Source organism: Sandarakinorhabdus sp., from assembly GCF_987265915.1.
The window spans coordinates 2992076-3045539 of the sequence record NZ_OZ503948.1 but is presented as its reverse complement, the minus strand read 5'-3'; the positions used below and the strand labels follow the sequence as shown (position 1 = coordinate 3045539).

The 53464-nt window shown below is 63.6% G+C and carries 64 protein-coding genes and 2 pseudogenes (2 of these 66 cut by a window edge); 52 read left to right on the top strand and 14 right to left on the bottom strand.

The genetic code is table 11. The annotated features are described in order from the left end of the window. Together AC6UUM_RS14615 and AC6UUM_RS14610 are read right to left on the bottom strand one after the other, a co-directional pair. Positions 1-253 carry the beginning of an oxidoreductase gene (locus AC6UUM_RS14615; protein WP_500802977.1) on the bottom strand. 740 nt of this gene lie to the left of the window's left edge, so 253 of the gene's 993 nt are visible here — the first part of the coding sequence; it begins with the start codon at positions 251-253; the stop codon falls past the left edge of the window. A 40-nt stretch (positions 254-293) separates the two neighbouring features. Beyond that, complete coding sequence (locus tag AC6UUM_RS14610) at positions 294-1754, bottom strand: coniferyl aldehyde dehydrogenase (protein WP_500802976.1); 1461 nt, start codon at positions 1752-1754, stop codon at positions 294-296. A 288-nt stretch (positions 1755-2042) separates the two neighbouring features. On the opposite strand from AC6UUM_RS14610, the gene AC6UUM_RS14605 reads away from it, so the two are divergent. Beyond that, positions 2043-3770: a class I adenylate-forming enzyme family protein gene (locus AC6UUM_RS14605; RefSeq protein WP_500802975.1), complete on the top strand. Its 1728-nt coding sequence runs from the start codon at positions 2043-2045 to the stop codon at positions 3768-3770. A gap of 87 nt (positions 3771-3857) precedes the next feature. Here the strand turns inward: AC6UUM_RS14605 and AC6UUM_RS14600 are convergent, their stop codons facing one another. Beyond that, positions 3858-4127: a PEPxxWA-CTERM sorting domain-containing protein gene (locus AC6UUM_RS14600; RefSeq protein ID WP_500802974.1), complete on the bottom strand. Its 270-nt coding sequence runs from the start codon at positions 4125-4127 to the stop codon at positions 3858-3860. Between the two features lie 200 nt (positions 4128-4327). Between AC6UUM_RS14600 and fsa the strand changes: the two genes are divergently transcribed. The 4 genes from fsa (at position 4328) to AC6UUM_RS14580 (ending at position 8485) form a co-directional block, all read left to right on the top strand. Next, the gene (gene fsa, locus AC6UUM_RS14595) at positions 4328-4981 is read left to right on the top strand and encodes a fructose-6-phosphate aldolase (RefSeq protein ID WP_500802973.1); all 654 of its coding nucleotides are present in this window, start codon (positions 4328-4330) and stop codon (positions 4979-4981) included. Between the two features lie 40 nt (positions 4982-5021). Next, positions 5022-5915, top strand: coding sequence for a tyrosine recombinase XerC (locus tag AC6UUM_RS14590; protein ID WP_500804984.1), 894 nt, complete (start codon positions 5022-5024; stop codon positions 5913-5915). A gap of 87 nt (positions 5916-6002) precedes the next feature. Beyond that, entirely contained in the window at positions 6003-7277 is a 1275-nt protein-coding gene (locus AC6UUM_RS14585; RefSeq protein WP_500802972.1) for a dicarboxylate/amino acid:cation symporter, read from the top strand. A gap of 77 nt (positions 7278-7354) precedes the next feature. Then, positions 7355-8485, top strand: a complete 1131-nt coding sequence (locus AC6UUM_RS14580) for a hypothetical protein (protein WP_500802971.1) — start codon at positions 7355-7357, stop codon at positions 8483-8485. On the opposite strand, the gene AC6UUM_RS14575 is transcribed toward AC6UUM_RS14580, so the two are convergent. Then, a complete protein-coding gene (locus AC6UUM_RS14575) occupies positions 8472-9425 on the bottom strand; it encodes a hypothetical protein (protein ID WP_500802970.1) in 954 nt (317 codons plus the stop codon). The two genes, AC6UUM_RS14580 and AC6UUM_RS14575, sit on opposite strands and share 14 nt — an antisense overlap. Before the next feature lie 282 nt (positions 9426-9707). On the opposite strand from AC6UUM_RS14575, the gene AC6UUM_RS14570 reads away from it, so the two are divergent. Then, positions 9708-10226 carry a PEPxxWA-CTERM sorting domain-containing protein gene (locus AC6UUM_RS14570; protein WP_500802969.1) on the top strand — a complete coding sequence of 173 codons (519 nt, stop codon included), beginning with the start codon at positions 9708-9710 and terminating at the stop codon, positions 10224-10226. Positions 10227-10352: 126 nt separating this feature from the next. After that, positions 10353-11039, top strand: a complete 687-nt coding sequence (locus AC6UUM_RS14565) for a PEPxxWA-CTERM sorting domain-containing protein (protein WP_500802968.1) — start codon at positions 10353-10355, stop codon at positions 11037-11039. Positions 11040-11140: 101 nt separating this feature from the next. On the opposite strand, the gene AC6UUM_RS14560 is transcribed toward AC6UUM_RS14565, so the two are convergent. Next, positions 11141-11632, bottom strand: coding sequence for a DUF805 domain-containing protein (locus tag AC6UUM_RS14560; RefSeq protein ID WP_500802967.1), 492 nt, complete (start codon positions 11630-11632; stop codon positions 11141-11143). A 9-nt stretch (positions 11633-11641) separates the two neighbouring features. After that, complete coding sequence (locus AC6UUM_RS14555; protein WP_500804983.1) at positions 11642-13150, bottom strand: YifB family Mg chelatase-like AAA ATPase; 1509 nt, start codon at positions 13148-13150, stop codon at positions 11642-11644. 121 nt (positions 13151-13271) lie between these two features. On the opposite strand from AC6UUM_RS14555, the gene AC6UUM_RS14550 reads away from it, so the two are divergent. From AC6UUM_RS14550 to AC6UUM_RS14510, 9 genes are all read left to right on the top strand, one after another. After that, on the top strand, positions 13272-13646 hold the full coding sequence (locus tag AC6UUM_RS14550) for a hypothetical protein (protein WP_500802966.1): 375 nt from the start codon (positions 13272-13274) through the stop codon (positions 13644-13646). 42 nt (positions 13647-13688) lie between these two features. Then, entirely contained in the window at positions 13689-16409 is a 2721-nt protein-coding gene (secA, locus tag AC6UUM_RS14545; RefSeq protein ID WP_500802965.1) for a preprotein translocase subunit SecA, read from the top strand. 109 nt (positions 16410-16518) lie between these two features. Further along, positions 16519-16872, top strand: a complete 354-nt coding sequence (locus tag AC6UUM_RS14540) for a type II toxin-antitoxin system RelE/ParE family toxin (RefSeq protein ID WP_500802964.1) — start codon at positions 16519-16521, stop codon at positions 16870-16872. A gap of 4 nt (positions 16873-16876) precedes the next feature. Beyond that, positions 16877-17212, top strand: coding sequence for an XRE family transcriptional regulator (locus tag AC6UUM_RS14535; protein ID WP_500802963.1), 336 nt, complete (start codon positions 16877-16879; stop codon positions 17210-17212). A 240-nt stretch (positions 17213-17452) separates the two neighbouring features. Then, positions 17453-18358, top strand: a complete 906-nt coding sequence (locus AC6UUM_RS14530; protein ID WP_500802962.1) for a cyclic nucleotide-binding domain-containing protein — start codon at positions 17453-17455, stop codon at positions 18356-18358. Then, entirely contained in the window at positions 18358-19263 is a 906-nt protein-coding gene (locus AC6UUM_RS14525) for a class II glutamine amidotransferase (protein ID WP_500802961.1), read from the top strand. Before AC6UUM_RS14530 ends, AC6UUM_RS14525 begins: the two co-directional genes overlap by 1 nt. Positions 19264-19328: 65 nt before the next feature. Further along, entirely contained in the window at positions 19329-20180 is an 852-nt protein-coding gene (locus tag AC6UUM_RS14520; RefSeq protein WP_500802960.1) for a TauD/TfdA dioxygenase family protein, read from the top strand. Continuing rightward, entirely contained in the window at positions 20161-22146 is a 1986-nt protein-coding gene (locus AC6UUM_RS14515) for an NAD(P)-binding protein (RefSeq protein ID WP_500802959.1), read from the top strand. The genes AC6UUM_RS14520 and AC6UUM_RS14515 overlap by 20 nt, the downstream gene beginning before the upstream one ends. 216 nt (positions 22147-22362) lie before the next feature. Then, positions 22363-23493 carry a DUF4236 domain-containing protein gene (locus AC6UUM_RS14510; protein ID WP_500802958.1) on the top strand — a complete coding sequence of 377 codons (1131 nt, stop codon included), beginning with the start codon at positions 22363-22365 and terminating at the stop codon, positions 23491-23493. 65 nt (positions 23494-23558) lie between these two features. Here the strand turns inward: AC6UUM_RS14510 and AC6UUM_RS14505 are convergent. Continuing rightward, positions 23559-24328, bottom strand: a pseudogene (locus tag AC6UUM_RS14505) (IS5 family transposase). 179 nt (positions 24329-24507) lie between these two features. Here AC6UUM_RS14505 and AC6UUM_RS14500 point away from each other — a divergent pair. Continuing rightward, positions 24508-25289, top strand: a pseudogene (locus AC6UUM_RS14500) (IS5 family transposase). On the opposite strand, the gene AC6UUM_RS14495 reads toward AC6UUM_RS14500, so the two are convergent. From AC6UUM_RS14495 to AC6UUM_RS14485, 3 genes are read right to left on the bottom strand one after another with little or no spacing between them, the layout of a single operon-like run. After that, positions 25257-25658: a DUF2442 domain-containing protein gene (locus tag AC6UUM_RS14495; RefSeq protein WP_500802957.1), complete on the bottom strand. Its 402-nt coding sequence runs from the start codon at positions 25656-25658 to the stop codon at positions 25257-25259. The pseudogene AC6UUM_RS14500 and the gene AC6UUM_RS14495 sit on opposite strands and share 33 nt — an antisense overlap. Next, positions 25651-25899: a DUF4160 domain-containing protein gene (locus AC6UUM_RS14490; protein WP_500802956.1), complete on the bottom strand. Its 249-nt coding sequence runs from the start codon at positions 25897-25899 to the stop codon at positions 25651-25653. The genes AC6UUM_RS14495 and AC6UUM_RS14490 overlap by 8 nt, the downstream gene beginning before the upstream one ends. 58 nt (positions 25900-25957) lie before the next feature. Next, positions 25958-26599, bottom strand: a complete 642-nt coding sequence (locus AC6UUM_RS14485) for a hypothetical protein (RefSeq protein WP_500802955.1) — start codon at positions 26597-26599, stop codon at positions 25958-25960. A 430-nt stretch (positions 26600-27029) separates the two neighbouring features. Between AC6UUM_RS14485 and rpsL the strand changes: the two genes are divergently transcribed. From rpsL to AC6UUM_RS14310, 35 genes are all read left to right on the top strand, one after another. After that, entirely contained in the window at positions 27030-27401 is a 372-nt protein-coding gene (rpsL, locus tag AC6UUM_RS14480; protein WP_017666954.1) for a 30S ribosomal protein S12, read from the top strand. Positions 27402-27415: 14 nt separating this feature from the next. After that, positions 27416-27886, top strand: coding sequence for a 30S ribosomal protein S7 (rpsG, locus tag AC6UUM_RS14475; RefSeq protein ID WP_353199445.1), 471 nt, complete (start codon positions 27416-27418; stop codon positions 27884-27886). A 63-nt stretch (positions 27887-27949) separates the two neighbouring features. Continuing rightward, positions 27950-30043, top strand: a complete 2094-nt coding sequence (gene fusA / locus AC6UUM_RS14470; RefSeq protein WP_500802954.1) for an elongation factor G — start codon at positions 27950-27952, stop codon at positions 30041-30043. 150 nt (positions 30044-30193) lie between these two features. Then, on the top strand, positions 30194-31384 hold the full coding sequence (tuf, locus tag AC6UUM_RS14465; protein ID WP_439545489.1) for an elongation factor Tu: 1191 nt from the start codon (positions 30194-30196) through the stop codon (positions 31382-31384). A 238-nt stretch (positions 31385-31622) separates the two neighbouring features. After that, a complete protein-coding gene (gene rpsJ / locus AC6UUM_RS14460) occupies positions 31623-31937 on the top strand; it encodes a 30S ribosomal protein S10 (protein ID WP_017666958.1) in 315 nt (104 codons plus the stop codon). Between the two features lie 107 nt (positions 31938-32044). Beyond that, positions 32045-32794, top strand: a complete 750-nt coding sequence (rplC, locus tag AC6UUM_RS14455) for a 50S ribosomal protein L3 (protein ID WP_500802953.1) — start codon at positions 32045-32047, stop codon at positions 32792-32794. A 2-nt stretch (positions 32795-32796) separates the two neighbouring features. Continuing rightward, positions 32797-33420 (top strand): 50S ribosomal protein L4, encoded by a 624-nt coding sequence (rplD, locus tag AC6UUM_RS14450; protein ID WP_500802952.1) that lies wholly within the window; start codon positions 32797-32799, stop codon positions 33418-33420. Further along, positions 33413-33712, top strand: a complete 300-nt coding sequence (locus AC6UUM_RS14445; protein WP_353199440.1) for a 50S ribosomal protein L23 — start codon at positions 33413-33415, stop codon at positions 33710-33712. The genes rplD and AC6UUM_RS14445 overlap by 8 nt, the downstream gene beginning before the upstream one ends. A gap of 16 nt (positions 33713-33728) precedes the next feature. Further along, positions 33729-34571, top strand: coding sequence for a 50S ribosomal protein L2 (gene rplB, locus AC6UUM_RS14440; protein ID WP_353199439.1), 843 nt, complete (start codon positions 33729-33731; stop codon positions 34569-34571). Between the two features lie 6 nt (positions 34572-34577). Beyond that, positions 34578-34853 (top strand): 30S ribosomal protein S19, encoded by a 276-nt coding sequence (gene rpsS, locus AC6UUM_RS14435; RefSeq protein ID WP_500802951.1) that lies wholly within the window; start codon positions 34578-34580, stop codon positions 34851-34853. Continuing rightward, positions 34853-35242 carry a 50S ribosomal protein L22 gene (rplV, locus tag AC6UUM_RS14430; RefSeq protein WP_353199437.1) on the top strand — a complete coding sequence of 130 codons (390 nt, stop codon included), beginning with the start codon at positions 34853-34855 and terminating at the stop codon, positions 35240-35242. The genes rpsS and rplV overlap by 1 nt, the downstream gene beginning before the upstream one ends. Beyond that, a complete protein-coding gene (rpsC, locus tag AC6UUM_RS14425; RefSeq protein ID WP_500802950.1) occupies positions 35242-35937 on the top strand; it encodes a 30S ribosomal protein S3 in 696 nt (231 codons plus the stop codon). The genes rplV and rpsC overlap by 1 nt, the downstream gene beginning before the upstream one ends. Before the next feature lie 13 nt (positions 35938-35950). Further along, positions 35951-36379 carry a 50S ribosomal protein L16 gene (gene rplP, locus AC6UUM_RS14420; protein ID WP_353199435.1) on the top strand — a complete coding sequence of 143 codons (429 nt, stop codon included), beginning with the start codon at positions 35951-35953 and terminating at the stop codon, positions 36377-36379. Between the two features lie 5 nt (positions 36380-36384). Beyond that, positions 36385-36597, top strand: a complete 213-nt coding sequence (gene rpmC, locus AC6UUM_RS14415) for a 50S ribosomal protein L29 (protein ID WP_500802949.1) — start codon at positions 36385-36387, stop codon at positions 36595-36597. A gap of 3 nt (positions 36598-36600) precedes the next feature. Further along, the gene (gene rpsQ / locus AC6UUM_RS14410) at positions 36601-36837 is read left to right on the top strand and encodes a 30S ribosomal protein S17 (protein WP_353199433.1); all 237 of its coding nucleotides are present in this window, start codon (positions 36601-36603) and stop codon (positions 36835-36837) included. Between the two features lie 74 nt (positions 36838-36911). Next, positions 36912-37280 carry a 50S ribosomal protein L14 gene (gene rplN, locus AC6UUM_RS14405; protein WP_353199432.1) on the top strand — a complete coding sequence of 123 codons (369 nt, stop codon included), beginning with the start codon at positions 36912-36914 and terminating at the stop codon, positions 37278-37280. Next, entirely contained in the window at positions 37280-37600 is a 321-nt protein-coding gene (gene rplX / locus AC6UUM_RS14400) for a 50S ribosomal protein L24 (RefSeq protein ID WP_500802948.1), read from the top strand. Before rplN ends, rplX begins: the two co-directional genes overlap by 1 nt. Continuing rightward, positions 37593-38171 carry a 50S ribosomal protein L5 gene (gene rplE / locus AC6UUM_RS14395; protein ID WP_500802947.1) on the top strand — a complete coding sequence of 193 codons (579 nt, stop codon included), beginning with the start codon at positions 37593-37595 and terminating at the stop codon, positions 38169-38171. The genes rplX and rplE overlap by 8 nt, the downstream gene beginning before the upstream one ends. A 3-nt stretch (positions 38172-38174) precedes the next feature. Next, on the top strand, positions 38175-38480 hold the full coding sequence (gene rpsN / locus AC6UUM_RS14390; RefSeq protein WP_500802946.1) for a 30S ribosomal protein S14: 306 nt from the start codon (positions 38175-38177) through the stop codon (positions 38478-38480). Between the two features lie 10 nt (positions 38481-38490). Further along, positions 38491-38886, top strand: coding sequence for a 30S ribosomal protein S8 (rpsH, locus tag AC6UUM_RS14385; RefSeq protein WP_500802945.1), 396 nt, complete (start codon positions 38491-38493; stop codon positions 38884-38886). 1 nt (position 38887) lies between these two features. Next, positions 38888-39421 carry a 50S ribosomal protein L6 gene (rplF, locus tag AC6UUM_RS14380; protein WP_353199427.1) on the top strand — a complete coding sequence of 178 codons (534 nt, stop codon included), beginning with the start codon at positions 38888-38890 and terminating at the stop codon, positions 39419-39421. Continuing rightward, entirely contained in the window at positions 39418-39771 is a 354-nt protein-coding gene (gene rplR, locus AC6UUM_RS14375; RefSeq protein WP_353199426.1) for a 50S ribosomal protein L18, read from the top strand. The genes rplF and rplR overlap by 4 nt, the downstream gene beginning before the upstream one ends. Before the next feature lies 1 nt (position 39772). Next, positions 39773-40483, top strand: coding sequence for a 30S ribosomal protein S5 (gene rpsE / locus AC6UUM_RS14370; RefSeq protein WP_500802944.1), 711 nt, complete (start codon positions 39773-39775; stop codon positions 40481-40483). A 23-nt stretch (positions 40484-40506) separates the two neighbouring features. Beyond that, positions 40507-40689, top strand: a complete 183-nt coding sequence (gene rpmD, locus AC6UUM_RS14365; protein WP_353199424.1) for a 50S ribosomal protein L30 — start codon at positions 40507-40509, stop codon at positions 40687-40689. A 43-nt stretch (positions 40690-40732) separates the two neighbouring features. Continuing rightward, on the top strand, positions 40733-41275 hold the full coding sequence (gene rplO / locus AC6UUM_RS14360) for a 50S ribosomal protein L15 (RefSeq protein ID WP_500802943.1): 543 nt from the start codon (positions 40733-40735) through the stop codon (positions 41273-41275). A 110-nt stretch (positions 41276-41385) separates the two neighbouring features. Continuing rightward, complete coding sequence (gene secY, locus AC6UUM_RS14355) at positions 41386-42738, top strand: preprotein translocase subunit SecY (protein WP_500802942.1); 1353 nt, start codon at positions 41386-41388, stop codon at positions 42736-42738. After that, on the top strand, positions 42735-43382 hold the full coding sequence (locus AC6UUM_RS14350; RefSeq protein ID WP_500802941.1) for an adenylate kinase: 648 nt from the start codon (positions 42735-42737) through the stop codon (positions 43380-43382). The genes secY and AC6UUM_RS14350 overlap by 4 nt, the downstream gene beginning before the upstream one ends. Positions 43383-43546: 164 nt before the next feature. Continuing rightward, a complete protein-coding gene (gene rpsM, locus AC6UUM_RS14345; RefSeq protein WP_353199420.1) occupies positions 43547-43915 on the top strand; it encodes a 30S ribosomal protein S13 in 369 nt (122 codons plus the stop codon). Positions 43916-43964: 49 nt separating this feature from the next. Then, positions 43965-44354: a 30S ribosomal protein S11 gene (gene rpsK, locus AC6UUM_RS14340; protein ID WP_353199419.1), complete on the top strand. Its 390-nt coding sequence runs from the start codon at positions 43965-43967 to the stop codon at positions 44352-44354. Between the two features lie 107 nt (positions 44355-44461). Beyond that, positions 44462-45511 (top strand): DNA-directed RNA polymerase subunit alpha, encoded by a 1050-nt coding sequence (locus AC6UUM_RS14335; protein WP_500804982.1) that lies wholly within the window; start codon positions 44462-44464, stop codon positions 45509-45511. 113 nt (positions 45512-45624) lie between these two features. After that, positions 45625-46038 carry a 50S ribosomal protein L17 gene (gene rplQ, locus AC6UUM_RS14330; protein ID WP_500802940.1) on the top strand — a complete coding sequence of 138 codons (414 nt, stop codon included), beginning with the start codon at positions 45625-45627 and terminating at the stop codon, positions 46036-46038. Positions 46039-46091: 53 nt separating this feature from the next. Continuing rightward, positions 46092-46592 carry a protein-export chaperone SecB gene (secB, locus tag AC6UUM_RS14325; protein ID WP_500802939.1) on the top strand — a complete coding sequence of 167 codons (501 nt, stop codon included), beginning with the start codon at positions 46092-46094 and terminating at the stop codon, positions 46590-46592. A gap of 84 nt (positions 46593-46676) precedes the next feature. Further along, positions 46677-48248 (top strand): murein biosynthesis integral membrane protein MurJ, encoded by a 1572-nt coding sequence (murJ, locus tag AC6UUM_RS14320; RefSeq protein ID WP_500802938.1) that lies wholly within the window; start codon positions 46677-46679, stop codon positions 48246-48248. Next, positions 48245-49252, top strand: a complete 1008-nt coding sequence (trpS, locus tag AC6UUM_RS14315; protein WP_500802937.1) for a tryptophan--tRNA ligase — start codon at positions 48245-48247, stop codon at positions 49250-49252. Before murJ ends, trpS begins: the two co-directional genes overlap by 4 nt. Before the next feature lie 113 nt (positions 49253-49365). Next, positions 49366-50076, top strand: coding sequence for a DUF4136 domain-containing protein (locus AC6UUM_RS14310; protein ID WP_500802936.1), 711 nt, complete (start codon positions 49366-49368; stop codon positions 50074-50076). A 230-nt stretch (positions 50077-50306) separates the two neighbouring features. Here the strand turns inward: AC6UUM_RS14310 and AC6UUM_RS14305 are convergent, their stop codons facing one another. The 4 genes from AC6UUM_RS14305 to AC6UUM_RS14290 all read right to left on the bottom strand — a co-directional run. Next, positions 50307-50678: a hypothetical protein gene (locus tag AC6UUM_RS14305; RefSeq protein ID WP_500802935.1), complete on the bottom strand. Its 372-nt coding sequence runs from the start codon at positions 50676-50678 to the stop codon at positions 50307-50309. A 235-nt stretch (positions 50679-50913) separates the two neighbouring features. Next, positions 50914-51177: an ATP synthase F1 subunit epsilon gene (locus tag AC6UUM_RS14300; protein ID WP_500802934.1), complete on the bottom strand. Its 264-nt coding sequence runs from the start codon at positions 51175-51177 to the stop codon at positions 50914-50916. A gap of 124 nt (positions 51178-51301) precedes the next feature. Continuing rightward, the gene (gene atpD, locus AC6UUM_RS14295) at positions 51302-52750 is read right to left on the bottom strand and encodes a F0F1 ATP synthase subunit beta (RefSeq protein ID WP_500802933.1); all 1449 of its coding nucleotides are present in this window, start codon (positions 52748-52750) and stop codon (positions 51302-51304) included. 12 nt (positions 52751-52762) lie between these two features. Beyond that, positions 52763-53464, bottom strand: partial view of a F0F1 ATP synthase subunit gamma gene (locus AC6UUM_RS14290; protein WP_500802932.1) — the 3' portion only. 180 nt of this gene lie beyond the right edge of the window; the window shows 702 of its 882 coding nt (coding positions 181-882); its start codon lies beyond the right edge, outside the window; the stop codon is at positions 52763-52765.

The window sequence follows — 53464 nt, the reverse complement described above, 5'->3', positions numbered from 1 at the left end:
CGGCCAGCGTAACCCGACCGGCGGCATCGGCGATGATGCCGGACAGTTCGGCCTGTGCGCGCTGCTGGTCCCGCACCGGGACTGTCACGCGGGCGCCGGCATTGGCCAGCGCCCGTACGGTTTCCAACCCGATGCCGGAACCGCCGCCGGTCACCACAAATTGCCGGCCGGAAAGATCGATGCCGGCCATGACGTCAACGGCCGTCGAACGTCCATCAAAGCCTGAGCCCAAAGGGCGTTGTCGCAGTGTCATGGCTGTCGTCCCCCGCGTGCTATGTCCAGATTGCCAGGCCTTACCGCTTCAATTCCCGCGCCAGGGCCTTGGTCGTCTTCGCGCCATAGGGCGGCTTGAACCCGGCCAGCCCGGCAAGGTCGAGCTTGGGCTGGCTGTAGATCGCCTTGGGGTGGCTGAACTGCTTGAAGCCATCTGCTCCGTGATAATTGCCCATGCCGGCCGGGCCGATGCCGCCGAACGGCAGGTCTTCGGCGGAAATGTGGAAGATCACGTCGTTCACGGTTACACCGCCCGAAATCGTGCGGTCGAGCACGCGGCGCTGTTCGCCTTCGTCCTCGCCGAACCAATAAAGGCCCAGCGGCCGGTCGCGGCGGTTGACTTCGTCGATGGCGCCATCGGTGGTCTTGTAGGTGCGCACCGGCAGCAGCGGGCCGAAGATTTCCTCCTGCATCACTGTCATTTCGTCGGTGGCGCCGCGGATGATGTGCAGCGGCATCTTGTTGGTGTTCTGCTTGGTGAAATCCTCATTGCCGGGGTTCACCACCACGACATCGGCGCCCTTGGCGCGGGCGTCGGCAACATGCGCCTCCAGCCGCTCGCGGTGGCGGGCGCCCAGCACGCTGGTATAATCGGGATTGGCCAGCATGGTCGGGTAAAGCCGCGCGGTGGCGGCCTTCAGGCCTTCGACGATCTCGCCTTCCTTTTCCTCCGGCACCATCAGATAATCCGGCGCCAGGCAGATCTGCCCGGCGTTCATCAACTTGCCCATTGCCACCCGCTCCGTGGCGCGGGCCACGTCGGCGCTGCGGCTGATGATGGTCGGCGATTTGCCGCCAAGTTCCAGCGTGAGCGGCACCAGATTCTTGGCGGCCGCCGCCATCACGTGGCGGGCGACGCTGGTTGCGCCGGTGAACACCAGGTGATCGAACGGCAGATCGGAAAAGGCGCGGCCCACTTCCGGCCCGCCGGTGATCACCGCGATCTCGGTCTGGTCGAACGCGGCCTCAAGAATCTCCTTCATCAGGGCCGAGGTCACCGGCGTATATTCCGAAGGCTTGATCATCGCGCGGTTGCCGGCGGCCAACACGCCGGCCAGCGGCGCGAAGGTCAGGTTCACCGGGAAATTCCACGGCGAAATGATGCCGATCACGCCCTTGGGCTGCCACTCCACGCGCGCTTTCGCACCGAGCAGCGCCAGCGGGAAATCCAGTTTGCGCTTCTCCGGCTTCATCCAGGCATCAAGATGCTTCAGCGCATGCTTGATCGGCTTCACGCTGGCCATGATGTCGGTGACCAGGCTGAGTTCGGTGGAGCGGTGGCCGAAATCCTCGCTCATCGCCGCCGCCAGCCGATCCTTGTGGGTCAACACCACATCCAGCGCGCGGTTCAGCCGATCCTTGCGGGCCGCGGCCGTGACGGGCAGTTCGGCGGTGAAACTGGCGCGCTGGGCATCGAGAATGTCGCGCATCTGCGCTGCATCGCGGGCATCCCATATTGCGGTCTTGGCAATGGTGGCCATCGTCGAACTCCTGATGAAATCTGAGGTGAAACAGCCTAGGCCGGAAGCGATCGATGGGGAAGTGGCCTGAGAATGTCATTTACAAGGTTACAAAGGTTCCGCTTTTTGCGTTTTCCTGGCATGTGAAGCGCCAATTGTTTGGCGAAATGATGGTCGCCCGGCGATGCCAAGCATGACACGGGCTGCCCATGTAGGACAGGCGTGCCTGCGCCCTTTCGTCAGGCTGGCGCGCTGCCCGGCTTTGCGGCATCGTGCCGCAAAACAACAAACATCTTTGGGGAAGAAGCGATGACCAACTGGCCAGCCATGTCGATTGCCGAAGCGCACGCGCAACTGACCGCGCCGGGTGCGCCGTTCGAGATGGACACGGTTTCGATCGGCGGCCGGCCAACGCGGGTGTGGAAAAACGCGCCGCCATCGCTGGCCCATTGTTTTGCCGCCGGGCGTGCGCATGGCGACAAGATCTTCGTCGTGCTGGATGAAGAACGCGTGACCTATGAAGCCTTCGCCCGCGCCACGCTGGCGCTGGCCGAACGCTTGCGCGCCGATGGCCTGACCAAGGGCGACCGGGTCGCGGTGGTGATGCGCAACCTGCCGGAATGGCCGGTGGCCTTCTATGCCGCCAGCCTGTGCGGGGCCATCGTCACGCCGCTCAATGCCTGGTGGACGGGGCCGGAACTGGAATATGGCCTGACCGACAGCGGCACCAAGATCCTGCTGATCGATGCCGAACGCTACAACCGGATTTCCGAACATCTGCCGGCCTGCACTGATCTTGAACGCATCTATGTGACGCGCGCCAGCGAACAGGAACTGGGCGATCCGCGCACGGTGCGGCTGGAAACCGTGGTCGGCCGGCCGATGACCTGGGCGGCCTTGCCCGACCGCGCCATCCCGGCCGAAGCGCTGGCGTTGCAACCCGAAGATGATGCGACGATCTTCTACACCAGCGGCACCACCGGCAAGCCCAAGGGCGCCTTGGGCACGCACCGCAACATCTGCTGCAACATCATGGCATCGGGATGTTCCCAGGCGCGCAGCATCCTGCGCCGTGGCGAGGCGCTGCCAGCGCCGGACCCGGCCGCGCCCCAAAAGGCGACGCTGCTGAGCGTGCCGTTCTTTCACGCCACCGGCTGCCATGCCGTGCTCAATCCGGCCTTGGTCGGCGGGGTGAAGCTGGTGCTGATGCGCAAATGGGATGTGGTCGAAGCCATGACGCTGATCGAGCGCGAACGGATCAGCTCGGCCGGCGGCGTGCCGACCATCGCCTGGCAGATCCTCGAGCACCCGGATCGCCACAAATATGACCTGTCCAGCCTCGAAAGCGTCTCTTATGGCGGCGCGCCATCGGCGCCGGAGTTGGTCCGGCAGATCGCCGGCCAGTTCAAGGCCAAGCCCGGCAATGGCTGGGGCATGACCGAAACCAGCGCCACCTTCACTCACCACATGGCCGAGGATTATGAACATCGCCCCGACAGTTGCGGCCCGGCCGTGCCGGTGTGCGATCTGGAAGTGCGCGATGCCGATGGCAAGCTGCTGCCGCCGGGATCGGTGGGCGAGCTTTATGGCTATGGCCCCAATGTCGTGAAGCTTTATTGGAACAAGCCCGAAGCCACGGCCGCGACCTTCATCGACGGCTGGGTGCGCACCGGCGATCTGGCGCGCATCGATGACGAAGGCTTCTGCTTCATCATCGACCGCGCCAAGGACATGCTGATCCGCGGCGGCGAGAATATCTATTGCGTGGAGGTGGAGAACGCCCTGTACGAACACCCGGCCGTGATGGACGCCGCGCTGGTCGGCCGCCCGCACAAATCGCTGGGCGAGGAACCAGTGGCGTTCGTGACGCTGGCAGCCGGCGCGAGCGCCACTGAAGATGAACTGCGCGCCTTCGTGGCGGCGCGGCAGGCGGCGTTCAAGGTGCCGGTGGCCGTGCATTTTTCTGACGAGCCACTGCCACGCAATGCCAACGGCAAGATCCTCAAAACGGAGCTGAAAAAGCTGGTGGCGGGCTGACAGCGGCTTCATCCACCCGAAACGAAAAGCCCCGCCGGCGCATTGCCGGCGGGGCTTTTCTTTCCTGCGTCGCAGGCGTGGATTGGGTCAGGCGGCGATGATGCGCTTTTGGCGGCCGGCAAGGCCGACCATGCCCAAACCGGCCAGCAGCATCGCCCAGGTCGCCGGATCGGGCATGGCACCGCTGATCAGGCCGTCGGAGACAGCCGCGCTGGCCGGGGTGATCGCGAGGAGGGCGAGCGCGAGGGCCGTGGCCAGCTTGGCGAGCATATTTGCATTCCTTAATAAATTAGTTAATAAAATCTTTGCAAATCCCGTGCCAGTAACGTTAACAGAAAAAATATCCTTATCGACCATATGGTTACTGATTCGTTGCGTTTGGCGGCTCTCGGTATGTGTAAAGCCAGCCGACACTTTTGCCCCCTTTTGCCGCTGCATCTCCAAAAACGGCGGCGCGCCAGCCGGCCGCCATGCCGTCCTGTGGGCAGTAGGCGAGCAGCCATGGCTGGGCTATGCGAAGCGGTGAGTCGAACGCTTGTTGAAAAGGCCATGCCGCGATGAAATTCTTTGCCGATACCGCCGATGTTGCCGAAATCGCCGATCTGGCCGCCACCGGCCTGATGGACGGTGTCACCACCAATCCCAGCCTGATCGCCAAATCCGGGCGCAATTTCCTGGAAGTGGTGCGGGAAATCTGTGGGCTGGTCGATGGCCCGGTGTCGGCCGAAGTCGTCGCCCCCGATCATGCCACGATGATGCGCGAGGCCGCCGTGCTGCGCGCGCTGGCGCCCAATATCTGCATCAAGCTGCCGCTCACACTGGATGGTCTGAAAACCTGCAAGGCGCTGACCGCCGAAGGCGTGCAGACCAATGTCACCCTGTGCTTTTCGGCCAACCAGGCGTTGCTGGCGGCCAAGGCTGGCGCGACCTATGTGTCGCCGTTCGTCGGCCGGCTCGATGATATCGGCCATGATGGCATGGATCTGATCCAGGATATCCGCACCATCTATGACAATTATGATTTTGCGACCCAGATCCTCGTCGCCAGCGTGCGCTCACCCGTGCACGTGCTGGCCGCCGCGCGCATCGGCGCCGATGTTGCCACCATGCCGCCGGCGGTGATCAAGCAATTGGCGGCGCACGCGCTGACCGACAAGGGCCTGGCGGCGTTCGAAGCGGATTGGGCCAAGACCGGGCAATCCATCTTGTGAGCTTTGGTCAGTGACGGGGGGCGGCGAGCCCGTCGCCAGCCTGATCGCCCGCTATCTGGCGGTGTGCGGGGATCAGCGCCGATTGTCGCCGCACACGCTGCGCGCCTATGGCCTCACCCTCGACCGCTTTGCGGAGTTCCTGACAGGGCATCTTGGCGGGGCTGTGGTTGGCGGGCAATTGGCGGGGCTGGAGGCGGCGGACTTGCGCGGCTTTCTGGCGCGGCGGCGCGGGGAGGGCCTGGCCGCCGCCTCGCTGGCCCGCGATGTGTCGGCGTTGCGCGGCTTTCTGGGCTGGCTGCGGCGCAGCGAGGGCCTGGCCTGCGATGCCATTGCCGGGCTGAAATCGCCCAAGCAGCCGCACCGGCTGCCGCGCGCTGTCGCGGTGGGGGATGTCCGCGATCTGGTGGCGGTGGTGGGCGATGCCGCGGCCGTGCCGTGGGTGGCGGCGCGCGATACGGCGGTGCTGCTGCTGCTCTATGGCGCCGGCCTGCGCATCGGGGAGGCGATGGCGCTCACCGGCGCAGCGCTGCCGCTGGGCGACCGGCTGATGGTGACCGGCAAGCGCAACAAGACGCGCGTGGTGCCGCTGTTGCCGCAAGTGCGCGCGGCGATCATGGCCTATGTTGCCGCCTGCCCGTTTGCGCCGGCGCCGGCGCAACCGCTGTTTCGCGGGCTTCGCGGCGGCGGGCTCGATGCCGGCACGGTGCGCCGCGCGGTGCAGGGCGCGCGCGGGGTGCTCGGGCTGCCGGCCAGCGCCTCACCGCATGCCTTGCGCCACAGTTTCGCGACGCATCTGCTGGCGCGCGGGGCCGATCTTCGCCAGTTGCAGGAGCTGCTCGGCCACGCCAGCCTGTCGTCCACGCAGATTTACACGGCTGTAGATGCCGCGCAGTTGCTCGATGCATGGTCGGCGGCGCACCCACGCGCGGGCTGACGCGAAGGCCCAGCGCACCAACGGGGCAAGCAAAACACTTGGCGAACCACTTGACGGCATCGCGGCGCTGCCCGAACCATGGCACCCATGAACCCGCCCAACAAGCTGACCCGCTATATCCTCATTGGCCTGTTCGCCGGGCTGGCGACGGGCTGGGTGATCAACGCCAATTTCACCGCGGATGAAGCCAAACGCGCGGCTTATTATCTGTCGGGCATCACGGTGGTGTTCCTGCAACTGATCAAGATGATCATCGCGCCGCTGGTGCTGGCCACGCTCACGGTGGGCATCGCGCACATGGGTTCGGGCGGCGCGGTCGGCCGCACCTTCGTGCGCACCCTGGCCTGGTTCATCGCCGCCAGCGTGTTCAGCCTCAGCCTGGGCATATTGATGGTCAATCTGCTGGCGCCCGGTGTGGGCGTGGGCCTGGCGCTGCCGCCGGCCAATGCCGATACCGGCGTGGCGGCCAAGGCCTTCGATTTCATCGAATTTCTCAAGCATATCTTCCCCAAGTCCATCATCGAGGCGATGGCCACCAACGAAGTGCTGCAAATCGTGGTGTTCAGCCTGTTTGCCGGCGTCGCGCTGATTCAATTGGGGCCGGAACGCGCCGGGCCGATCAACCGCGGCCTTGATGCGCTGATGCACATGATGCTGGTGGTGACCGGCTATGTGATGAAGATGGCGCCGTTCGCGGTGTTCGCCGCCATCGCCGGCTCCATCGCGGTCGAGGGCCTGGGCATATTGATCACCTTCGGTAAGTTTGTCGGCGGTTTCTATCTCGGCCTCGCGGTGTTGTGGGCCTTCCTGCTCGGTGCCGGTGCGCTGGTGCTGGGCACCGGGGAGGTCAAGCGGCTGATCCCGGCGATCCGTGAACCCTTTCTGATCACCTTCGCCACGGCGTCGTCGGAGGCCGCCTACCCGAAATTGCTCGACGCGCTGGAACGCTTCGGCGTGCCCACCCGCATTGCCAGCTTCGTGCTGCCGCTGGGCTACAGCTTCAATCTTGATGGCTCGATGATGTATTGCGCCTTTGCCAGCATCTTCATCGCGCAGGCTTATGGCATTGATCTGACCATCTGGCAGGAACTGGCGATGCTCGGCCTGTTGATGATCACCAGCAAGGGCATCGCCGGCGTGCCCCGCGCGTCGCTGGTGGTGATCGCCGCCACCTTGCCCTATTTCAACATCCCCGAAGCCGGGCTGCTGCTGATCCTGGCCGTGGACCATTTCCTCGACATGGGCCGTAGCGCCACCAACGTGATCGGCAATGCCGTGGCAACAGCGGTGATCGCGAAGTGGGACGCGGGGGAAACGTCGCCGGCAGGCGCGCCAGCGGCGGGCAGCCCATCCATCCACTGAACGCTCAATTGACGGTTACAGCCGTTGCAACCTATGTTTTGACCGAAAAGTCCCGTTAACGGGATTGTGGGGGGCCTATGGCGCAGCGTGGTCGGTATGAACATGGGTTCAGCGATGGCCGTGCCATCCTCGACCTCGATGAAATCTGGAAGGCCATTTATGACCAGCAGCGCACCGCGCTGTATGTGTCGGGCGCCCGGCTGGAGCCGATGGACACCGGCATCACGGGTCCATCATTGGAGACTCTGGAGATCGATTTTGCCGCTGCGGCCGCCGCGGCGGCAAAGGCGGCCGATACGATCTTTGCCGATCTGTTGAGGAAGATCGACACGGGCGGCTTCACCATCGACAGCCTGCGGGCCCAGTTCAAGGCCTGGCTGGGCAATGCCGAAAGCGCGCGCATCAAGTTGCAGCAGATGATGGCCATCAATGCCAGCAAGAATGCCAAGGCGATCGAGGTCAATCAGGGGCGATTGGCCAATGTGATCAGCTTCCTCGAATTTGCCCGGGATGCCAGCGTGTTCACCCTGGCCGTTGGCGGCACGATGTTGACAGGCGGCACCGCCGTTGCCTTCATTGCCGCCGGTTCGGGGATCAGTGCCGCCGGCAAGATCCAGGACAGCAAGACCAAAATGACCACGGAAGAAGCCTTTGGCCGAGGCGTGGGGGTGGCCGCCGTCGATTTCACCTTCGGCTTGGTGACCTTTGGCCTGGGGGGTGCGTTGAAGGCGGCGGGCAAGGTGGGCAAGGCCGCGGTGACCATCGCCATCGACACCACCAGCAGTGCGATGACCGGGCTGTTCATTTCGGAACCGGATGCGGACGGCAAGACGCCGAAACCGGGCGATATTGCCGGCGATGCCTATATGAACGCCGTGGGCAATACGGTGGTGGATACCGGCCTGTCCTATGTGCTCAAGAAACGGGCCGGATCGGCCTTCAACCAGAAACTGCGCCGCTATCTGTTGCCGGCAACCGTCGCGATTACCAAGGCGCATGATGGGAAGGTGGCCGGCCTGCTGGTGAAGGGCACCGAGAAACTGGTCAAGAAGGGGCTCAAGACCGCGGGCAAGAAGGGATTGCGCGAGGTTCTGGCCAAGGGCGGCGACAAGACCGAGGTGACCGGGCAGATGTGCACCGCGCCGTTTTTTGGCGGTGCTGACGTTCTGGAACGGCGAATCGGCCTGATGATCATCAAACTGCCGTAATCGGCGTGGGTTCGTTCACCGCCTCGCGCCGTTCGGCCCGGCGGGCGGCGCGCGGCGGCGTGGCATCGCAGCCAAGCCGCTTCAGATCGGCGAACAGCTTTTCGACCCGCTGGACGTTCAGCACATTGTTGCGCGCCAGCGCTTCATTGGTCAGCACCCGCACCGGAATGATCACGCCGCCGGTAACTTCCTCCGCCACGCCGCGCGCGATCAGCGCGGCGACGCGCCGCCGGATGGTGGCGTAGGGCTGTTGTTCGCTGCGCGCCAGCGCGCGCAGGCTGGCCGGCTGGCGGTCGCGATCGGCGGGAATGGTGTTCAGCGCGGCATAGCGGCGGGTGAGCACCGGATCGGCGGTGACATGTTCGATATTCAGGCGGATGATGGCGATGAACAGCCCGAAATCGAGCACCGATCCGCAGACATCACCGGCAACCTCCGCTGCCCGCACGGTGAAGTCGTTCCACAGCCTGGCGACCAGATCGGGCGGCAGCGCCCGCAGCGCCGCCAGATCGATCGCTTGCGCCGATGCCGATCCCAGCCGGGCGAGATCGCCGATCAGCACGGCCAATGCCGCCGCATCCGCCTCCATAAGGGCTTGGCCTTGTGCCTCCGTCATCACCGCCGCCGGCACGATCCAGCCGGTGCCGATCTTCTCCATCATGCCGCGGCGTTGCAGTTCGAGCGCCCGGCGCCGGATCGTTTCGTTCGGAACGCCCATCGAATACGCAATGCTGGACAGGCTGACCGGCCGGCGCCGGCTGTCGGCCACGGCAAGGCCGGCGCCGGCCGGATCGTCGGGGGCGATATGGGCAAGATTGGCGGTCAACGCGACCTGAACGATCAGCAGCACGGTGGCGTTGTTCAGATCCAGCATGGTCCGCCAGCGCACCGTGCGCACGCTGCCGGCGTCACCGAAGTGCCGCCCCAGCAGCCGCGCCATCTCCAACCCCGCCTGTGAAGCGCCCATCGCCGCCCCCTGATCAATCGATACGCCCACCATAGCCGCTGGCGACGACGTGCCTATTCCGGATCGCTTGGCCTGGTTCAAAATGGGGAATCAAGTCGGCCGTGTTGGCCGGGGTGGTTCATTCTGGGGAGCAAAGTCCTACAGAAGTATTATTTTTGTGGTTATAACTGACCTCGGTGCAGCGGTCGTATGCCGTTGTCCGCCTTGCCTTGTGGAGCCGGTATTGGCCGGCGCAATGTTCTGATGGGGACTATCATGCGCAAACTGCTTCTGGCGGCCACGGCTGCCCTGTCCTTTGCCGTGCCTGCGGCTGCCTCCGTGCTCACCTACAATTTCAGTCTGACCGGTGGCAGCGTCACCGGAAGCTGGTCGATGCCGGCGTCACCCACGCCGGATTTTACCTACGGCATCCAGTCCATTTTCGCTGGTGTGAACTTCACGGCGCCCGGCAACCTGGCCGGGCAATATGATTTCCTGATCTGGGACGCTGCCGCCTACGGCGGGATCGCGATCACCGACACCAACGGGATCGTGTACCGCGGCCTTGGGAACCAGGTCTATTCTGGCCCCATTGCCGCGCCGACGTTCATTCCCGGCACCTATAATCTTCTGGATTATGATGGCGTCACCTTCACGCCGAACGGCACGCTGACGATCTCCGATCCATCGGTTGCCGCCGTGCCGGAACCGGCGAGCTGGGCAATGCTGATCGCCGGTTTCGGCCTCACCGGCGCCGCGATGCGCCGCCGCCGCAGCAGCGTGGTTGCTGCCTGAGACCGGCCTAGTTGCATGATCGGGGGCCGCTCCCGTGGGGGTGTCCCCCTTTCGTTGCAGGCAGATGGATCAGGTGCGCCCCGCCTGGTTCAAAATGGGGAATCAACTTCCCGCTTTGGGCCGCAGGTGGCTCATTTTGGGGAGCAAGTTGCGCCCCTATGGATTTTCGCTCTGTTAAGCATGTTGCGGGTGCAGCGGCCTGCCGCTGCGGTCCGCTTCGCCTTGAGGAGCCGGTCTGGCCGGCGCAATATTCTGATGGGGGTTACCATGCGCAATCTTCTTCTGGCGGCCACGGCCGCCCTGGCCTTCGCCGCGCCCGCGGCGGCGACCACAACCTATAATTTCAGCCTGACCGGCGGCAGCTTTACGGCAACTTGGTCGATGCCGGCATCGCCCACGCCGGATACTGTCGGCTTCTTTGATGCAAATTTCGATAACGTTACGTTCACGCTGCCCGGCAATTCGACGGCGACCTATACATTCATCATTCGCCAATTTGTGTTCGGTGGCGGCATGAAGATTGTAGATCCCAACATGCCGTTCCCCGCGTTGTACGACGGCTACGGCCCGGCAAGCTTCTTTGGCGGCGAGGAAATCTTCACGGGCACCCTGTCCGCGCCGACCTTCAAGACCGGCTCGTTCAACCTTACCCGCTTCAACGGCTTCAGCTTTGACCCGGACGGCACGCTGACCATCTCCGATCCATCGGTTGCCGCCGTGCCCGAACCGGCCAGCTGGGCGATGCTGATTGCCGGCTTCGGCCTCACCGGCGCCGCGCTGCGCCGCCGCCGCACCGGCGTGGTTGCCGCCTGAGGCTGGGTTGGGCAAGTGATCGGGGGGCCGTTCCGGTGGGGCGGCCCCCTTTTTTTGTTGGCGGAAGGGGTAAGCGGCGTTGCCGGCCCGTCGTCTCAAGACTATCGCTTCGGATTCTCCGGTTCCGGCCGTGGATCGGGGCCGAAGCGGTTGCTGCCCACTGTGCCGCGCCGGCAGAATGCCACCAGCAGAAACGCCATGGCCAGCCATCCGATCAGCACGAACAACATGGCCTCGGCCTGCATCGGCCGCATCGCGCCGCGGGCAGGCTGTGCGGTTGCAGCGCCGGCCAGAACGCCGAACGTCAGCGCCAGTGTCATGGCCACGGCCGGCACCAGCAGCCACCAGCCCCGGTGATCGAGATCATGGAGACGGCGCACGGCCACGGCCACGCTGGGCAGCAGCAGCCCAAGGCCGACCAGCAGCTGAACAACGGGCATGCCGAACAAGCGACCAATCAGGCTGGCGGGGATGTTGGCCAGACCGGTCAGCAGCCAGAACCACCAATATTCCGACCGCGAGGCGCGGCCGTTGAAATCGGCATATTTCTTCAGCGGCAATAATGCCCAATCGACGGGTGAGCGGTCTGACATGGAACAGCCTCAATTCACCGGCGGGCGACGGCGGTAGCTCAGCGCTTCGGCGATGTGCGCGCGGGTGACGTTTTCGGCACCGGCCAGATCGGCGATGGTGCGCGCGACGCGCAGCACGCGGGCATAGCCGCGCGCCGACAGGCGCAATGTGTCCGCAGCCTGGGTGAGCAGGCGGGCGCCGTCGGCATCGGGGGCGGCGTGTTTGCTCAGCAATTCGCCATCGACTTCGGCATTGGTGCGGGTGCTTGTGCCGGCGTAGCGCGCCGTTTGGCGCGCCCTCGCTGCGGCGACGCGGGCCGCGACGGTGGCGCTGTTTTCGGCGGACGGCGGCAGCGAGAGATCGGCGGCGGAGAGCGCCGGCACATCGACATGCAGGTCGATACGATCAAGCAAGGGCCCTGACAGCTTGCTCTGGTAATCGGCGGCGCAGCGCGGCGCGCGGGCGCAGGCCTGGGCGGGATCAGACAGGTAGCCGCAGCGGCAGGGGTTCATGGCAGCGATCAACTGCACACGGGCAGGGTAGGTGACATGGGCGGCGGCGCGCGCCACCTGCACCTGGCCGGTTTCCAGCGGCTGGCGCAAACTGTCCAGCACGCCGCGCTGATATTCGGGCAGTTCATCGAGGAACAGCACGCCCAGATGCGCCAGCGATACTTCGCCCGGCTTTGCCTTGGTGCCGCCGCCGACCAATGCGGCCATCGATGCGCTGTGGTGGGGGCTGCGGAACGGCCGGCTGCGTTTCAATTTGCCGCCTTCCAGCTCGCCGGCGATGGAGGCGACCATGGAGACTTCCAGCGCTTCGGCCGGGGTGAGATCGGGCAGGATGCCGGCCAGCGCGGCGGCGAGCAGCGACTTGCCGGAGCCGGGCGGGCCGGACATCAGCAGATTGTGGCCGCCGGCCGCAGCGATCTCCACCGCGCGCTTCGGCGTTTCCTGGCCCTTGATGCCCGCCATGTCGGGGCCTTTGCGCGAAATTTCTGCTTCGGCACGCAACGGCGCGGGCAGGATGATCGTTCCTTTCAGATGATTGATCAGCGACAGCAGATCGGGGGCGGCGATCACCGCAACTTCGCCGGCCCAGGCGGCTTCGGGGCCTTGGCTCACCGGGCAAATCAGCCCTTGTTCCTGCGCGCCGGCATGCAGCGCGGCGAGCAGCACACCCGGCACGGGGAGGATCGCGCCATCCAGCCCGAGTTCACCCACCGCGACAAATTCATCGAGCGCGTCCTGCGGCACCACGCCCAAGGCCGCCAGCAGGCCGAGCGCGATCGGCAGATCATAATGCGATCCTTCCTTGGGCAGATCGGCCGGCGACAGATTGACGATGATGCGGCGCGGCGGCAGCGACAGGCCGATGGCGTGCAGGGCGGCGGCGACGCGTTCACGGCTTTCCTTAACCGCCTTGTCGGGCAGGCCGACGGTGACAAAAGCGACCTGGCCGGACGAGATCTGCACCTGCACATCGACACTGCGGGCTTCCAGCCCGAGAAACGCCACCGTGCCGACATGGGCCACCATCATCTGCCTCCGGTGCAAATGGGAAAAATCCGTGACCCTGATGCAACGCTTAGGAAAGTTCGCGCAGGCGCGCAATTGTCGCCTTATCATTGCCACAGCGCGGCCGTAGCGCGGGGGTGTAATGAGTCGTCGTGATTTCTTCGATAATATGGTGCGCTCCGAACCGGTTCGGGTGTTCCAGATCCTGCTCGGGCTGCTGCTGCTGCCGGTGGCGGGGCTGGTTGGCGTGGTGTCGCCGGCGCCGATCGGGGTGTTCGTGCTGGGGGCCGGGGTTGCGCTGGTGCTGCGCAATTCGCGTTGGGCGCGGCGGCGCTATCTGTTCCACACGCGCCGCCACCCGCGGGTGCGCAAGGCCGTCGATCTGGGCCTGATGCGCGGGCGCGCGCGCAAGCGGCGCCAGAGCGCCGCTGCTGCGGCCGCCGCGACCGCGGCAGCAGCCGGTTCATTGACGAAGCGGGGCAGTGACCCTACATCGCCTGCAATTCATCAGGCGTGACAGGGCACCCCCCTCGCGCGCGCATGACAGGTCAGGATTTCCATGCTCGCCTTGGGCAACATCGCCAAAACCATCTTCGGTTCCAGCAACGATCGCTATCTGAAGTCGCTGCGGCCGCTGGTGAAGCGCATCAATGATCTGGAGGCCCAGATCAGTGCCTTGTCCGACACCGAATTGCAGGCGCAGACGCCGAAGCTCAAGGCCGAACTGGCCGCCGGCAAGACGCTGGACGATATCTTGCCCGAAGCCTTCGCCACCGTGCGCGAAGCGTCGAAGCGGGTGCTGGGCATGCGCCATTTCGATGTGCAGATGATCGGCGGCACTGTGCTGCATCGCGGCGAAATCGCCGAAATGCGCACCGGTGAAGGCAAGACGCTGGTGGCAACGCTGGCCGTGTATCTGAATGCGCTTTCGGAAAAGGGCGTGCATGTCATCACCGTGAACGATTATCTCGCCAGCCGCGATGCACAGTGGATGGGCCAGATCTATCGCTTCATGGGCCTGACGGTGGGCGTGATCGTGCCCAATCTGGATGATGCCACAAGGCGTGCCGCCTATGCCTGCGACATCACCTATGGCACCAACAACGAATTCGGTTTCGATTACTTGCGCGACAACATGAAATACACGCGCGAGCAGATGGTGCAGCGGCCGTTCAATTTCGCCGTGGTCGATGAAGTTGACAGCGTGCTGATTGACGAAGCCCGCACGCCGTTGATCATTTCCGGCCCCACCGATGACAAATCGGCGCTCTACACTGCGGTGAATGCCGTGGTGAAGGAGCTGGTGCGCGAGGATGTCGAGGTTGACGAGAAGCAGAAATCGGTGATCCTCACCGAGGCCGGCACCGAAAAGGTGGAGCGGATGCTCAGCGCCGCCGGGCTGCTGGAGGGCGAAAATCTCTATGATTTCGAAAACACCCAGGTGGTTCACCATCTGAATCAGGCGCTGCGCGCCATCGTCATCTTCCGGCGCGACACCGATTATATCGTGCGCGACAACAAGGTGGTGATCATCGATGAATTCACCGGGCGCATGATGGATGGGCGCCGCTGGTCCGAAGGGCTTCACCAGGCGGTGGAGGCCAAGGAAGGCGTGCAGATCATGCCGGAAAACCAGACCCTAGCCAGCATCACCTTCCAGAATTATTTCCGCATGTATCCCAAGCTGGGCGGCATGACTGGTACCGCCAGCACCGAAGCGGCGGAGTTTTTCGACATCTACAAACTGAATGTCGTGGAAATCCCCACCAATGTCGGCGTGCTGCGCAAGGATGTGGACGACGAATTCTACAAGAACGCCGAAGACAAGTACAAGGCGATCGTCAAATCGGTGCGCGAGGCGCAGACGCGTGGGCAGCCGGTGCTGGTCGGCACCGTGTCCATCGAAAAAAGCGAATTGCTGTCGGAATTCCTGAAAAAGGAAGGCGTCGAGCATGTCGTGCTCAACGCCCGCTACCACGAGCAGGAAGCCGTGATCGTCGAACAGGCCGGGCGCATCGGCGCAGTGACCATTGCCACCAACATGGCTGGCCGCGGCACCGACATCAAGCTGGGCGGCAATGAAGAAGCCCGCATCGCCCGCGAACTGGGCCATCTGCCGCCGGGGCCGGAGCGTGAAGCCGCGGAAAGCCGCATCAAGACCGAAGTGGCCGAAGAGCGGCAGAAGGTGCTGGCATCGGGCGGGCTGTTCGTGCTGGGCACCGAACGCCACGAAAGCCGCCGCATCGACAATCAGCTGCGTGGCCGCTCAGGCCGGCAGGGTGACCCTGGCCTGTCGCGTTTCTATCTCAGCCTCGACGATGATCTGCTGCGCATTTTCGGGCAGCAGAGCATGTTGTCGCGCCTGATGAATTCCGGCCTGCAGGAAGGCGAAGCGATCATCCACCCGTGGATTTCGAAAGCCATCGAAACCGCCCAGAAAAAGGTGGAGGCGCGCAACTACGACACCCGCAAGCAGCTGCTGCAATATGATGATGTGATGAACGACCAGCGCAAGGTCATCTATGAACAGCGCGCCGACATCATGGACAGCGAAGCGGTCGGCGATGTGGTGATCGACATGCGCCACGAAACGGTGAACGCCATCGTCGCCACCCGTTGCCCGCTCGGTTCCTACCCCGAACAATGGGATGTGGCCGGGCTGCAAGAGGATGTGGCCGGCACGCTGGGGCTGGACGTCGATATCGCGGCCTGGGCGAAGGAAGAGGGCATTGATCCGGAAATCGTCGTCGATCGCCTGATCGAACGCAGCGATGCGTTGGTGGCTGCCAAGGCCGAGGGCCTGCCCGCCGACACCTGGGTGAGCATCGAAAAAAGCTTCCTGCTGCAAGCGCTCGACCATCACTGGAAAGAGCATCTGGCGACCCTGGATTCGCTGCGCTCGGTCATCCACCTGCGCGCCTATGCCCAGAAAACGCCGATCAACGAATACAAGCGCGAAGCGTTCGCGCTGTTCGAACGCATGCTCACCCTGGTCCGCCAGGATGTGACGCGCATGCTGGCCAATGCGCAGTTTTCCATGCAGGCCGATGAACCGGCGGATGAATTGCCGTCGTTCGTCACCACCGCCGGCGCCGCGCCAACCTTCGACGCCTTCGGTTCGGCGCTGCCCGCCGGCATGCTGGCCGCCGCACAGAGCGCAACCGAACTGCTCGATGTCGATCCCGACGATCTGGAAGAATGGCACCGCTCGGTCAGCCGCAACGCCGAATGCCCGTGCGGTTCGGGCAAGAAGTTCAAGCACTGCCACGGGGCGATCTGACCGCGCACGCCAAAGTGGTACTTTGGCGTGGGTCTTGTGGGCAAATCCGACTGCAGAAATATAGCGCAAGGGCTATGGACATTATATAGCTTGAAGGCTATGTGAGGCTATGCCTTGGACGGTCCTCTATCACGAGGCGTTCCTGCCCGAACTGGAACGGTTTGCAGAGGCCGTGCAGGACGAATTGCTGGCGCTGGTCGAACTGCTGGCTGTGAACGGTCCAAGGCTGTCACGGCCCCATGCCGATACATTGTCGGGATCGAAGCACGCCAACATGAAGGAGTTGCGGTTCAAGGCGGATGACGGCGTGTGGCGCGTCGCCTTTGCCTTTGATCCCGAACGCAATGCCATTTTGCTGGTGGCTGGCGACAAAAGCGGCGTCGCGCAGAAGCGGTTCTACAAGGGCCTGATTGCCAAAGCCGATGCCCGGTTCACCGAGCATCTTGCTGCACTGAAAGGATGAACCTATGCCCGTGACTCATGATGAGGTGATGGCCCGTTTGCCCAAGGCGCGCCAGGCGCGCATCAAGGCGCGCGCCGCTGAACTTCAGCGCGAGATCGACGGGCTGAAGGCCTTGCGCAAGCTGACTGAACACAGCCAGGAACAGATTGCCCAGAGCCTCGGCATCAAGCAGCCCTCCGTGGTCAAGATCGAAAAGCAGACCGATCTCTATCTCTCCACCTTGCGCCGGTTCGTCGAGGCGGCTGGCGGCACGCTTGAATTGCGGGTGCAGCTTCCCGGTACCGGCACGTTCACGCTGACCGGCATAGGTGAAATCGGGAGCGCCAAGACAACTGCCTGATGGCCGCTGCATTGGCCCCTGTTCGCCCGGTCCCCGGTGCGCAGGGCTGTCCACCATGTTCGACGTCGATCTGGACGATTTGGAAGCATGGCATCGCTCTGTCAGTCACAACGCCGAATGCCCGTACGGCAGCGGCAAATAGTTGAAACGTCGCCACGGCGCCCCCTGCCGCGCAGACACATCTGGCCATCTTCGCCAATTGCAGCTTATCATTGCCACTCTTCGGGGGGAGGGCAAGCCATGGCGCAAGACGCCGAACAGGCATTGGCGCAGTTGAGCGGGCTGTCGACGCAGGCGCGCGGCGCACTGGCCCAGTTGGCGGTGCCGTTCAGCGTGGCGTCCGGGGCGGCGATCTTTCGCCAGCATGATCCATCCGATGGCCTGTATCTGATCGAAAGCGGCGGCGTGGTTGTGACCGGGCGCACGCCGGGTGATGGCCATGTCGAATTGGCGCGGCTCGGGCCGGGCGCGATGCTGGGCGAATTCTGCTTGCTGGATGGCGGGCGGCGATCGGCCGATGCGCTGGCCGGCGCGGATTGTTCGGGCTGGCGGCTGGATCTGGCGCGCTTTGCCGGTTTGCAGGACGCTGGCGACGCGGCGGCGCTGGCGCTGGCAGCGACGCTCAGAATGCAAGTGGCAACGCGCAGTCATGATCTGGTGACGGCGCTGGCTGCCACCACCCCCGAAACAGCCACGCCCTTGTCGGCGGGCGTGGCCTTGCAGCCCGATCTACTGGCGGCGCGGTTGCAGACCTTTCCGGGCTTTGACCAGTTCAGCCTCGCCGATTGGGCCGCGCTGGCTGCCGCCGGCCATGGCCATGCGGGCACGCGCGGGCTGCGGCTGGATGGCGGCGCGCCTCGCTTGTGGATCGTGCTGCGCGGCGCGGTGCAGTGGCAAACAGGGAATGGCCTGCAACTGCTGGTGCACGGTCCCGGCGCGCTGGCCGGCGGCGCGGCGTTCGTCGCGGGCTCGCCATGGCCAGCGCGGCTGCTGGTGCGGGAAGAGGCCGAGCTGTTCGCGCTGCCGACCCTGCCGGATGGCGCCACCGGCCAGAAACTGGCGCGGATGCTGGGCAGCGCGCTGGTGCGCGATCAGCGCCGGCTGACGCGGGTGCGCGCCCGCCTGTCTGCGATGGAGATCGCCTGATGTGCCGGATGCTGGGCTATATCGGCGCGCCGGTGCTGCTGGCGGATCTGGTGGTGCGCCCCGACAATGCGCTGCTCAATCAGACCACCGATGCGCAATTGCTGGCCATGCTCAACCTCGCCGGCTTTGGGCTCGCGGCGTGGAACGATGATCTGCACGATGCGCATCTGCCGCTCACCTATCATTCCACCAATGTCGCGGTGTTCGATGCCAATCTGCGGGCGCTCGCTGCGCGGCTGAAGGTGCGCAGCCTGGTGGCGCACTTGCGCGGCGTGCCGCTGGATGGCAGCGCCACCATCAACCAGCAGAGCCTGCACCCGTTCCAGCTGGCCGGCAGCCCGCTGGTGCTGGCCCACAATGGCGATCTGGCCGAATTCGGGCGCATGCGCACCGCCCTGTGGCCGCACATCAAGCCCGACATTGCCAAGGCGATGACCGCGCTGACCGACAGTGCCTTCCTGCACGCGCTGGTCCTCTCCAACGTCGATGATCCGGCCGGGCCGTTCACGGCAGACAGCATCTTCCGCGCCATCACGGCGGCGTTCACTTGCGTTCGCCGGGTGCGCGCCGATCATGGCATCACCCGCTCCTCCTCGGTCAATCTGGTGGTGTCCGATGGCCGTGCGCTGGTCGCCACCCGCTTCACCTTCGATTTCGGCCGCTTCGAAAAGCCGCCGTTCCAGGGCGGCATCGAATTTCTCAGCCAATGGTTCACCATCGGCGAGCGTTATGGCTTTGCCGACGGCGAATGGAAGATGACCGGCGGGCGCGGCGCCGGCACGCTGGTGGCCTCCGAGCCCTTGACGCGCGATGTTTCGACCTGGGTGGAAGTGCCCGAATATGGCGCGCTGCTGGTGGATGGCGGCGACGCGCCAAGGCGGCGGATCGTGATGATCGATTGTTGAAGGGGTCTTGCCGTCGGCAGGCCTGCGTCTGATACTCACCTCATCAAGGCGGGGGAGACAGTGCGATGGCGACGATGGCAACCAGGAGCAGGATCGACATTCGGCCGTTGACGCCGGCGATTGGGGCCGAGCTCCACGGCATCGATCTGGGCGCGCCCGACATCGCCGATCACATCCCGGCGATCAAATCCGCGCTGCTGGCGCACAAGGTGATCTTCTTTCGCGATCAGCACATTACGGCCGAGCAGCATATCGAATTTGCCCGCCACTTCGGCGATCTGGAAATCCACCCGGCGACGCCCAAGGATCAGGCCAATCAGGAGATATTGCGCATCGCGCATGGGCCGGACAGCCGGGGCACGGAAAACGCCTGGCACAGCGATGTGACCTGGCGGGAGCGGCCGTCGCTGGGCTCGATCCTGCGTGCCATCGAAGTGCCGGCAGTGGGCGGCGACACGCTGTTTGCCGATATGCACCTGGCCTTCCTGTCGCTCAGCCCAGAAATGCAGCGCTTTGTGCGCGGGCTGAATGCGGTGCACGATATCGCCCGGGTGTTTGCTGGCCGGCTGGGCAAGACCGCCGATGATCTGCGCGCCAAATATCCGCCGCAAACCCATCCAGTGGTGCGCACGCACCCCGAAACCGGCGCGCCGACGCTGTATGTCAACACCGCCTTCACCAGCCATATCGAAGGCCTGAGCGCGAGCGAGAGCGCGACCCTGCTGGCGCATCTTTATGCCACCGCGTCCAATCCCGAAATCCAGTGCCGATTCCGCTGGCAGCCGGGCAGCATCGCCTTCTGGGACAATCGCGCCGGCCAGCATTTTGCCGCCAGCGATTATTTCCCGGCGCGGCGCGTGATGGAGCGGGTGACCATCGCCGGCTGCAAGCCATACCATGATGCGACTCGGGGCTGATGCCGTGATGGATGACCGCGCGCTGGGCATGGACCGGCCGATCAGCCGGCGCGATTTCGTCGGCGGGGTGGCGGTGGCGATTGGCGCGGCGGGGGCCGGTGCGCCGGCCATGGCTGCGCCTTCGGGGCTTGTCCCACAGGACGAGAGCTACCCGCCGTCCCGCACCGGCCTGCGCGGCAGCCATGCCGGCGCGTTTGAATCCGCCCATGCCCTGCGCGATGGCACGCTGCAATTGGGCGATGCCGAGGACACGGGCGAAGCCTATGATCTGGTGATCGTCGGCGGCGGCCTCTCTGGCCTGGCGGCGGCGCATTATTATCGCAAGGCGGTAGGGGCGGGGCCACGCATCCTGATCCTCGACAATCACGATGATTTCGGCGGCCACGCCAAGCGCAACGAATATCTGGTCGATGGCAAATTGGTCGTCATCAACGGCGGCACGCTCAACATCGAATCGCCGGAGCGATACAACCAGTGGGCGAAGGGGTTGCTCGATGATCTCGGCGTCGATCTGGCGCGCTACACGGCCAATCAGGATCGCGGCGATCTTTATGCCTCGCTCGGCCTGAAACGCGGCTGGTTCTTTGAAAAGGAGCGGTTTGGCGCCGATCGGTTGGCGGTGGCGCCGGCGGGGCAGGGCGGCCGCGCCTTCTCGCCGGAATTTCTCGTTACCACGCCGCTGTCGGCCAAGGCGCGCGCCGATCTGCTGCGGCTGGTGGCGCCCGATCAGCCGGATTATCTCGCCGGCATGAGCGTGACGGCCAAGAAGGACTGGCTCGCCCGCCACAGCTTCCAGGACTATTATCTCACCAAGGTCGGCATCGACCCACAAGCGATGCATTTCTTCCTCGCCATGGGCCGCGCCAGCTTCTGCGTCGGGGCCGATGCCACCCCGGCGCTGTTTGCCTGGGTGCAGAACTATCCGGGCTTTTCCGGCCTGGGCCTTGGCGCGGTACCCGATGGCCTGTTCGCCGATCTGCCCGGCGGACACCATGGTCGGCAGCGTGAGGGCAAGGGCAGCATCCATTTCCCCGATGGCAATGCGACGCTGGCCCGCCTGCTGGTGGCGTCGCTGGTGCCGGCGGCGACCGCGGCGCGCAGCCAGGAGGATATGGCAACGGCGCGCATCGATTATGGCGCGCTCGACCGGGCGGAGAATAGCGTGCGCATCCGGCTGTCGAGCATGGTGCTGAATGTTGCGCACGATGGCGATGCGCGCACGGCCGAAAGCGCGCTGGTCCGCTACATGCAGGGCGGGCGTTTGAAGCAGGTGCGGGGCAAGGCCGTGATCCTGGCCTGCTGGAACGAGGTGATCCCGCATATCATGCCGGAACTGCCCGCGGCGCAGAAAGAGGCGCTGCGCTATGGCACCAAGGGGCCGCTGGTTTACACCAATGTCGTGCTCAGGAACTGGCGGGCGTTTCAGCGGCTGGGCGTGCACCACATCAATTGCCCGACGATGTTCCACGATGCGGTGTCGCTCACCGAAGCGGCGAGCCTGGGCGGCCTCGCCCATGCCCGCAGCCCGGATGAACCGGTGGCGCTGCACCTGACGCAATTCCCCGCCAGCCCCGGCCTGCCGCGCCGCGATCAGCACAAGATCGGCCGCGCCAACCTGCTCGCCACCAGCTTCGAAACCTTCGAGCGCGAAACCCGCCGCCAGTTGCAGCGGCTGCTGGGGCCGGGCGGCTTCGATGCCGCCCGCGACATCGCCGCCATCACCGTCAACCGCTGGCCGCACGGCTACAGCTACACCTACAACAGCCTCACCGATCCGGTGGAGTGGGTCTATGCCCAAAGCCCCAACCGCCCCTGCGTCATCGGCCGGCAACCCTTTGGCCTGATCGCCATCGCCAACGCGGATGCTGCGGCCAGCCCGCACACCGATGCGGCGTTTCTGGAGGCACACCGCGCGGTGAGCGAGATTGTGGAGCGGCAGACGTTTCCGTTTGTGCCGAGGGAATGACCGGGTAAAGGGTGGCAGCGTGCAGCGGCCGATCAGCAGCGAGGCACCGGATTGACACCAATAGCTGGGTAGCCGTTGGCCCTGATGCTAGCATTTGAGGTTCTTGGGACAGGGAATTCCGAACAAGGTATATTACACGGGAATTTTTTTTGGCATACTGAAGGAATTGTGTCAGTTTGAGATCCGAACCTTATCGCAATTTTTCGGAACGTCCGAATGCCCTTTTACATTCGCAAATCAGTCTCCGCAGGTCCTTTTCGCTTCAATCTTTCCAAGGGAGGCGTTGGGCTGTCTGTTGGCGTAAAGGGCCTGAGGTTTGGCACAGGGCCGCGCGGCCACTATGTTCATGCCGGCAGAGGCGGTCTCTACTATCGAGCGTCGCTGGGAGGTGGAAATGCTGACTCCAAGCGGCAGAAGGCAGACCTCGGTCAGTTACAGCCGTCGCCAAAGCAGCCCCTCGCGCAGAATTTGGATGCGGAGATGGTGCGGATTTCATCAGCTGATGTGCTCGCGATGAAAGATGCGAGGTTCATCGAGCTCTTGGACGAACTGAACACAAAACAGCAACAGTTAAGGCTTTCGGTAATTTTCGGTGGCATTGCTGCCATCATGAGCCTTTGGTTCATGGCCATCTTCGGGTTCAACGGCTTCCTTGCCGGAGTCGGATTTACACTAGTCGTAGCCTTGGCAGGCGCTTATCTCGATGATTATCGACGCGCAGTTGTGGTCATGTATGACCTCGAAGATGACACTGAAGCTGCCTATCAGGCCCTAACCACTGCATTTGATGGTATGACCAAGGCAACGGTTATTTGGCGGGTCGACTCCGGCGGCGAGATCCCAGATCTGGCGGCTTGGAAGCGGAACGCTGGCGCTGCCTATCTAGTTGACCGAAAGTCAACCACGTTCAGATATGCGCTGCCGTCGATATTCAAGAGCAATGTAACGCCGCCTTCCATGCAAGTTGGCAAGGAGACGCTGTATTTCCTGCCAGACGTGGTCTTGGTACTGGAGGGCAACAATTTTGGTGCGGTCGGCTATGACAAGCTCAAGGTGCGTTGGGAGGAAAGTCGGCACATCGAGGCGGAGTCCGTCCCTTCAGATGCGCGCATCGTCGGACAAACCTGGATGCATCCTAACAAGAACGGTGGACCTGATCGCCGGTTTGCCAACAACAGACAAATCCCGATCTGTCTATATGAGAGCATTCACCTTACTAGCACCAACGGGCTCAATGAATTGATTCAACTGTCAATCCTAGGCTGTGCGGCACCATTTGCCGATGCAGCTCAAAAGCTGTCGGGCAGCATTGGGAGTAGCCAAGGACTGGCTCTGCCTCATTTGTAGAGGAAAAATGAAGTTTCAGTATTGCGGTGACAGCTCTGCCTGTCTCCATTGGTTTCCGCCCGCGCCTAGGCCGTGGACTCATAATGGCGCAGGCGTAGCCTGATGCAGGCCAGCTTGGTCATTGCGAGGAAGGATGAGCCGAGCTTGTCATAGCGGGTGGCGATGCGGCGGTAGTATTTGAGTTTGTTGAAGAACCGCTCGATGAGGTTGCGCTGGCGGTAGAGCCAGGGCGAGAAGCAGACGGGATCGCGCCGGTTGCGCTTGGGTGGGATGTTGGCCCAGCCACCGCCACCAGCCACCATGGCGCGCAGCCAGTCGGCATCATAGGCCCGGTCTGCAAGCACCATCTGGCCGTGGCGGATATCGGCGAGCAGTTCAGCAGCCGCCTTGATATCGTGGGTCTGGCCGGGCGTGATGACGATCTTCACCGGCAGGCCATCGGCATCGGTCAGAGCATGGATTTTCGTAGTAAGACCGCCCCGGCTTCGTCCAAGACATCGATCTGGGTGGCTTTTTTTAAAGTGGCAGCGGCATGATGCACACGCACGCTGGTGCCGTCGATCATGCGCACGTCGCCACCGTAAGCATCTGTAATTGCATCCATGATCCGGTCCCATACGCCGGCCTTCGTCCAGCGCCGGAACCGATTGTAGCACGTGGTGTAGGGGCCATAGCGTTCCGGCAGATCACGCCAGGGCGAACCCGAACGCAGCACCCAAAAGATGCCATTCAACACCCGCCGGTCGTCCACCCGCACCACACCGCGCGGCTTGTTCGGCAGCAGCGGCGCAATCACACGCCATTCAAACTCCGTCAGATCGTAGCGGCTCACCATAGGCTCCCTTCCGGAAACCTTGAATCAGAACCTCGCCGCCTTGGGAATCCCATTTATGGGTACACGGCCTAGCTCGCTCTGGGGTAGGCCCGCGCTCAAACCGGCACTAGGCCGTGTTGACAAAAGGGATTCCCAAGGGACTCGGTTTCTGATTCAAGGCTGCTTTTTGGGGAGCAGCTGTGGTTCGCGGGGATCTGACGGACGAGGAATGGGCAGTGGTTGGGGCGCTGCTGCCGCCTGAGCGCGGTCGTTGGGCACGGCCTGCCGGGGATAACCGGCGCTTTTTGAACGGGATGCTGCACGTGCTGCGGGTCGGCTGCCCCTGGCGGGACATGCATGAGCGTTACGGCAAGTGGAACTCGGTTTATGTTCGGTTCCGGCGCTGGGCCGAACAGGGCGTGTGGGATGCTTTGCTGCAAACGCTGGTCGACCTCGGGCTCACCGACGACTGGCAGCACATGATCGACAGCACCACAGTTCGCGGCCACGTCTCGGCAGCGGGCGGAAAAGGGGGGCCTGTGCGAACGCTTTTGGTCGATCACGCGGCGGCTTTACGAGCAAAGTCCACGCCCGGTCAGACAATCAAGGACGCCCTCTCGGCTTCATCCTGACCGGCGGCGAAGCGTCGGACTATGCCGCGGCCGACGCGCTGATGACGATCCCCGTGGCGAAGCCGAAGGCGCTCCTGGCCGACAAGGGCTACGATGGCGACGCCTTCCGGCAGAACCTCCTGATGCACGGCATTTTGCCCGTCATCCCGCCGCGTTCCAACCGCAAGGCGCCCGAACATCCCGACTATCGTCGCTACCGGGATCGCAATCGCATCGAGCGAATGTTCGGCAAGCTGAAACAACAGCGCCGCATCGCCACCAGATATGACAAGACCGCACTCTCGTTCGCCAGCTTCCTCAACCTCGCCGCCGCAAGGCTATGGCTGAAGTCTTTTGTCAACGCGGCCTAACGCTTTCCGCGGCCGGCCGCCCAGCGCGCCGTTGGCGCGGGAGGCGGCGGCGCGGGCTTCGCGGCGGGACCAGTCGAGGGGGCCGAGAAAGCCTTCGAGCAACTTGCTGACCGAGAAATAGGTGTCGAGCGCGGGGAAATGCAGGGCACTGCCGGCGCCGGCCACGGTCACGCCCGCCAGATCGGCGGTGCTGGCGTCGGCAAGGCCATGGGCGCGCGCCGGATCGAAGGCGAGTTCGAGGCCGGAATCGAGATCAACCACGACCCGATGGCGCGCGGGGTCGAAACGCGCCGCCACCGCGTGCGGTCCGGGCTTACGTTTGCCGCCGTCGCGAAACGCCTTGGCCGTGATGGCCACAAATTCAGCCATGGATACGCCTCCATTCCGCACAACATTCGGCCAGGCGTTCGGCAATTTCCTGACCAAGTTCGTTCAACTGCTTCATGCGCCACGGGCCGTCATGATCCCAATATTCCACCGGGCCATCCGGGCAATTCAATCCGAAGCGCGCATCCATGCCCTTGCCATAGGTGTGGACATGCGCAGGGTGGTGATCGTTGGAATTGACCGCGACAACGAAGTTACGGCTGCTGCGGAACACTTGGCCCATGTGATCATGCTTAGCGCATAACCTAATCGGTGTCTAGGTTATATGCCGCAAGCGCACCTCAGCGCTGACGCCATACAGTCCAGTTGGTCGGGCAGGCCTTGACCGGCTGCGGCTGCGCTTGCGGTCCCTCGACGGTCCAGCACTCCGCGAAGATCGAGCAATAGCAGGCGCGCACCTTGATCTGTTCGCGCACCGCATCGAGCCGATCGACCATCCCGGCGTTGGCGGGCACGGCGGGCAGGCTCATGAACAGCACTTCTTCGCCGGGGCGCAGGGCGACGTTGACGATCGGCGAGGTGCGCAGCTGCATCGCCTGGCCCGCTTGATAGCCGCAGCAGGCGGCCAGCAGATCGACCGGCGCGCGCATGGGGCGGCCGGCGTAGCGGACCTCGACAGCACCGATGATCGCCGGCCCCAGGCCATTGTTGCGGAAGTAGAGGCTGATCAGGCGCTCACCATCCGCGGTGTAGTTTCCCGTCTGGTACGCCACGAACGGCCACGCCGCCGCCTGTTGCATGCGCTGCGTGGCGCCGGCCTGGACAAAGGTGCCATAGGCCACAACCAGCGAGATCAGCAGCGCGGGCACGCCGATGAGGAAATGCCCGACCATCGCGAACGGCAGCCACCGCGCAATCCGGCGGATGGCGGGCGTGTCGAGCAGGCGATCGGCATTATGCGGTTCAGGGGTTTCGGCGGGCATGGTTTGCAGCGTAGACTCGATTGCAGTTTGAATGAAGCGGCAAGCTCCCTCCCTTCAAGGGAGGGCGACTCGGCGCCAGCCGAGCGGGGTGGGTGGTCCCGCGCGTGGGTACAGACAACACCCACCCCGGGCCGCCTGCGGCGTCTCTCGCCCTCCCTTGAAGGGAGGGAGCTTAAGCGCTTCGATCAACTATGGGGTGCTCGCAGGCCCGTCGCTGGTGGTTGACCTGCCCTCCCGCTCCGAGTAAAGGCGCGCATCCCTGATTGGCGGCAACGCATGTCGGGGGTTGCGACAGACGGCACCGTGTGCGGACGGCCTCCCGGTTATGGGGGGCCTTTCGCGCTTATGTGATGGAGACATCAACGGGGCAGGCGCTGGAGTAGGCGGCGGGCCATGGTGGCGCGCAGGTCGAAGAGACAGAAGAGAGACGATGCCAACGATCAACCAGTTGATCCGCAAGGGTCGCACGCCGCAAAAGGCGCGCAACAAGGTGCCGGCCATGGAGGCCAACCCGCAGAAGCGCGGTGTTTGCACCCGCGTTTACACCACCACCCCCAAGAAGCCGAACTCGGCGCTGCGCAAGGTGGCCAAGATCCGTCTGACCAATGGCTTTGAAGTCATCGGCTACATTCCGGGTGAAGGCCATAACCTGCAGGAGCACTCGGTTGTTCTGATTCGCGGCGGCCGCGTGAAGGATCTTCCCGGCGTGCGCTACCACATCGTGCGCGGTGTGCTGGACACGCAAGGCGTGAAGAACCGCAAGCAGAGCCGTTCGAAGTACGGCGCGAAGCGTCCGAAGTAAGGGGGGTATAGAAAATGTCACGTCGTCGTCGCCCCGAAAAGCGCGTCATCCTGCCGGATCCCAAGTTCGGTGATCAGGTGCTGTCGAAATTCATGAACCTCGTCATGTTGCAGGGCAAGAAGTCGGTCGCCGAATCGATCGTCTATTCCGCCCTCGAAGTGATCGAGACCAAGAGCCGCCGCGAGCCTTTGGGTGTGTTCCACGATGCGCTGGCCAATGTGCGCCCGGGCATCGAAGTGCGCAGCCGCCGCGTTGGTGGTGCCACCTATCAGGTGCCGGTTGAAGTGCGTCCGGAACGCGGCCAGGCCCTGGCCATCCGCTGGATCATCTCGGCGGCGCGCAAGCGCAGCGAGCACACGATGGCCGCGCGGCTGTCGTCGGAGCTGATGGACGCTGCCGCCAACCGCGGTTCGGCCGTCAAGAAGCGTGAAGACACGCACCGGATGGCGGAAGCCAACCGCGCCTTCTCGCACTACCGCTGGTAACAGCTTGGGCCGGCGCGACCCGCCGGCCCACCTTATTCTTCCCCAAGCCCGAGGCCCCGTCCCATGCCCCGCACGCATCCGCTCGAACGTTATCGCAACATCGGCATCATGGCCCACATTGATGCCGGCAAGACGACTACGACCGAGCGCATCCTGTATTACACCGGCAAGTCCTACAAGATCGGCGAAGTGCATGAAGGCACCGCGACGATGGACTGGATGGAGCAGGAGCAGGAGCGCGGCATCACCATCACGTCGGCCGCCACGACGTGCTTCTGGCGCGCCGAGGATGGCAAGGGCGAAGATCATCGCATCAACATCATCGACACGCCCGGACACGTGGATTTCACCATCGAAGTGGAGCGCTCACTGCGCGTGCTCGATGGCGCCGTGGCCTGCTTCGATGGCGTGGCCGGCGTGGAGCCGCAGTCTGAAACCGTGTGGCGCCAGGCGGACAAATATCGCGTGCCGCGCATGTGCTTCGTCAACAAGCTGGATCGCACCGGCGCCAATTTCAACCGCTGCGTGCAGATGATCAAGGATCGCCTGGGCGCCCGCCCGGCCGTGCTGTATCTGCCGATCGGCCTGGAAAGCGACTTCGTCGGCCTGATCGATCTGGTGCAGAACCGCGCCATCGTCTGGCTGGAAGAATCGCTGGGCGCCAAGTTCGAATACAAGGACATTCCGGCTGACATGGCCGATGAAGCTGCCACTGCCCGTTCCGAGCTGATCGAGATGGCTGTCGAGCAGGACGACGAGCTGATGGAGGCCTATCTCGAAGGCACCGAGCCGACGACGGCGCAGCTGAAGGCGCTGATCCGCAAGGGCACGCTGAATTTCGATTTCGTGCCGGTGCTGTGCGGTTCGGCGTTCAAGAACAAGGGTGTGCAGCCTTTGCTCGATGCGGTGGTGGATTATCTGCCCAGCCCGCTCGACATTCCGCCGATGCACGGCATCAACCTGAAGGATCAGGATGAAGTCCGTGAAGCGTCGGATGATGCGCCGTTCTCGGCGCTGGCCTTCAAGATCATGACCGATCCGTTCGTCGGCACGCTCACCTTCGCGCGCATCTATTCCGGCAAGCTGGAAGCCGCCTCGACGGTGCTGAACAGCGTGAAGGACAAGCGCGAGAAGATCGGCCGCATGCTGCTTATGCACGCCAACAATCGTGAAGACATCAAGGAAGCCCTGGCCGGCGACATCGTCGCGCTGGTCGGCCTGAAGGATGTCACCACGGGTGATACGCTGTGTTCGCCACTTAAGCCGATCATCCTGGAGCGCATGGAGTTCCCCGAGCCGGTGATCGAAGTCGCCGTGGAGCCGAAGACCAAGGCCGACCAGGAAAAGATGGGCATCGCGCTCAATCGCCTGGCCCAGGAAGATCCGTCGTTCCGCGTGTCGTCCGACAACGAAAGCGGCCAGACGATCATCAAGGGCATGGGCGAACTGCACCTGGAAATCCTGGTCGATCGCATGCGCCGCGAATTCAAGGTGGAAGCCAACGTCGGCGCGCCGCAGGTGGCCTATCGCGAAAGCCTGGCGAAGAAGGTCGACGTGGATTACACCCACAAGAAGCAGTCGGGTGGTTCGGGCCAGTTCGGCCGCATCAAGTTCACGGTTGAACCCGGCGAGCGCGGTTCGGGCGTGTTGTTCGTCGATGAAGTGAAGGGCGGCAACGTCCCGCGCGAATATATTCCGGCGGTCGAAAAGGGCATCCGCGAAGTGGCTTCGTCGGGGCACTTGATCGGCTTCCCGCTGATCGACTTCAAGGCAACGCTGTACGACGGCGCCTACCATGACGTCGATTCGTCGGCGCTGGCGTTCGAAATCACCGGCCGCGGCGGCATGCGCGAAGCAGCCGACAAGGCCGGGATCAAGATCCTCGAGCCGGTGATGAAGGTTGAGGTGGTGACGCCGGAAGATTATCTGGGTGACGTCATCGGCGATCTCAACAGCCGTCGCGGCCAGATCCAGGGCACCGACAGCCGCGGCAACGCCCAGGTTGTCGAGGCCATGGTGCCCCTGGCCAACATGTTCGGTTATGTGAACAACCTGCGGTCCATGTCGCAGGGGCGTGCACAATATTCGATGCAATTCAGCCACTATGACGAAGTGCCGTCGAACGTGGCCGAGGAAATCAAGCTCAAGCTGGCTTGATTTTTCGGGAAAGCCGGCTAGTGACCGCGCCTTGCAAGGCGCGCTGATTCGGCCGGTGTCCCCCAGACACCACCGCCAAGGCGCTTCCAACGGAAACGTCCGGTATCATTGAACGTCTCACAGATGTGAGCAAGGAAGAAGGTTACGGCCATGGGCAAAGCAAAGTTCGAGCGGAACAAGCCGCACTGCAACATCGGGACCATCGGTCACGTCGACCATGGCAAGACCTCGCTGACCGCCGCCATCACCAAGGTGCTGGCTGAAACCGGTGGCGCCACCTTCACCGCCTATGATCAGATCGACAAGGCCCCGGAAGAGCGTGAGCGCGGCATCACCATCTCGACCGCGCACGTCGAATATGAAACGCTGAACCGCCACTATGCCCACGTCGATTGCCCCGGCCACGCCGATTATGTGAAGAACATGATCACCGGCGCCGCGCAAATGGACGGCGCCATCCTGGTGGTGTCGGCCACCGATGGCCCGATGCCGCAGACCAAGGAACATATCCTGCTCGCCAAGCAGGTCGGCGTGCCGCAGATGGTCGTGTTCATGAACAAGGTCGATCTGGTTGACGATCCGGAAATCCTGGAACTGGTCGAGCTGGAAATCCGCGAACTGCTGTCCAAATATGATTTCGACGGTGACAATATCCCGATCATCGCCGGTTCGGCCGTGAAGGCGCTGGATGGCACCAACGAAGAGATCGGCCGCGCTGCCGTGCTCAAGCTGATGGCCGCCGTTGACGAGTGGATCCCGCAGCCGGAGCGTCCGCTGGACAAGCCGTTCCTGATGCCGATCGAAGACGTGTTCTCGATCTCGGGCCGCGGCACCGTGGTCACCGGCCGCGTCGAAACCGGCATCGTCAAGGTTGGCGAAGAACTGGAAATCGTTGGCATCAACGACACCCGCAAGACGGTGTGCACCGGCGTCGAAATGTTCCGCAAGCTGCTCGATCAGGGCCAGGCGGGCGACAACATCGGTGCGCTGCTGCGCGGCGTCGGCCGTGAAGAAGTCGAGCGCGGCCAGGTGCTGTGCAAGCCCGGCTCCATCAAGCCGCACACCGAGTTCACCGCCGAAGTCTATGTGCTGTCGAAGGATGAAGGTGGCCGTCACACGCCGTTCTTCGCCAACTACCGCCCGCAGTTCTACTTCCGCACCACCGATGTCACCGGCACCGTTGAGCTGCCGGAAGGCACCGAAATGGTGATGCCGGGTGACAATGTGCAGCTGAAGGTCAAGCTGATCGCTCCGATCGCCATGGAACAGGGTCTGCGCTTCGCCATTCGCGAAGGCGGCCGTACCGTGGGCGCCGGCGTGGTTGCATCGATCATCAAGTGAGTGTAAAGGGCCGCTTCCCCTGGGAAGCGGCCCTGATTCGTTGACGCGCACATGTGCTGCGTCAGCCCGGATCGGAGCCTTGACTGGATCAGACCAGCTTGGTTCTGAAAGCCCGGGGACAGAGATTCAAGCGGCCGGTGCAACCCCGACCTTCCGATCGGGGTAGCGTCGGTCCGCTTTTTTTCGGTTCGTTTTTCGCCCCGCCGCAAGGCAAGGCTGTTTGAACAAGATTGGTATCATGGACGCACAGAACATCCGCATTCGCCTGAAGGCTTTTGACCATCGTGTGCTCGATCTGGCCACGGGTGAGATCGCTGACACTGCAAAGCGGACCGGTGCTGCCATCCGTGGTCCGATTCCGCTGCCGACGCGTTTCGAGAAGTTCACCGTGAACCGCTCGCCGCACGTCGACAAGAAGAGCCGTGAACAGTTCGAGGTGCGCACCTACAAGCGTCTCCTCGACATTGTTGATCCGACCCCGCAAACGGTGGACGCGCTGATGAAGCTCGATCTGGCCGCCGGCGTGGACGTGGAAATCAAACTCGGCAAGTAACCGTCCCGACCAAATACGCGGAGCGACTTTGGTAGGGTCACGCCCCATCCCGGTGCAAGCCGGGAACCTGGAAACAGGAGTTGGGCCTCTGATGAAAGGAATTGATCATGCGCACAGGCGTGATCGCGAAGAAAATGGGGATGACGCGGATCTTCCGCGACGATGGCCGGCATGTGCCCGTCACCGTTCTCGCCCTTGAGAATAACCAGGTCATCGCGGTGAAGACCGACGAGACCGATGGCTACACAGCCGTCCAGCTTGGCGCCGGCACCCGGAAAGCCAAGAACACCAGCAAGCCGGAGCGTGGCCATTTCGGCAAGGCCGAAGTGGAGCCCAAGGCCAAGGTGGCTGAATTCCGCGTGGCCGATGATGCCGTGCTGGAAACCGGCGCCACCATCAGCGCCGATCACTTCATTCCGGGCCAGCTGGTCGATGTCACCGGCATCACCCAGGGCAAGGGCTTTGCCGGCGTCATGAAACGCTGGAACTTCGGCGGTCTGCGCGCCACCCACGGTGTCTCCGTGTCCCACCGCTCGCACGGTTCGACTGGTCAGCGCCAGGATCCGGGCAAGGTGTTCAAGGGCAAGAAGATGGCCGGGCACATGGGCGCCAAGCAGCGCACCCAGCAAAATCTTGAAATCGTTTCGACTGATGTCGAGCGTGGTCTGCTGTTCGTGATGGGCTCGGTGCCCGGATCGAAGGGTGGCTGGCTGCTCGTCAAGGACGCCGTGAAGGTGCCGCGCAAGGCCGAAGTGCCTTATCCGGCGTCGCTGCGTGTGGTCGCCAACGATGTCGCCAATGATGCTGCTCCGCAGGCTGACGCCGCGGTCGCTGCAGACGAAAACACGGAGGCCTGATCATGAAGGTTCAGGTAAAAACCCTGACCGCGGCAGATGCCGGCGAGTTGGAACTGTCGGACGCCGTGTTCGGCAAGGAGCCGCGTCTCGATATCCTGCACCGTGTGGTGACCTGGCAGCTCGAAAAGCGCCGTGGCACCGCCCGCAAGGCGCGTGAACGCAGCGAAGTTGCCCGCACCGGCAAGAAGCTGGGCAATCAGAAGGGCGGCGGTCGTGCCCGTCACGGCAACCGTGCTGCGCCGCAATTCGTCGGCGGCGGCAAGGCCCATGGTCCGCGCGTGCGTGATTTCGATCCGTCGCTGAACAAGAAGATCCGCCGCCTCGGCCTGGCCACCGCGCTCAGCGTGAAGGCCCAGGAAGGCAAGCTGATCGTGGTCGAAGACCTCAATCTGGGTGAAGCCAAGACCAAGGCCTTCATCGCTTCGATGAGCGCGCTCGGCATCACGTCCGGGCTGTTCATTGATGGTGCGGCTGTGGACACCGGGTTCGCGCGGGCTTCGGCCAATGTGCCCCACATCGACGTGCTGCCGGCGATCGGCGCCAACGTCTATGACATCCTCAATCACGACACGCTGGTGCTGACCCGCGCTGCCGTTTCGGCACTGGAGGCCCGGGTCAATGGCTAACATCGACATCAAGCATTACGACGTGGTCGTGAAGCCGGTGATCACCGAAAAGTCGACCCTGGTGTCCGAGTACAACCAGGTCGTCTTCCAGGTCGCCCGCGATGCTACCAAGCCGCAGATCAAGGCCGCCATCGAAGCGCTGTACGGCGTGAAGGTGCTGGCCGTGAACACCCTGGTTGCCAAGGGCAAGACCAAGCGGTGGCGCGGCCAGGAATATCGCCGGTCGGACGTGAAAAAGGCCGTCGTGACGGTCGCCGATGGCGATCGCATCGATGTGACCACCAGCATCTGAGGGCGGGAACAGAGCAATGGCACTCAAGAGCTATAATCCGACCAGCCCGGGCCAACGCGGCCTGATCCTGGTTGACCGTTCGGCGCTGTTCAAGGGCCGGCCGCTGAAGACTCTCACCGAAGGTCTGAAGAAGACCGGCGGCCGCAACAACAAGGGCCACGCCACCGCGCGCGGCATTGGTGGCGGTCACAAGCGCCTGTATCGCGTCGTCGATTTCAAGCGCCGCCTGTGGGACGTCGCCGCGACCGTGGAACGGCTGGAATATGACCCCAACCGTTCGGCGTTCATCGCCCTGGTAAAGTACGCCGACAAGGAAGGCACCCAGGCCTATATCATCGCGCCGCAGCGCCTGAACGTTGGCGACAGCGTGATCGCCGGCAAGAAGGTTGACGTGAAGCCGGGCAATGCCATGGAAATCGGCCAGATGCCGGTTGGCACCATTGTTCACAATGTCGAGCTGAAGCCCGGCAAGGGTGGCCAGATGGCCCGCGCTGCCGGAACCTTTGTGCAGGTTGTCGGCCGCGACAAGGGCATGGTGATCATCCGCCTGAACAGCGGTGAGCAGCGCTATGTCCGTTCCGAATGCATGGCGACGGTGGGCGCGGTGTCGAACCCCGACAACAGCAACCAGAACCTCGGCAAGGCCGGTCGCAATCGTTGGCTGGGCTATCGTCCGCTGACCCGCGGTGTGGCCAAGAACCCGGTCGATCACCCGCATGGTGGTGGTGAAGGTCGCACGTCCGGTGGTCGTCACCCAGTGACGCCATGGGGCAAGCCGACCAAGGGCATGAAGACGCGTTCGAACAAGGCGACGGATCACATGATCATCCGGTCGCGCCACGCCAAGAAGAAGAGGTAAGCGCGCATGAGCCGCTCCGTCTGGAAGGGTCCCTTCGTGGACCTGTCATTGCTGAAAAAGGCCGAAACCGCGCAGGCTTCGGGGGCGCGTGCGCCGATCAAGACCTGGTCGCGCCGTTCCACCATCCTGCCGCAGTTCGTGGGCCTGACCTTCAGCGTCTACAACGGCAAGAAGCACATCCCGGTCATGGTCAATGAAGACATGGTCGGCATGAAGCTTGGCGAATTTGCGCCGACGCGCTTCTTCCCCGGCCACGCTGCTGACAAGAAGGGCAAGCGCTGATGTCCAAGCCCAAGTCCCCCCGCAAGGTTGGCGACCGCGAGGCGCTGGCCATTGCCACCACCATCCGTGGGTCCGCCTACAAGCTGAACCTGGTTGCCGGCCTGATCCGGGGCCGCAAGGCTGCCGACGCGCTCAACATCCTCACCTTCTCCAGCAAGGCGATGGCGGTTGATGTGCGCAAGGTGTTGGCTTCGGCCGTCGCCAACGCCGAAAACAACCATAACCTCGATGTCGATGCGCTTTATGTGAAGGAAGCCAGCGTCGGCAAGGCGATCAGCATGAAGCGGTTTACCCCGCGTGCCCGCGGTCGCGCCGCATCGATCACCAAGCCGTTCAGCCGCCTGCGCGTTGTGGTGCGCGAGATGGACGAAAGCGGGAGCGCCGAATAATGGGTCACAAGACTTCCCCCATTGGTCTGCGCCTGCAGATCAACCGCACCTGGGACAGCCGCTGGTTCGCCAAGGGCCAGGAATATGGCAATTTGCTGCTGGAAGATCTGCGCATCCGCGAGTTCATCCTGAAGCACCACGCCCAGGCCGCCATTTCCAAGGTCGTGATCGAGCGCCCGGCCAAGTTGGCCCGTGTGTCGATCTTTGCGGCCCGCCCCGGTGTTATCATCGGCAAGAAGGGCGCTGACATCGAGAAGCTGAAGAAGCAGATCGGCCAGATGACCCGCAGCGATGTCAGCTTGAACATCGTCGAAATCCGCAAGCCGGAAATCGATGCCAAGCTGGTGGCTGCCGGTGTTGCCGATCAGCTGGAGCGCCGCATTGCCTTCCGTCGCGCCATGAAGCGCGCCGTGCAATCGGCGCTGCGTCTGGGCGCCGAAGGCATCAAGATCACCTGCTCGGGTCGTCTGGGCGGTGCCGAAATCGCCCGCATCGAATGGTATCGCGAAGGCCGGGTGCCGTTGCACACCCTGCGCGGCAACGTCGATTATGCCGAGCACCAGGCCCATACCGCCTATGGCGTGTGCGGCGTGAAGGTTTGGATTTTCAAGGGTGAAATCCTTGGCCACGATCCGATGGCCCAGGATCGCCTGATGATGGAAGCCCAGACCTCTGGCGTCCGTCCGGCGCGCTGAGGAGTAGTCAGACATGTTGTCCCCAAAGCGCACAAAGTTCCGCAAGGCCTTCAAGGGCCGCATCCATGGCACGGCCAAGGGCGGTACCGCGTTGAATTTCGGCGCCTTCGGCCTGAAGGCGATGGAACCGGAGCGGATCACCGCTCGTCAGATCGAAGCGGCCCGCCGCGCGATTTCGCGTCACATCAAGCGCCAGGGCCGCTTGTGGATTCGCATCTTCCCGGATCTGCCGGTGTCGTCGAAGCCCGCCGAAGTCCGCATGGGTTCCGGCAAGGGGTCGCCCGAATATTGGGTTGCCCGCGTCAAGCCGGGCCGCATCATGTTCGAGCTTGATGGCGTGCCGCACGATGTGGCCGCCGGCGCCTTCGAGCGCGCGGCAGCCAAGCTGCCGATCAAGACCAAGATGGTGGTCCGCCTCGGCGAACCGACCGGCCAGGATTGAGAGCCATGGGTAACAAGATTTTCGCTGATCTGAAGATTGCATCCGACGATCAACTCGCCACCCGGCTCGCGGAGCTGAAGCGCGAGCAGTTCAACCTGCGGTTCCAGGCGGCCACCGGCCAGCTGGAGCGGCCGGGCCGGGTGCGCGAAGTGCGCCGCACCATCGCTCGCATCAAGACCCTGCAATCAGGCCGCAAGGCCGTGCAGGCAGGAGCATAAGAGATGCCGAAACGTGTATTGCAGGGCACCGTGGTGTCCGACAAGGGTGACAAGACGGTCGTCGTGCTGGTGGAGCGCAAGGTTGCGCACCCGGTGTATGGCAAGATCATCCGTCGCTCGAAGAAGTATCACGCCCACGATGAGGGCAATGTGATCAAGGCCGGTGACACGGTGCGCATCGAAGAATGTGCCCCGATGTCCAAGCTGAAGACGTGGACCGTACTTGAGAAGGTTGGCTGAGCCAGCCCTTTCGGGATTTTCAAGAGGCGTCTGCCGGTCGGAATCGGCAGACTTATGAGTGAGGGATCGAAAACATGATCCAGATGCAGACGAACCTCGATGTGGCGGACAATAGTGGCGCCAAGCGGGTGATGTGCATCAAGGTCCTGGGCGGCTCCAAGCGTCGCTTTGCCGGCGTGGGCGACATCATTGTCGTGTCGGTGAAGGAAGCGCAGCCCAAGGGCAAGGTGAAGAAGGGTGATGTGCATCGCGCTGTCGTGGTGCGCACCGCCAAGGACATCCGCCGCGCCGATGGCTCGGTGATCCGTTTCGACAGCAATGCTGCCGTGTTGATCAACAAGAACGAGGAGCCGATCGGCACCCGTATCTTTGGCCCCGTGGTGCGCGAACTGCGCGCGTCGGGCCATATGAAGATCATCAGCCTGGCGCCGGAGGTGCTGTAATGAGTGCTGCAAAGATCAAGAAGGGTGACACGGTCATCGTCCTGTCCGGCAAGGACAAGGGCAAGGAAGGTACCGTGACGCGCAACCTGCCGCGTGATGGCAAGCTGGTGGTGTCGGGCGTCAACCTGATCACCCGCCACAACAAGCCTTCGCAATCAAACCCCAACGGCGGCATCGAGCGCGTCGAAGCGCCGATGGCGGCCTGCAAGGTGGCGATCAAGGACCCGACCACGGGTCAGCCGACCCGCGTCGGTTTCGAAATGATCGACGGCAAGAAGGTGCGCGTCGCCAAGAAGTCGGGAGCCCGGATCGATGGCTGATAATCCCACACCGCGCATGCAGACGCTGTATAACGACAGCATCCGCGCGAAGATGACCGAGCTGTTCGGCTACAAGAACGTCATGGAAGTGCCGCGCATCGACAAGATCGTGCTCAACATGGGCGTTGGCGAAGCCACGCAGGACAAGAAGAAGGTCGAGCAGGCCGCCGGTGAAATGGCGCTGATCGCAGGGCAGCGCCCGGTGATCTGCCGCGCCAAGAAGTCGGTTGCGCAGTTCAAGCTGCGTGAAGGCATGCCGATCGGCTGCAAGGTCACGCTGCGCCGCGATCGTATGTATGACTTCTTGGACCGTTTTGTCACGATTGCACTGCCGCGCGTTCGCGATTTCCGCGGCCTGTCTGCCAAGTCGTTCGATGGTCGGGGCAACTATGCCTGCGGGATCAAGGAACAGCTGATTTTCCCGGAAATCAACTATGACCGGATCGAGAAGATCCGCGGCATGGACATCATCGTGACGACCACCGCGAAGACCGACGAGGAAGCGCGTGCGCTGCTCGCGCTCTTCGGGTTCCCGTTCATTGGCTACACTCTTGAAAAGCAGGCGGCCTGAACCATGGCAAAGCTGTCGATGATCAACAAGAACGAGAACCGCAAGGCGCTCGTGGTGAAGTATGCCGGCAAATATGCCGTGCTGAAGGCGATTGCCGCCGACAAGAGCCGTCCCGATGAGGAACGCTTGATGGCGCGCCTGAAGATGGCGGAACTGCCGCGCAACGCGAACCCGACCCGGGTGCGCAACCGTTGCGAACTCACCGGGCGCCCGCGCGCCTATTACCGCAAGTTCAAGCTTTCGCGCATCATGCTGCGGGAACTGGCCAACAAGGGCCTGATCCCCGGTGTGACCAAGTCGAGCTGGTAAGGATAGACCCATGTCAATGTCTGATCCTCTGGGCGACATGCTCACCCGGATCCGCAACGGCCAGCAGGCCCGCAAGGATTCGATTCTCACCCCCGCGTCGCGTTTGCGGGCCCGTGTGCTGGATGTGCTCCAGCGCGAAGGCTATATTCGCGGCTATTCTTCGGTGCTCGATGGCGTGCACCAGAATCTGCGCATCGACCTGAAATATTTCGAAGGTCGTCCCGCCATCCAGCATGTTGCCCGCGTTTCGAAGCCCGGCCGCCGCGTTTACAGCGGTGCCACCGAGCTGCCGCGCGTGCGCAACGGGCTGGGCATTGTCATCGTTTCGACGCCCCAGGGCGTTCTGTCGGACGCGGAAGCGCGCGACAAGAACGTCGGCGGCGAAATCCTCTGCCAGGTGTTCTGATATGTCGCGCATCGGAAAAAAGGCCGTTGCCATTCCGGCCGGCGTCACCGCCACCATCAACGACCGTATCCTGTCGGTGAAGGGTCCCAAGGGCGAGATGTCGATGCCGCTGGTCGACGACATCAGCTACACCATCGATGCCGGCCTGATCGCCGTGCAGCCGGCCAGTGACACCAAGCGCGCCCGTGCCTTCTGGGGCATGCAGCGCACATTGGTGTCCAACCTGGTGACTGGTGTTACCGAGGGCTTCACCAAGGTGCTGCTGATCACCGGCGTCGGCTATCGTGCGTCGGTGCAGGGGGCGAACCTGAAATTGCAGCTTGGCTACAGCCATGATGTCGATTTCGCCATCCCCGAAGGCATCACCATCAAGACGCCGGATCAGACCACGGTGGAAATCAGCGGGTCAGACAAGCAGCGTGTTGGCCAGGTCGCCGCCGAAATCCGCCGCTGGCGCAAGCCGGAGCCCTACAAGGGCAAGGGCATCAAGTATCGCGGCGAGTTTATCTTCCGCAAGGAAGGGAAGAAGAAATGAGCAAGCTCACCCCCTTCAACCAGCGCCGGCGCCGGGTGCGCACCGCCATCCGCCTCAAGAGCGGTGGTCGGCCGCGTCTGTCGATCCATCGCTCCTCGCAGCATATCTATGCGCAGGTCATCGACGACGACAAGGGCATCACCCTTGCCGCCGCATCGAGCCTGGAAAAGGATGTGCGCGACGTGTCTGGTGCGACGATGGCTGCTGCTGCCGACGTGGGCAAGCGCCTGGCCGAGCGGGCCAAGGCGGCCGGTGTGTCGGCCGTGGTGTTCGATCGTGGCGGTTTCCTGTTCCATGGCCGCGTGAAAGCCCTGGCCGATGGCGCCCGCGAAGGCGGGCTGGAGTTCTGAAATGGCTGATGAAATCGAAGTGACCGGCGCAGCGCCGGAAGCCGAAAACCGCGGTCGCGGTAATCGTGGTCGCGGCCCGGGTGGCGGTGACAATCGTGGCCGTGGCGGCGGTGATCGCCGTGGTGGCCCGAACGATCGCAACAAGCGCGGCCGTGACAATAATGGGGAACCGCCGGGCGAAGAGCTGATCGAAAAGCTCGTGCACATCAACCGCGTGTCGAAGACCGTCAAGGGCGGCAAGCGCTTTGGCTTTGCAGCGCTGGTCGTCGTGGGTGATGGCAAGGGCCGGGTCGGTTTCGGCCATGGCAAGGCGCGCGAAGTACCGGAAGCCATCGCCAAGGCGACTGCGGCTGCCAAGAAGGCGATGATCCGCGTGTCGCTGCGCGATGGCCGCACCCTGCACCATGATGGCTATGGCCATTTCGGCGCCGGCAAGGTCTATGTGCGCTCGGCGACGCAGGGCACCGGCATCATCGCCGGTGGTCCGATGCGTGCCGTGTTCGAATCGCTGGGCGTGGCCGACGTGGTCACCAAGTCGGTCGGCACCAACAACCCGTACAACATGATCCGCGCCACGTTTGCGGCGCTGTCCGGCCAGGTCAGCCCGAAGAGCGTGGCCCAGCGCCGCGGCAAGAAGGTGGTGGATCTGCTGGCACGGCGCGGCGATGGTTCGGTCAAGACGGCCGAAGCTGACGCTGAAGCAATTGCCTGAGCAGGGGCTTGAGGAACAACACCATGGCCAAAGTGAAAGTCACCCAGATCGGTTCACCGATCCGCCGCACGCCGGTTCAGGAAAAGAACCTGATCGGCCTGGGCCTCAACAAGATGCATCGGTCGCGCGAGCACACCGACACGCCGGAAATCCGCGGCATGATCAAGCGCGTGGCGCATCTGCTGAAGGTCGAAGAACTGGCGTAACTGCCACCCAATCCCAGCGCGTAAGCGAAAGCGAGTGCATTACATGACGACGAAACTCAGCGACCTTCACGACAATCCTGGCGCCCGCAAGAGGCGCGTGCGCGTCGGCCGCGGCATCGGCTCCGGCGTGGGCAAGACTGCCGGTCGCGGCCAGAAGGGCCAGACCAGCCGTTCGGGCGTGGCCATCAAGGGCTTTGAAGGCGGCCAGATGCCGCTGCACATGCGCATCCCGAAGCGTGGCTTCAACAATATCTTCCGCAAGGATTATGCCGTGCTCAATCTGGGCACGCTGCAATCGGCGATTGATGCCGGTCGCATCGATGCCAGCCAGCTGATCGATGCCCAGGCACTGGTCGATGGCGGTGTCATCACCCATGCCCGCGACGGTGTGCGCCTGCTTGGCGTCGGCACGCTGACGGCCAAGGTCAGTCTCAAGCTGGCGGGGGCTTCGGCCACCGCCAAGGCCGCTGTCGAAGCCGCCGGTGGCAGCATTGAAGTGCCGCCGCCTGCGCCGGAGCCGCTGACCAAGGATGAGCAGAAGGCTGCGCGCGCCGTTGCCCGCGCTGCAAAAGCAGCCGGCAAGTAAGCTTTGCATTCGGGTCGATGGACCCCATGGCAATTGCGCCGCGTGTCGCCTACATGGAACGGGCACGCGGCGCTTTGCCGTTTTGGACCAGCATGATCGGGTAATGTGCCATGGCGTCAGCCGCCGAACAAATGTCCGCGAACCTCTCGTTCGCCAATTTCTCCAAGGCCACCGAGCTGAAGAACCGCATCTGGTTCACGCTCGGCGCGCTGGTGGTGTTCCGTCTGATCAGCTTCGTGCCGCTGCCCGGCATCGATCCGCTGGCGCTGTCCAGCCTGTTCAACCAGACGCGCGGCGGCGTGCTGGATTTCTTCAACATGTTTTCGGGTGGCGCCCTGGAGCGCATGAGCCTGATTGCGCTCGGTGTAACGCCCTACATCACCGCCTCGATCGTGGTGCAGTTGCTCACCTCGCTGATCCCCAGCTTCGTCTCCCTGAAAAAGGAAGGTGAATCGGGTCGCAAGACGTTGAATCAGTACACGCGCTACGGCACCGTGTTCCTCACCATCGTGCAGGGCTATGGCATCGCCGTCGGCCTCGAAAGCTGGGGCGCCGGCAGCGGCGCGTCGGCCGTGCTCGATCCGGGCTGGTTCTTCCGCGTTTCGATCGTCATCTCGTTGCTTGGCGGCACCATGTTCCTGATGTGGCTGGGCGAACAGATCACCAGCCGCGGCATCGGCAACGGCATTTCGCTGATCATCATGGCCGGCATCGTCGCGCAGCTGCCGATCGCGTTGGGCACCATGTTCGAACAGGGCCGCTCCGGCGCGCTATCGGTCGGCTTCGTGTTCCTGGTTGCCGTGCTGGCCCTGGCAACCATCGCCGGCATCTGCCTGATGGAACGCGCGCAGCGCAAGATCCTGATCCAGTATCCCAAGCGGCAAACCGGCAACCGCACCTTCCAGGGCGACAGCAGCCACCTGCCGTTGAAGATCAACACCGCCGGCGTCATCCCGCCGATCTTTGCCAGCTCGCTGCTGCTGATGCCGCTGTCGGTGGCGCAGTTCTTCAGCCAGCAGGGCTCGATGCCGGAATGGCTGACGACGGTGACGACGGCGCTGCAACATGGCGCGCCGCTGTACATGTTCCTCTATGCCGCCGGCATCATCTTCTTCAGCTTCTTTTACACCGCCGTGGTGTTCAACCCGGAGGAAACCGCGGAGAATCTCAAGAAGTACGGCGGCTTCGTGCCCGGCATCCGCCCTGGGGCGCGCACGGCGGATTATCTTGATTATGTGCTCACCCGCCTGACGGTGATCGGCGCCGCCTATCTGACGCTGATCTGCCTGCTGCCGGAATTCCTGATCAGCGAGCTCAAGGTGCCTTTCTATTTCGGTGGCACCTCGCTGCTGATCGTGGTGAACGTGACGATGGACACGGTGGCGCAAATTCAAAGCCACATGTTGGCCCATCAATATGAGGGACTCATCAAGAAGTCCAAACTCAGGGGGAATCGCCGTTGAATTTGATCTTGCTGGGTCCGCCGGGAGCGGGCAAGGGCACCCAGGCCAGTCGCCTCGTCAAAGAGCGCGGCATGGTCCAGTTGTCCACGGGTGACATGTTGCGCGCCGCCGTTTCCGCCGGCACGCCGGTCGGATTGGCGGCCAAGGCGGTGATGGAAAGCGGCGGGTTGGTCTCCGACGAGATCGTCAACGGCATCCTGTCCGAACGCCTGGACCAGCCGGACGCACGCGCCGGCTTCATTCTCGATGGCTACCCGCGCACCGATGTGCAGGCCGATGCGCTCGATGCAATGCTGGCCGCCAAGGGCCTCACCCTCGATCATGTCATCGAGCTGGTGGTGGACGAAGATGTGCTGGTCGATCGCGTCACTGGCCGTTTCACCTGCGCCAAGTGCGGCGAAGGCTATCATGACCGGTACAAGCTGCCGGCCGCCGATGGCGTGTGCGATGTCTGTGGCTCGAGCGATTTCAAGCGCCGGTCTGACGATAATGAAGGCACGGTGCGTCAGCGCATGGCCGAATATCGTGCCAAGACGGCACCGATCATCCCGCATTATTCAGCCCGCGGCATCGTTGCCCGCGTGGACGGCATGGCCAGCATGGACGCTGTGGCGGCCAGCATCGACGCCATCGTGGATGCGTGACGTTGCGGCCTGACATCAGGCTTGACAAATGCGCGACTCCTGCCTAACCCGCTCGCTTCCGCATGGACGGACGTGAACCGGCGGCCCGCTTGGGTGGTCGGCACGCTGCTTTGAGATGGTGGTTCCCTGCCCCGAACCGCCGTGGAGCATGAAAGGATCAATCTGTGGCACGTATTGCGGGTGTTAACATCCCGACCAACAAGCGCGTTGAAATCGCCTTGACCTATATTCACGGCATTGGCCGTACCACTGCCAGCCGCCTGGCATCCGAACTCGGCTTTCCGCCGGAACGTCGGGTGCAGGAACTGACGGATGCCGAGATCCTGCTGATCCGCGAAAAGATCGATCGCGAACTGACCGTCGAAGGGGACCTTCGCCGTCAGAATTCGATGAACATCAAGCGGTTGATGGATCTGGCCTGCTATCGCGGCCTGCGCCATCGCAAGGGCCTGCCGGTCCGCGGCCAGCGCACGCACACCAACGCCCGCACCCGCAAGGGCAAGGCCAAGCCGATCGCCGGCAAGAAGAAGTAAGCGCGTCATCGCCGCTCTTCTTCACCACAGGCTTTAAGGGAAATTCGAAATGGCTCGCGAAGTAGCACGCATCAAGCGCCGGGAGCGCAAGAACATCACCAGCGGCGTGGCCCATGTCAACGCCAGCTTCAACAACACCATGATCACCATCACCGATGCGCAGGGCAATGCCATTGCTTGGTCGTCGGCTGGCACATGTGGGTTCAAGGGCAGCCGCAAATCGACGCCGTTCGCGGCGCAGATGGCTGCCGAAGATGCCGGCAAGAAGGCCGCCGAACACGGCGTTCGCACGCTGGAAGTGGAAGTGCGCGGCCCCGGGTCAGGGCGCGAGTCGGCTTTGCGGGCGTTGCAGGCGGTGGGCTTCACCATCACGGCGATCCGCGACGTGACGCCGATCCCGCACAACGGCGTGCGCCCCCCCAAGCGCCGCCGCGTCTGAATCATCTGCCCTGGCGCCGGGGCCCCGACGGCGCTTGCGTTCCATACCAAACGTATAACGGGACGAGCGGGTGACGACCCGCTCCTTCCAAGACCGAGGTGAACACTGTGGCAGTCATCGCCAAGAACTGGACTGAACTCAAGAAGCCCAACCGCCTGGAACAGCGCGCGACGGGCGACGGCAAGCACAAGTCGGCCTTCGTGGCCGAACCGCTGGAGCGTGGCTTTGGCCTGACGCTGGGCAATGCCCTGCGCCGAGTGCTGCTGTCGTCGCTGCAGGGTGCTGCGGTCACCGCCATCAAGATCGATGGCGTGCTGCACGAATTTTCCAGCCTGACCGGCGTTCGCGAAGACGTGACCGACATCGTGCTGAACATCAAGCAGGTGGCGATCCGCATGGCGGGCGACCAGGCCAAGCGCGTTTATCTGAACGCCACCGGCCCCGGCCCGGTCACCGCTGGCCAGATCGCCGTCACCGGCGACATGGAAGTGATGAACAAGGGTCTGGTCATCTGCACGCTCGATGAAGGCGCCACGCTCAACATGGAACTGACGGTGGAAACCGGCAAGGGCTATGTGCCGGCCAGCGCCAACCGTCCGGCCGATGCGCCGATCGGCTTGGTGCCGGTGGATGCGCTTTATTCGCCGGTGCGCCAGGTCAGCTACAAGGTGGATAACACCCGCGTTGGCCAGGAACTGGATTATGACAAGTTGACCATCACGGTGGAAACCGATGGCAGCCTGTCGCCGGACGATGCGCTGGCCTATGGCGCCAAGATCCTGCAGGATCAGCTGCAATTGTTCGTCAACTTCGAAGATGCCGCCGTGGCCGCGCCGGTTGCGCACGCCACCACCGGCAGCGTGGTTGAAGTGGACGACAGCGCCAGCATCAACCGCTATCTGCTGAAGAAGGTCGATGAGCTGGAATTGTCGGTGCGTTCGGCCAATTGCCTGAAGAACGACAATATCATCTACATCGGCGATCTGGTGCAGAAGACCGAGAGCGAGATGCTGCGCACGCCGAACTTCGGCCGCAAGTCGCTGAACGAGATCAAGGAAGTCCTGTCCCAGATGGGTCTGCGCCTTGGCATGGAAATCGCTGGTTGGCCGCCCGAGAATATCGAGGAAATGGCCAAGAAGCTGGAACAAGAGTTCTGATCTTTGGCCGCCCGACGACGGGCGGCCATATTTCATACGGGGTGTCTGGCTGACCCCATCATCAGCCTGGATCGGGGTGCCTGATACGGCCCCGATACGAACGGAGAAGACCCATGCGCCACGGCGTTGCCCATCGTAAACTCGGCCGTACCAGCGCGCATCGTATCGCGATGCTGCGCAACATGTCGGCCAGCCTGATCAAGCACGAGCAGATCAAGACCACGCTGCCCAAGGCCAAGGAACTGCGCCCCTACATTGAAAAGCTGGTGACGCTGGCCAAGCATGGTGGCCTGTCCAACCGCCGCCTGGCGCTGGCGCGCCTGGGCGATGAAGCACAGCTGGCCAAGTTGTTCGATGAACTGGCTGCCCGCTATGCCAATCGTGAAGGCGGCTATATCCGCGTCGTCAAGGCCGGCGTGCGCCGTTCCGATGCCACGCCGATGGCGATCATCGAGTTCGTCGATCGCAATGTGGACGCCAAGGGCCAGGATTCGGGCCCGGTGCAGTTATTTGGTGACGACGACTAAGCTGTAGGCCGCTAAAGCCCGCACCAGCGTATTTGCCAGAAGGAACCGCCAGCATGACCGACGAAATCGATCTGGGCGCATCGCCTGAAAATGGCTTTGACCAGGCCAGCTTTGATGAGCCGTTGCCGCAGGTTTCGATCATCACGCAGTATGTGAAGGATCTGTCGTTCGAAAATCCGAACGCGCCGAACAGCCTGCAGATGGCCGGCCAGCCGCGCATCGATGTGAATGTCGGCGTCAATGCCCGCAAGGCCGCCGACAATGTCTTCGAAGTCGAGCTGAAGATCACCGCCAAGGCCGATGTCGATGGCACCGCGACCTTCCTGGTCGATCTGCTCTACGCCGGCCTGTTCGGCCTGCAGAATGTGCCGGAAGAAGCGCTGGAGCCGTTCTGCATCATCGAAGCGCCGCGCATCCTGTTTCCGTTCGCCCGCCGCATCATTGCCGATGCCGTGCGCGACGGCGGCTTCCCGCCGCTGATGCTCGATCCGATCGATTTCGGCGCGCTGTATCTGGCGCAGCAGGGCGGCAACGGCCAGATCGGTAACGCATAATATCCTCTCCCCTTGCGGGAGAGGGCGACTCGCCGTAGGCGAGCGGGGTGAGGGGTGCTTCGCCTTGTTTTGCGCGATAATCGGATGAGTCTCGTCCGCGCCTCCGCCACCATCGGCAGCTTCACCTTGCTCTCCCGCATCGCCGGCTTCGTGCGCGATGTGTTGCAGGCGACGTTGCTCGGCGCCGGCCTCGCCGCCGATGCCTTCCTGATCGCCCAGCGCCTGCCCAATCTGTTCCGCGCCCTGTTTGCCGAAGGCGCCCTGGCCGCGGCGTTCGTGCCCATGCTCAATCAACGGATGGGCGCCGAGAACGGCGGCCTTGATGCCGCGCGCCGCTTTGCCGAGGCGGTGCTGGCGGTGCTGCTGCCGTTCCTGTTGCTGTTCACTGTGGTGATGGTGGTGGGCACTGCGCCGGTGGTGTGGGCGCTTACGGGTGGTTTCCCCGATGCCGCGCCGGAAAAATTCGCGCTCACCGTGCACTTCACCCGGCTGACCTTCCCCTATCTGATGCTGATCAGCATCGTGTCGCTCCTTGGCGGCTTGCTCAACGCCGTCGGCCGCTTCGCGGTCAATGCCGCGGCGCCCATCCTGCTCAATCTCGTGCTGATTGCCGGCCTGTTCTGGTCCGCCGGCAGCGATGCCGTGGCGGTGGCCGGCGTACAGGCAGTCTGCGTCACCCTGGGCGGCGTCGCGCAGCTGATCTGGCTGATGTGGTCGTGTCAGCGCGCTGGCTTCGCCCTGCGGCTGCGCCTGCCAAGACTGACGCCAGAGGTGAAGACTCTGCTGCGGCTGATCCTGCCGGCGGCATTGGGAGCAGGGGCGGTGCAGATCAACCTGGTGATCTCCACGGCGCTGGCGGCGCGATTCCTGGGCGAAGGCGCGGTGAGCTGGCTTTATTATGCCGATCGGCTGAATCAACTGCCCCTGGGCATCATCGGCATTGGGGTGGGCACCGCGCTGCTGCCGGCGATGTCGCGGTTGCTCGCGGCCGGCGAAGCCAGTGCGGCGCTGGCGCAGCAGAATCGCGCGATCGAACTGGTGCTGCTGCTCACGCTGCCGGCCGCTGCTGGCCTGGCGCTGGTCGCTGCGCCGATCATCGCCGTCTTGTTCCAGCACGGCGCCTTCACCGCTGTGGATACGCAGCAGACGGCGGCAGCGCTGGCGACGTTTGCGCTCGGCCTGCCAGCCTATGTGCTGATCAAGGTGCTCACACCTGGCTTTCATGCGCGCAGCGACACGCGCACGCCGGTTCGGGTGGCGCTGGGGGCAATGCTGGTCAATCTGACCGCCAATCTGGTACTGGTGTGGCCGCTGGGCCATGTCGGCATTGCGTTGGGCACGGCGATCGCAGCCTGGGGCAATGCCGGGGCGCTATGGTGGCTGCTGGCGCGGCGTGGGCATTTCGCGCTGGATGAACGGGCGCGGCGGAGCCTGCCGCGGCTTGTGCTCGCGACCGCGGCGATGCTGGCTGTGCTTGCGGGGGCGCAGCAGGGGATGGCGGCCTTTGCGGTTCATGATGCGGCGGTGCCAATGCGCATCCTGGCACTGGCGCTGTTGCTTGGCATGGGTGGCTTGGCCTATCTGGGGGCCGCGCGGGCACTGGGCCTGTTCACCTTGTCAGGCCTCGCCGCGCAATTGAGACGGAAGCGCAAATGAAACGGGTTTTTTCGGGCATCCAGCCTACCGGCAATCTGCATCTGGGCAATTATCTGGGCGCCATTCGCAATTGGGTGCGCATGCAGGATGAATCCGAATGCATCTTCAGCGTTGTCGATCTGCATGCCATCACCGTGGCGCAGGATCCGGCAACGCTGCGCCGCGGCATTCACGAAATGGTGGCGGCGCTGATCGCGGCCGGTCTCGATCCGGAACGCTGCATCCTGTTTCCACAGAGCCGGGTGCGCGTGCATGCCGAGCTGGCCTGGGTGTTGATGTGCACGGCGCGGGTCGGTTGGCTCAACCGCATGACCCAGTTCAAGGAAAAGAGCGGCAAGGATCGGGAAGGCGCCTCGGTCGGCCTTTATACTTATCCGGTGCTGCAAGCGGCCGATATTCTCGCCTATCGCGCCACCCATGTGCCGGTGGGCGAAGACCAGAAGCAGCATCTGGAGCTGGCGCGCGACATCGCCATCAAGTTCAACAATGATTTCGGGCCCAGTTTTGGCGGGGAGCTGTTTCCGCCGCCCGAACCGGTGATCGAAGGCCCGGCGACTCGGGTGATGTCGCTGCGTGACGGCAGCGCCAAGATGTCGAAAAGCGATCCCAGCGATCAGAGCCGCATCAATCTGACCGACGATGCCGACACCATCGCCGCCAAGATCAAGCGTGCCAAGACCGATCCGGAAGCCTTGCCGTCGGAACCGGCCGGGTTGGCGGGGCGGCCAGAGGCGACCAATCTGGTCAACCTGATGGCGGCGCTGACCGACCGCAGCATCGCCCAGGTGCTGGCCGATCATGGCGGCCAGGGCTTTGGCGCGTTCAAGCCGGCGTTAGCCGATATCATGGTGGCGAAACTGGCGCCGATCACCGCGCGCTTCAACGCACTGAAGGATGATGCCAGCGCCATCGAAGCCATTTGCGCGCGTGGTGCTGATCGGGCGCGGGCGATCGCTGAACCGGTGCTGGCCGATGTGCACCGGGCGGTGGGCTTCACCGCCTGACGCTGCGGCAATATTACTTGTCGTTCATGTGGCGGTAAGTTGCGTTGTGGCATGGAAGGCGCATAAGCATCGCCATCACCTTATCCCCACCCGCTTGACTAGGGTCAACCCAGATGAACATCCGCTTCTCCCCCCGTCATCTCACCCCGCTGCTGGCCGCGCTGGCGCTGAGCGCCTGCGTGGCGCCATTTGAAGCGCGCGTGGCGCGGTTCCAGCAGCTGCCGGCGCCGGCGGGCAACAGCTTCGTCATCGAAGCGCGCGACAAGGCCAATGAAGGCGGCCTGGAATTTGCCACCTATGCCAATCTGGTCCGCCAGAAACTGGTGAGTGCCGGCTATCAGGAGGCGGCCAGCCCTGATGCGGCGGCGCTGACTGTGCAGCTTGATTACAATGTCACCGCACCGCGTGAGAAGGTGCGCACCCGGCCGGGCATTGGTTTCGGCGGCTGGGGTGGCCCCGGCTGGGGCGGCGGCTTCGGTGGCTGGGGCGGCGGCTGGGGCGGTTGGGGCCCTTATTGGGGTGCCGGCTTTGGCGGTTTCGGCGGCGGTTTCGGCGGCTGGGGTGGCGGCTGGAACAACGATGTCTATTCGGTGACCACCTACAATGCCGTGGTAGCCCTGCGCATCAACCGCAATGCCGACAAGCGCAGCGTGTTTGAAGGCCGCGCCGAAACGGTGAGCAACAGCAACAATCTGACCAAGCTGGTGCCCAATCTGGTGACGGCGATCTTCACCAATTTCCCCGGCAACAGCGGTGAAACGGTAACGGTGCGCTTCGATCCGGCCAAGCCGGGTGTAACGCCGACGGTCAAGCCGATGCGCTGAGGTTTCGCGTTGGATATTGAAGGGGCGCTCCGGGCAACCGGGGCGCCCTTTTTCTTGCGCTTTATTGGCCCAAGCACTTTGGCTCCCTCCCCCTTGCAGGGAGGGCGACTCGCGCCCCTTGGCGCGAGCGGGGTGGGGGTTGCGCCAGCGATCACCCAGGGCGGGAACCCCCACCCCGCTCGGCTGGCGCCGAGTCGCCCTCCCCGCAAGGGGGAGGGCGTTTGACCAGCCTACTGCGGCGGAGTCGGCTCGCTGTAGCCCATGCGGTTGGTGCGATCCTGTGCCCAGGCTTCGACTTGGCGACGATCGCAACCGGTGAAGCCGGCCGGCCCGACCGCGCTGCAACTGCCGATGCTGTTGCCGGCACCGCCCGCGCCATCGCCGAGCAACAATGACCGGTTTGAGGTGAGCACGCTGGTGCGGGTTTCGGCGCGGCGCAGGCGTTCCGGGATACGATAGATTTCCGCTTCGGGCAGGCGGGCGCACACCACGACTTCATCGGGCGAGTTTGGTTTGGGGCAGGCCTCGTTGCCGAACACCGTCACCATGCGCTGGCGCGGCTGGCTGCCATCGCCAGCCGGAATATCGGCGGGCTTCAGCATGCTGGGCCGCGGCGGCGCAGTGGTTGGGTTAGCCGGGGTCGGCTGGGAAAAAGCTGGCAGGGATGGAGCCGGCACGGCAACCAACAGCGCAATCAGGGCAGGCAGGGGGCGCATCGCATCGGGCTCCAGCAACATGTAACCGCACAAGATTAGGCGGTTTTGCCGGCCGGGGGAACCGGCAATCGCGTGGACAACGTTGCGCGTGGCCGCCTGTCTGGCGGCTGAACCGGAGGGATCAGCCGATCTTTTCGGCGAGGATGGTCAGGCCCTGCGGCGTCACTTCGGCAAAGCCGCCCTCGATCTCATAACGCTCGGTGGGGGCGCTGCCTTCGGTGGCATAGACTTCGATGGTGCCGGGGCGGATGGTGCTCATCATCGGCGCGTGGCCGGGCAGCACGCCGAAATCGCCTTCACTGCCGGGCACCACCACCATGGCCACCTTGGCCTTGGCAATGCGCCGTTCCGGGGAGACGAGTTCGAAATCGAGAAGGTCTGCCATTTTTTCCTCTTCTCCCCTCCCCTTCAGGGGAGGGGTCGGGGGTGGGGACTTGCCGTCAAGAACGGAGTCCCGCTACGCCATTCCCCACCCCCAGCCCCTCCCCTGAAGGGGAGGGCAGTTTGCGTTACGCCGCGTCTGCTGCCAGGCGCTTGGCCTTGGCCACCGCGTCTTCGATGGTGCCGACCATGTAGAAGGCGGCTTCCGGCAGATGATCATATTCGCCGGCAACGATCGCCTTGAAGCCTTTGATCGTGTCTTCCACCGCCACCAGCACGCCGGGCGAACCGGTGAAGATTTCGGCGACGTGGAACGGCTGGCTCAGGAAGCGCTGGATCTTGCGGGCGCGGCTGACGGTGAGCTTATCCTCTTCCGACAGCTCGTCCATGCCGAGAATGGCGATGATGTCCTGCAGCGACTTGTACTTCTGCAGCACTTCCTGCACCGAACGGGCGACGCCATAATGTTCTTCGCCGACAACGCGCGGGGACAGCACGCGGCTGGTCGAATCGAGCGGATCGACCGCCGGATAGATGCCGAGTTCCGAAATCGCGCGGCTGAGCACGGTGGTGGCGTCGAGGTGGGCGAACGAGGTGGCCGGCGCCGGATCGGTGAGATCGTCGGCGGGCACGTAGATCGCCTGCACCGAGGTGATCGAACCCTTGTTGGTGGAGGTGATGCGCTCCTGCAACTGGCCCATGTCGGTGGCCAGCGTCGGCTGATAGCCCACGGCGGACGGGATGCGGCCCAGCAGGGCGGACACTTCGGAACCGGCCTGGGTGAAGCGGAAGATATTGTCCACGAAGAACAGCACGTCCTGGCCTTCGACATCGCGGAAATATTCGGCGATGGTCAGGCCCGAAAGCGCAACGCGGGCGCGGGCGCCGGGCGGCTCGTTCATCTGGCCATAGACCAGCGCCACCTTGGAACCTTCGGAAATGGCATTGCCGTCGGCATCCTTGGCGATGACGCCGGCATCGAGGAATTCATAATAAAGATCATTGCCTTCGCGGGTGCGTTCCCCCACGCCGGCGAACACGCTGGTGCCGCCGTGGCCCTTGGCGATGTTGTTGATCAGTTCCTGGATCAGCACGGTCTTGCCGACGCCGGCGCCGCCGAACAGACCAATCTTGCCGCCCTTGGCATAGGGCGCCAGCAGATCGATGACCTTGATGCCGGTGACCAGAATAGCGGCTTCGGTCGACTGATCGACGAAGTCCGGCGCCTGGGCGTGGATCGGGGCGGTGTTGGTCTGATCGATCGGGCCGCGCTCGTCGATCGGTTCGCCGATGACGTTCATGATGCGGCCGAGCGTGGCCGGGCCCACCGGCACGCGGATCTGGCTGCCGGTGTCGGTGACTTCCTGGCCGCGGACGAGGCCGTCGGTGGCGTCCATGGCGATGGTGCGCACGGCGTTCTCACCCAGATGCTGCGCGACTTCCAGCACCAGGCGGCGATCGCCGATGCGGGTTTCCAGCGCGGACAGGATCGACGGCAGTTCGCCTTCGAAGGTCACGTCGACAACGGCGCCGATGACCTGGCTGATGCGCCCGACATTGTTGGTGGTATTGGCCATGTGGCGTGCTCCTTAAAGCGCTTCGGCGCCCGAGATGATCTCGATCAATTCCTTGGTGATCGCGGCCTGTCTCGTGCGGTTGTAGGTGATGGTGAGGCGGTTGATCATGTCGCCGGCGTTGCGGGTGGCGCTGTCCATGGCGGTCATGCGGCTGCCCTGTTCGGATGCGGCATTTTCCAGCAGCGCGCGGAAGATCTGCACGGCGAGATTCTTCGGCAGCAGATCGGCCAAGATGGCTTCCTCGTCCGGCTCATACTCCACCGAGGCATCGGCGCCCGACTGGGCATCGCCAAGCGCAGGCAGCGCGGCCGGGATGATCTGCAACCGCGTCGGCGTCTGCACCAGCGCGGAGCGGAAGGTCGAGAAGAACAGATGCGCGACGTCGAATTCGCCGGCTTCATAACGGCGCACGACATCTTCCGACACGGACTTGGCATCGGTGAAGGCCAGCGTCTTCACATGGGTCATGTCGACCGTGTCGATGATGAGCTCCTTGTGGGTGCGGGCGAACGGCGCGCGGGCCTTCTTGCCGACAAACATCAGCTTGACGGTTTTGCCCTCGGCCAGCAGCTCATCCATGGTGCGGCGCGCCAGCTTGGCGATGTTGCCGTTGAAGCCGCCAGCCAAGCCGCGCTCCGACGAGCAGACCACCAGCAGATGCACCTGATCCTTGCCGGTGCCAGCCAGCAGCTTCGGCGATTCCGGGCCAACCGT

Excerpts from the sequence above, each read along its gene's own strand:
- secA (WP_500802965.1), top strand. The coding sequence starts at position 13,689 with ATGCTCGCCTTGGGCAACATCGCCAAAACCATCTTCGGTTCCAGCAAC.
- rpsQ (WP_353199433.1), top strand. The coding sequence starts at position 36,601 with ATGCCGAAACGTGTATTGCAGGGCACCGTGGTGTCCGACAAGGGTGAC.
- tuf (WP_439545489.1), top strand. The coding sequence starts at position 30,194 with ATGGGCAAAGCAAAGTTCGAGCGGAACAAGCCGCACTGCAACATCGGG.
- AC6UUM_RS14555 (WP_500804983.1), bottom strand. The coding sequence starts at position 13,150 with ATGGTGGCCCATGTCGGCACGGTGGCGTTTCTCGGGCTGGAAGCCCGC.
- AC6UUM_RS14570 (WP_500802969.1), top strand. The coding sequence starts at position 9,708 with ATGCGCAAACTGCTTCTGGCGGCCACGGCTGCCCTGTCCTTTGCCGTG.
- rpsK (WP_353199419.1), top strand. The coding sequence starts at position 43,965 with ATGGCTCGCGAAGTAGCACGCATCAAGCGCCGGGAGCGCAAGAACATC.
- AC6UUM_RS14490 (WP_500802956.1), bottom strand. The coding sequence starts at position 25,899 with ATGGGCCAAGTGTTCCGCAGCAGCCGTAACTTCGTTGTCGCGGTCAAT.
- AC6UUM_RS14560 (WP_500802967.1), bottom strand. The coding sequence starts at position 11,632 with ATGTCAGACCGCTCACCCGTCGATTGGGCATTATTGCCGCTGAAGAAA.
- AC6UUM_RS14445 (WP_353199440.1), top strand. The coding sequence starts at position 33,413 with ATGGCTAACATCGACATCAAGCATTACGACGTGGTCGTGAAGCCGGTG.
- rplV (WP_353199437.1), top strand. The coding sequence starts at position 34,853 with ATGTCCAAGCCCAAGTCCCCCCGCAAGGTTGGCGACCGCGAGGCGCTG.
- AC6UUM_RS14580 (WP_500802971.1), top strand. The coding sequence starts at position 7,355 with ATGGCGCAGCGTGGTCGGTATGAACATGGGTTCAGCGATGGCCGTGCC.
- rpmC (WP_500802949.1), top strand. The coding sequence starts at position 36,385 with ATGGGTAACAAGATTTTCGCTGATCTGAAGATTGCATCCGACGATCAA.
- rpsC (WP_500802950.1), top strand. The coding sequence starts at position 35,242 with ATGGGTCACAAGACTTCCCCCATTGGTCTGCGCCTGCAGATCAACCGC.
- AC6UUM_RS14585 (WP_500802972.1), top strand. The coding sequence starts at position 6,003 with ATGAACCCGCCCAACAAGCTGACCCGCTATATCCTCATTGGCCTGTTC.
- AC6UUM_RS14540 (WP_500802964.1), top strand. The coding sequence starts at position 16,519 with ATGCCTTGGACGGTCCTCTATCACGAGGCGTTCCTGCCCGAACTGGAA.
- rpsJ (WP_017666958.1), top strand. The coding sequence starts at position 31,623 with ATGGACGCACAGAACATCCGCATTCGCCTGAAGGCTTTTGACCATCGT.
- rpsH (WP_500802945.1), top strand. The coding sequence starts at position 38,491 with ATGTCAATGTCTGATCCTCTGGGCGACATGCTCACCCGGATCCGCAAC.
- rplP (WP_353199435.1), top strand. The coding sequence starts at position 35,951 with ATGTTGTCCCCAAAGCGCACAAAGTTCCGCAAGGCCTTCAAGGGCCGC.
- AC6UUM_RS14535 (WP_500802963.1), top strand. The coding sequence starts at position 16,877 with ATGCCCGTGACTCATGATGAGGTGATGGCCCGTTTGCCCAAGGCGCGC.
- trpS (WP_500802937.1), top strand. The coding sequence starts at position 48,245 with ATGAAACGGGTTTTTTCGGGCATCCAGCCTACCGGCAATCTGCATCTG.
- rpsG (WP_353199445.1), top strand. The coding sequence starts at position 27,416 with ATGTCACGTCGTCGTCGCCCCGAAAAGCGCGTCATCCTGCCGGATCCC.
- rplR (WP_353199426.1), top strand. The coding sequence starts at position 39,418 with ATGAGCAAGCTCACCCCCTTCAACCAGCGCCGGCGCCGGGTGCGCACC.
- AC6UUM_RS14525 (WP_500802961.1), top strand. The coding sequence starts at position 18,358 with ATGTGCCGGATGCTGGGCTATATCGGCGCGCCGGTGCTGCTGGCGGAT.
- AC6UUM_RS14495 (WP_500802957.1), bottom strand. The coding sequence starts at position 25,658 with ATGGCTGAATTTGTGGCCATCACGGCCAAGGCGTTTCGCGACGGCGGC.
- AC6UUM_RS14550 (WP_500802966.1), top strand. The coding sequence starts at position 13,272 with ATGAGTCGTCGTGATTTCTTCGATAATATGGTGCGCTCCGAACCGGTT.
- rpsL (WP_017666954.1), top strand. The coding sequence starts at position 27,030 with ATGCCAACGATCAACCAGTTGATCCGCAAGGGTCGCACGCCGCAAAAG.
- AC6UUM_RS14300 (WP_500802934.1), bottom strand. The coding sequence starts at position 51,177 with ATGGCAGACCTTCTCGATTTCGAACTCGTCTCCCCGGAACGGCGCATT.
- rpsN (WP_500802946.1), top strand. The coding sequence starts at position 38,175 with ATGGCAAAGCTGTCGATGATCAACAAGAACGAGAACCGCAAGGCGCTC.
- secB (WP_500802939.1), top strand. The coding sequence starts at position 46,092 with ATGACCGACGAAATCGATCTGGGCGCATCGCCTGAAAATGGCTTTGAC.
- AC6UUM_RS14515 (WP_500802959.1), top strand. The coding sequence starts at position 20,161 with ATGATGCGACTCGGGGCTGATGCCGTGATGGATGACCGCGCGCTGGGC.
- rpmD (WP_353199424.1), top strand. The coding sequence starts at position 40,507 with ATGGCCAAAGTGAAAGTCACCCAGATCGGTTCACCGATCCGCCGCACG.
- AC6UUM_RS14600 (WP_500802974.1), bottom strand. The coding sequence starts at position 4,127 with ATGGTCGATAAGGATATTTTTTCTGTTAACGTTACTGGCACGGGATTT.
- fsa (WP_500802973.1), top strand. The coding sequence starts at position 4,328 with ATGAAATTCTTTGCCGATACCGCCGATGTTGCCGAAATCGCCGATCTG.
- murJ (WP_500802938.1), top strand. The coding sequence starts at position 46,677 with ATGAGTCTCGTCCGCGCCTCCGCCACCATCGGCAGCTTCACCTTGCTC.
- AC6UUM_RS14610 (WP_500802976.1), bottom strand. The coding sequence starts at position 1,754 with ATGGCCACCATTGCCAAGACCGCAATATGGGATGCCCGCGATGCAGCG.
- AC6UUM_RS14305 (WP_500802935.1), bottom strand. The coding sequence starts at position 50,678 with ATGCTGAAGCCCGCCGATATTCCGGCTGGCGATGGCAGCCAGCCGCGC.
- rpsS (WP_500802951.1), top strand. The coding sequence starts at position 34,578 with ATGAGCCGCTCCGTCTGGAAGGGTCCCTTCGTGGACCTGTCATTGCTG.
- rplQ (WP_500802940.1), top strand. The coding sequence starts at position 45,625 with ATGCGCCACGGCGTTGCCCATCGTAAACTCGGCCGTACCAGCGCGCAT.
- rplB (WP_353199439.1), top strand. The coding sequence starts at position 33,729 with ATGGCACTCAAGAGCTATAATCCGACCAGCCCGGGCCAACGCGGCCTG.
- fusA (WP_500802954.1), top strand. The coding sequence starts at position 27,950 with ATGCCCCGCACGCATCCGCTCGAACGTTATCGCAACATCGGCATCATG.
- rpsE (WP_500802944.1), top strand. The coding sequence starts at position 39,773 with ATGGCTGATGAAATCGAAGTGACCGGCGCAGCGCCGGAAGCCGAAAAC.
- secY (WP_500802942.1), top strand. The coding sequence starts at position 41,386 with ATGGCGTCAGCCGCCGAACAAATGTCCGCGAACCTCTCGTTCGCCAAT.
- AC6UUM_RS14575 (WP_500802970.1), bottom strand. The coding sequence starts at position 9,425 with ATGGCGCGGCTGCTGGGGCGGCACTTCGGTGACGCCGGCAGCGTGCGC.
- AC6UUM_RS14485 (WP_500802955.1), bottom strand. The coding sequence starts at position 26,599 with ATGCCCGCCGAAACCCCTGAACCGCATAATGCCGATCGCCTGCTCGAC.
- AC6UUM_RS14605 (WP_500802975.1), top strand. The coding sequence starts at position 2,043 with ATGACCAACTGGCCAGCCATGTCGATTGCCGAAGCGCACGCGCAACTG.
- rplE (WP_500802947.1), top strand. The coding sequence starts at position 37,593 with ATGGCTGATAATCCCACACCGCGCATGCAGACGCTGTATAACGACAGC.
- rplO (WP_500802943.1), top strand. The coding sequence starts at position 40,733 with ATGACGACGAAACTCAGCGACCTTCACGACAATCCTGGCGCCCGCAAG.
- AC6UUM_RS14310 (WP_500802936.1), top strand. The coding sequence starts at position 49,366 with ATGAACATCCGCTTCTCCCCCCGTCATCTCACCCCGCTGCTGGCCGCG.
- rplD (WP_500802952.1), top strand. The coding sequence starts at position 32,797 with ATGAAGGTTCAGGTAAAAACCCTGACCGCGGCAGATGCCGGCGAGTTG.
- rplC (WP_500802953.1), top strand. The coding sequence starts at position 32,045 with ATGCGCACAGGCGTGATCGCGAAGAAAATGGGGATGACGCGGATCTTC.
- rplX (WP_500802948.1), top strand. The coding sequence starts at position 37,280 with ATGAGTGCTGCAAAGATCAAGAAGGGTGACACGGTCATCGTCCTGTCC.
- rplN (WP_353199432.1), top strand. The coding sequence starts at position 36,912 with ATGATCCAGATGCAGACGAACCTCGATGTGGCGGACAATAGTGGCGCC.
- AC6UUM_RS14520 (WP_500802960.1), top strand. The coding sequence starts at position 19,329 with ATGGCGACGATGGCAACCAGGAGCAGGATCGACATTCGGCCGTTGACG.
- AC6UUM_RS14510 (WP_500802958.1), top strand. The coding sequence starts at position 22,363 with ATGCCCTTTTACATTCGCAAATCAGTCTCCGCAGGTCCTTTTCGCTTC.
- atpD (WP_500802933.1), bottom strand. The coding sequence starts at position 52,750 with ATGGCCAATACCACCAACAATGTCGGGCGCATCAGCCAGGTCATCGGC.
- AC6UUM_RS14530 (WP_500802962.1), top strand. The coding sequence starts at position 17,453 with ATGGCGCAAGACGCCGAACAGGCATTGGCGCAGTTGAGCGGGCTGTCG.
- rplF (WP_353199427.1), top strand. The coding sequence starts at position 38,888 with ATGTCGCGCATCGGAAAAAAGGCCGTTGCCATTCCGGCCGGCGTCACC.